At 61.6% G+C, this 57142-nt stretch carries 51 protein-coding genes, 1 tRNA gene and 1 pseudogene (1 of these 53 cut by a window edge); 19 read left to right on the top strand and 34 right to left on the bottom strand.

Features of this window, described 5'->3' with window-relative positions; all coding sequences use genetic code 11:
* The 3 genes from HSS18214_RS0113935 to nhaD form a co-directional block, all read left to right on the top strand.
* Positions 1 to 42: the 3' portion of an ABC transporter permease gene (locus HSS18214_RS0113935; protein WP_016915891.1), read on the top strand. Its footprint begins 798 nt before the window's first position; 42 of the gene's 840 nt are visible here — the last part of the coding sequence; its start codon lies off the left edge, out of view; it ends in the stop codon at positions 40 to 42.
* On the top strand, positions 35 to 1648 hold the full coding sequence (locus HSS18214_RS0113930; RefSeq protein ID WP_016915890.1) for an ABC transporter ATP-binding protein: 1614 nt from the start codon (positions 35 to 37) through the stop codon (positions 1646 to 1648). The genes HSS18214_RS0113935 and HSS18214_RS0113930 overlap by 8 nt, the downstream gene beginning before the upstream one ends.
* 242 nt (positions 1649 to 1890) lie before the next feature.
* A complete protein-coding gene (nhaD, locus tag HSS18214_RS0113925; protein ID WP_016915889.1) occupies positions 1891 to 3369 on the top strand; it encodes a sodium:proton antiporter NhaD in 1479 nt (492 codons plus the stop codon).
* Between the two features lie 119 nt (positions 3370 to 3488).
* On the opposite strand, the gene HSS18214_RS0113920 is transcribed toward nhaD, so the two are convergent.
* The 4 genes from HSS18214_RS0113920 to HSS18214_RS0113905 form a co-directional block, all read right to left on the bottom strand.
* Positions 3489 to 6002 (bottom strand): EAL domain-containing protein, encoded by a 2514-nt coding sequence (locus HSS18214_RS0113920; protein ID WP_016915888.1) that lies wholly within the window; start codon positions 6000 to 6002, stop codon positions 3489 to 3491.
* 56 nt (positions 6003 to 6058) lie between these two features.
* Entirely contained in the window at positions 6059 to 6730 is a 672-nt protein-coding gene (locus HSS18214_RS0113915; RefSeq protein WP_016915887.1) for a glutathione S-transferase, read from the bottom strand.
* A 249-nt stretch (positions 6731 to 6979) separates the two neighbouring features.
* Entirely contained in the window at positions 6980 to 7558 is a 579-nt protein-coding gene (locus HSS18214_RS0113910; RefSeq protein WP_016915886.1) for an antibiotic biosynthesis monooxygenase, read from the bottom strand.
* Positions 7559 to 7672: 114 nt separating this feature from the next.
* Entirely contained in the window at positions 7673 to 7903 is a 231-nt protein-coding gene (locus HSS18214_RS0113905) for a DUF2835 family protein (RefSeq protein WP_016915885.1), read from the bottom strand.
* A gap of 72 nt (positions 7904 to 7975) precedes the next feature.
* Between HSS18214_RS0113905 and HSS18214_RS0113900 the strand changes: the two genes are divergently transcribed.
* On the top strand, positions 7976 to 8575 hold the full coding sequence (locus HSS18214_RS0113900) for a putative metalloprotease CJM1_0395 family protein (RefSeq protein ID WP_016915884.1): 600 nt from the start codon (positions 7976 to 7978) through the stop codon (positions 8573 to 8575).
* A gap of 58 nt (positions 8576 to 8633) precedes the next feature.
* Here HSS18214_RS0113900 and HSS18214_RS0113895 read toward each other — a convergent pair whose 3' ends face one another.
* From HSS18214_RS0113895 to HSS18214_RS0113835, 13 genes are all read right to left on the bottom strand, one after another.
* Complete coding sequence (locus tag HSS18214_RS0113895; protein WP_040461232.1) at positions 8634 to 10349, bottom strand: putative bifunctional diguanylate cyclase/phosphodiesterase; 1716 nt, start codon at positions 10347 to 10349, stop codon at positions 8634 to 8636.
* Between the two features lie 259 nt (positions 10350 to 10608).
* On the bottom strand, positions 10609 to 12552 hold the full coding sequence (locus tag HSS18214_RS0113890) for a methyl-accepting chemotaxis protein (protein WP_026001944.1): 1944 nt from the start codon (positions 12550 to 12552) through the stop codon (positions 10609 to 10611).
* Between the two features lie 196 nt (positions 12553 to 12748).
* The gene (locus tag HSS18214_RS0113885) at positions 12749 to 13228 is read right to left on the bottom strand and encodes a C40 family peptidase (RefSeq protein ID WP_016915881.1); all 480 of its coding nucleotides are present in this window, start codon (positions 13226 to 13228) and stop codon (positions 12749 to 12751) included.
* 113 nt (positions 13229 to 13341) lie between these two features.
* Positions 13342 to 13971, bottom strand: a complete 630-nt coding sequence (locus tag HSS18214_RS0113880) for a histidine phosphatase family protein (protein ID WP_016915880.1) — start codon at positions 13969 to 13971, stop codon at positions 13342 to 13344.
* A gap of 12 nt (positions 13972 to 13983) precedes the next feature.
* Positions 13984 to 14799: a phosphonate ABC transporter, permease protein PhnE gene (phnE, locus tag HSS18214_RS0113875; RefSeq protein WP_016915879.1), complete on the bottom strand. Its 816-nt coding sequence runs from the start codon at positions 14797 to 14799 to the stop codon at positions 13984 to 13986.
* A 34-nt stretch (positions 14800 to 14833) separates the two neighbouring features.
* On the bottom strand, positions 14834 to 15661 hold the full coding sequence (gene phnE, locus HSS18214_RS0113870; protein ID WP_016915878.1) for a phosphonate ABC transporter, permease protein PhnE: 828 nt from the start codon (positions 15659 to 15661) through the stop codon (positions 14834 to 14836).
* A complete protein-coding gene (phnC, locus tag HSS18214_RS0113865) occupies positions 15658 to 16527 on the bottom strand; it encodes a phosphonate ABC transporter ATP-binding protein (protein ID WP_016915877.1) in 870 nt (289 codons plus the stop codon). Before phnC ends, phnE (HSS18214_RS0113870) begins: the two co-directional genes overlap by 4 nt.
* 161 nt (positions 16528 to 16688) lie before the next feature.
* Positions 16689 to 17669 carry a phosphate/phosphite/phosphonate ABC transporter substrate-binding protein gene (phnD, locus tag HSS18214_RS0113860; protein WP_016915876.1) on the bottom strand — a complete coding sequence of 327 codons (981 nt, stop codon included), beginning with the start codon at positions 17667 to 17669 and terminating at the stop codon, positions 16689 to 16691.
* Between the two features lie 130 nt (positions 17670 to 17799).
* Positions 17800 to 19548, bottom strand: coding sequence for a bifunctional diguanylate cyclase/phosphodiesterase (locus HSS18214_RS0113855; protein ID WP_016915875.1), 1749 nt, complete (start codon positions 19546 to 19548; stop codon positions 17800 to 17802).
* Between the two features lie 98 nt (positions 19549 to 19646).
* Positions 19647 to 21593: a metallophosphoesterase family protein gene (locus tag HSS18214_RS0113850; protein WP_016915874.1), complete on the bottom strand. Its 1947-nt coding sequence runs from the start codon at positions 21591 to 21593 to the stop codon at positions 19647 to 19649.
* Between the two features lie 10 nt (positions 21594 to 21603).
* Positions 21604 to 22974, bottom strand: coding sequence for a sensor histidine kinase (locus tag HSS18214_RS0113845; protein WP_016915873.1), 1371 nt, complete (start codon positions 22972 to 22974; stop codon positions 21604 to 21606).
* Positions 22971 to 23645 (bottom strand): winged helix-turn-helix domain-containing protein, encoded by a 675-nt coding sequence (locus HSS18214_RS0113840; protein ID WP_016915872.1) that lies wholly within the window; start codon positions 23643 to 23645, stop codon positions 22971 to 22973. Before HSS18214_RS0113840 ends, HSS18214_RS0113845 begins: the two co-directional genes overlap by 4 nt.
* A gap of 12 nt (positions 23646 to 23657) precedes the next feature.
* Positions 23658 to 24020, bottom strand: coding sequence for a PepSY domain-containing protein (locus HSS18214_RS0113835; RefSeq protein ID WP_016915871.1), 363 nt, complete (start codon positions 24018 to 24020; stop codon positions 23658 to 23660).
* 124 nt (positions 24021 to 24144) lie between these two features.
* Here HSS18214_RS0113835 and HSS18214_RS0113830 point away from each other — a divergent pair, with 124 nt between their 5' ends.
* Positions 24145 to 24621 (top strand): PepSY domain-containing protein, encoded by a 477-nt coding sequence (locus HSS18214_RS0113830; protein ID WP_016915870.1) that lies wholly within the window; start codon positions 24145 to 24147, stop codon positions 24619 to 24621.
* Between the two features lie 89 nt (positions 24622 to 24710).
* On the opposite strand, the gene HSS18214_RS0113825 is transcribed toward HSS18214_RS0113830, so the two are convergent.
* Complete coding sequence (locus HSS18214_RS0113825) at positions 24711 to 25952, bottom strand: Glu/Leu/Phe/Val family dehydrogenase (RefSeq protein WP_016915869.1); 1242 nt, start codon at positions 25950 to 25952, stop codon at positions 24711 to 24713.
* A 188-nt stretch (positions 25953 to 26140) separates the two neighbouring features.
* Between HSS18214_RS0113825 and tnpC the strand changes: the two genes are divergently transcribed.
* The 3 genes from tnpC to HSS18214_RS0113805 all read left to right on the top strand — a co-directional run bounded on the left by tnpC (position 26141) and on the right by HSS18214_RS0113805 (position 30235).
* On the top strand, positions 26141 to 27589 hold the full coding sequence (gene tnpC, locus HSS18214_RS0113820) for an IS66 family transposase (RefSeq protein ID WP_016915835.1): 1449 nt from the start codon (positions 26141 to 26143) through the stop codon (positions 27587 to 27589).
* Between the two features lie 222 nt (positions 27590 to 27811).
* On the top strand, positions 27812 to 29125 hold the full coding sequence (locus tag HSS18214_RS0113815) for a ferredoxin reductase family protein (RefSeq protein WP_016915868.1): 1314 nt from the start codon (positions 27812 to 27814) through the stop codon (positions 29123 to 29125).
* A gap of 102 nt (positions 29126 to 29227) precedes the next feature.
* On the top strand, positions 29228 to 30235 hold the full coding sequence (locus tag HSS18214_RS0113805; RefSeq protein WP_016915867.1) for a DUF1853 family protein: 1008 nt from the start codon (positions 29228 to 29230) through the stop codon (positions 30233 to 30235).
* Here HSS18214_RS0113805 and proB read toward each other — a convergent pair.
* The 4 genes from proB to rplU all read right to left on the bottom strand — a co-directional run bounded on the left by proB (position 30208) and on the right by rplU (position 33337).
* Positions 30208 to 31368 (bottom strand): glutamate 5-kinase, encoded by a 1161-nt coding sequence (proB, locus tag HSS18214_RS0113800; RefSeq protein WP_016915866.1) that lies wholly within the window; start codon positions 31366 to 31368, stop codon positions 30208 to 30210. The two genes, HSS18214_RS0113805 and proB, sit on opposite strands and share 28 nt — an antisense overlap.
* Positions 31369 to 31407: 39 nt before the next feature.
* On the bottom strand, positions 31408 to 32598 hold the full coding sequence (gene cgtA / locus HSS18214_RS0113795) for an Obg family GTPase CgtA (protein WP_016915865.1): 1191 nt from the start codon (positions 32596 to 32598) through the stop codon (positions 31408 to 31410).
* A 139-nt stretch (positions 32599 to 32737) separates the two neighbouring features.
* The gene (rpmA, locus tag HSS18214_RS0113790; protein WP_016915864.1) at positions 32738 to 32995 is read right to left on the bottom strand and encodes a 50S ribosomal protein L27; all 258 of its coding nucleotides are present in this window, start codon (positions 32993 to 32995) and stop codon (positions 32738 to 32740) included.
* Positions 32996 to 33025: 30 nt separating this feature from the next.
* The gene (rplU, locus tag HSS18214_RS0113785; protein ID WP_016915863.1) at positions 33026 to 33337 is read right to left on the bottom strand and encodes a 50S ribosomal protein L21; all 312 of its coding nucleotides are present in this window, start codon (positions 33335 to 33337) and stop codon (positions 33026 to 33028) included.
* Positions 33338 to 33622: 285 nt separating this feature from the next.
* Here rplU and ispB point away from each other — a divergent pair, with 285 nt between their 5' ends.
* Both ispB and HSS18214_RS0113775 read left to right on the top strand, forming a co-directional pair.
* Positions 33623 to 34627, top strand: a complete 1005-nt coding sequence (gene ispB, locus HSS18214_RS0113780; RefSeq protein WP_016915862.1) for an octaprenyl diphosphate synthase — start codon at positions 33623 to 33625, stop codon at positions 34625 to 34627.
* Positions 34628 to 34716: 89 nt separating this feature from the next.
* Positions 34717 to 34793: transfer RNA gene (locus HSS18214_RS0113775), tRNA-Pro, on the top strand.
* 83 nt (positions 34794 to 34876) lie between these two features.
* Here HSS18214_RS0113775 and HSS18214_RS0113770 read toward each other — a convergent pair.
* From HSS18214_RS0113770 to HSS18214_RS0113725, 10 genes and pseudogenes are all read right to left on the bottom strand, one after another.
* Positions 34877 to 36604, bottom strand: a complete 1728-nt coding sequence (locus HSS18214_RS0113770; RefSeq protein ID WP_016915861.1) for an ExeM/NucH family extracellular endonuclease — start codon at positions 36602 to 36604, stop codon at positions 34877 to 34879.
* Positions 36605 to 36638: 34 nt separating this feature from the next.
* A pseudogene (locus HSS18214_RS18305) lies at positions 36639 to 36971 on the bottom strand (sulfite exporter TauE/SafE family protein); the annotation flags it as partial.
* 48 nt (positions 36972 to 37019) lie between these two features.
* Positions 37020 to 39287, bottom strand: a complete 2268-nt coding sequence (locus tag HSS18214_RS0113760) for an ATP-dependent DNA helicase (protein ID WP_016915859.1) — start codon at positions 39285 to 39287, stop codon at positions 37020 to 37022.
* Positions 39284 to 40963, bottom strand: a complete 1680-nt coding sequence (locus HSS18214_RS0113755) for a VRR-NUC domain-containing protein (protein ID WP_016915858.1) — start codon at positions 40961 to 40963, stop codon at positions 39284 to 39286. Before HSS18214_RS0113755 ends, HSS18214_RS0113760 begins: the two co-directional genes overlap by 4 nt.
* 32 nt (positions 40964 to 40995) lie before the next feature.
* Positions 40996 to 41424, bottom strand: a complete 429-nt coding sequence (locus tag HSS18214_RS0113750) for a hypothetical protein (protein WP_016915857.1) — start codon at positions 41422 to 41424, stop codon at positions 40996 to 40998.
* 64 nt (positions 41425 to 41488) lie between these two features.
* Entirely contained in the window at positions 41489 to 42523 is a 1035-nt protein-coding gene (locus tag HSS18214_RS0113745) for a histone deacetylase family protein (RefSeq protein WP_016915856.1), read from the bottom strand.
* A 25-nt stretch (positions 42524 to 42548) separates the two neighbouring features.
* The gene (locus HSS18214_RS0113740; RefSeq protein WP_016915855.1) at positions 42549 to 42836 is read right to left on the bottom strand and encodes a GIY-YIG nuclease family protein; all 288 of its coding nucleotides are present in this window, start codon (positions 42834 to 42836) and stop codon (positions 42549 to 42551) included.
* A gap of 9 nt (positions 42837 to 42845) precedes the next feature.
* The gene (locus HSS18214_RS18300) at positions 42846 to 46331 is read right to left on the bottom strand and encodes a sensor domain-containing phosphodiesterase (RefSeq protein WP_016915854.1); all 3486 of its coding nucleotides are present in this window, start codon (positions 46329 to 46331) and stop codon (positions 42846 to 42848) included.
* Positions 46332 to 46361: 30 nt separating this feature from the next.
* Complete coding sequence (locus tag HSS18214_RS0113730; protein ID WP_016915853.1) at positions 46362 to 47390, bottom strand: Bug family tripartite tricarboxylate transporter substrate binding protein; 1029 nt, start codon at positions 47388 to 47390, stop codon at positions 46362 to 46364.
* Between the two features lie 25 nt (positions 47391 to 47415).
* Positions 47416 to 47880 (bottom strand): YchJ family protein, encoded by a 465-nt coding sequence (locus HSS18214_RS0113725; RefSeq protein WP_016915852.1) that lies wholly within the window; start codon positions 47878 to 47880, stop codon positions 47416 to 47418.
* 151 nt (positions 47881 to 48031) lie between these two features.
* On the opposite strand from HSS18214_RS0113725, the gene HSS18214_RS18895 reads away from it, so the two are divergent.
* On the top strand, positions 48032 to 48343 hold the full coding sequence (locus tag HSS18214_RS18895; RefSeq protein WP_081193492.1) for a hypothetical protein: 312 nt from the start codon (positions 48032 to 48034) through the stop codon (positions 48341 to 48343).
* 106 nt (positions 48344 to 48449) lie between these two features.
* Here HSS18214_RS18895 and argE read toward each other — a convergent pair whose 3' ends face one another.
* On the bottom strand, positions 48450 to 49619 hold the full coding sequence (gene argE, locus HSS18214_RS0113715; protein WP_026001940.1) for an acetylornithine deacetylase: 1170 nt from the start codon (positions 49617 to 49619) through the stop codon (positions 48450 to 48452).
* A 201-nt stretch (positions 49620 to 49820) separates the two neighbouring features.
* Here argE and ugpB point away from each other — a divergent pair, with 201 nt between their 5' ends.
* The 4 genes from ugpB to HSS18214_RS0113695 all read left to right on the top strand — a co-directional run bounded on the left by ugpB (position 49821) and on the right by HSS18214_RS0113695 (position 54042).
* Positions 49821 to 51146: a sn-glycerol-3-phosphate ABC transporter substrate-binding protein UgpB gene (gene ugpB / locus HSS18214_RS0113710; RefSeq protein WP_016915849.1), complete on the top strand. Its 1326-nt coding sequence runs from the start codon at positions 49821 to 49823 to the stop codon at positions 51144 to 51146.
* 67 nt (positions 51147 to 51213) lie between these two features.
* The gene (gene ugpA / locus HSS18214_RS0113705; protein WP_016915848.1) at positions 51214 to 52098 is read left to right on the top strand and encodes a sn-glycerol-3-phosphate ABC transporter permease UgpA; all 885 of its coding nucleotides are present in this window, start codon (positions 51214 to 51216) and stop codon (positions 52096 to 52098) included.
* A gap of 40 nt (positions 52099 to 52138) precedes the next feature.
* Positions 52139 to 52987, top strand: coding sequence for a sn-glycerol-3-phosphate ABC transporter permease UgpE (gene ugpE / locus HSS18214_RS0113700; RefSeq protein WP_016915847.1), 849 nt, complete (start codon positions 52139 to 52141; stop codon positions 52985 to 52987).
* Positions 52988 to 52989: 2 nt separating this feature from the next.
* A complete protein-coding gene (locus HSS18214_RS0113695) occupies positions 52990 to 54042 on the top strand; it encodes a sn-glycerol-3-phosphate import ATP-binding protein UgpC (protein ID WP_016915846.1) in 1053 nt (350 codons plus the stop codon).
* A gap of 30 nt (positions 54043 to 54072) precedes the next feature.
* On the opposite strand, the gene HSS18214_RS18295 is transcribed toward HSS18214_RS0113695, so the two are convergent.
* Positions 54073 to 54714 carry a metallophosphoesterase gene (locus tag HSS18214_RS18295; RefSeq protein ID WP_016915845.1) on the bottom strand — a complete coding sequence of 214 codons (642 nt, stop codon included), beginning with the start codon at positions 54712 to 54714 and terminating at the stop codon, positions 54073 to 54075.
* 149 nt (positions 54715 to 54863) lie between these two features.
* On the opposite strand from HSS18214_RS18295, the gene HSS18214_RS0113685 reads away from it, so the two are divergent.
* The 4 genes from HSS18214_RS0113685 to HSS18214_RS18290 form a co-directional block, all read left to right on the top strand.
* Complete coding sequence (locus HSS18214_RS0113685; RefSeq protein ID WP_016915844.1) at positions 54864 to 56027, top strand: glycosyltransferase family 4 protein; 1164 nt, start codon at positions 54864 to 54866, stop codon at positions 56025 to 56027.
* Positions 55990 to 56529: a phosphatase PAP2 family protein gene (locus tag HSS18214_RS0113680; RefSeq protein WP_016915843.1), complete on the top strand. Its 540-nt coding sequence runs from the start codon at positions 55990 to 55992 to the stop codon at positions 56527 to 56529. The genes HSS18214_RS0113685 and HSS18214_RS0113680 overlap by 38 nt, the downstream gene beginning before the upstream one ends.
* Before the next feature lie 92 nt (positions 56530 to 56621).
* On the top strand, positions 56622 to 56786 hold the full coding sequence (locus HSS18214_RS19610; RefSeq protein WP_016915842.1) for a hypothetical protein: 165 nt from the start codon (positions 56622 to 56624) through the stop codon (positions 56784 to 56786).
* A partial coding sequence (locus HSS18214_RS18290; RefSeq protein WP_272942920.1) for a sodium/glutamate symporter occupies positions 56756 to 57142 on the top strand: 387 nt, incomplete at its 3' end. The genes HSS18214_RS19610 and HSS18214_RS18290, both read left to right, overlap by 31 nt.

The following is a 57142-nucleotide window of genomic DNA, read 5'->3' as shown; positions in this document are numbered from 1 at the left end:
CTGCGCCACACCACCGACCTGAAAGGAGGCCGCAGTGGCTGATACGCTGTTAACGATTCGCAACCTGACCATCGATGCCACGGCCTACCCGCCCGGCGAGCCGCCCCAGGAGATCAACATCGTCAAAGGGGTCGACCTGACGCTGGAACGAGGCAAGGTGCTGGGGCTGATCGGCGAATCCGGGGCCGGCAAGTCCACCATCGGCCTGTCGCCGGCTGGCTATGGCCGGGGCGGCATACGCCTGGGCGGCGAAGTCTGGGTCAACGGCCGCAATATTCTCGAAGGCTCGCCCAGGGCCCTGCGCCAGCTGCGCGGCAAGGAGGTGTGCTACGTGGCCCAGTCGGCCGCCGCCGCGTTCAATCCTGCCCATACGTTGATGGAACAGGTCATCGAGACCACCCTGCTCCACGGCCTGGCCAGCCGCAAGGAGGCCGAAGCGCGCGCCGTGGAGCTGTTCCGCCAACTGGGCCTTCCTGACCCGGAAAACTTTGGCAGCCGCTACCCGCATCAGGTCTCCGGCGGCCAGCTGCAGCGGGCCATGACGGCCATGGCGCTGTGTCCCGAGCCCGACCTGATCATTTTCGATGAGCCGACCACCGCGCTGGATGTGACGACCCAGATCGACGTTCTGGCCGCCATCAAGGATGCCATCAGCAAGACGGGAGTGGGCGCGCTGTATATCACCCACGACCTGGCCGTGGTGGCGCAAGTGGCGGACGACATCATGGTGCTGCGTCACGGCGCCATGGTGGAGTACGGCCCGACGCGGCAAATCATCGAGGCCCCTCAAGAGCCCTACACCCAAGCGCTGGTCTCGGTGCGCTCCATCGATCATGCCGCCAAGACGCCGGAAGAAACGCCGGTTCTGGCCATCGAGCAGGTCAGCGCCGCCTACAGCAACAGCGCAGGCAACGTGCTTCACGAGGTCAGCATGGCGGTCAGCCCTGGCCAGACGCTGGCCATCGTCGGGGAGTCCGGGTCGGGCAAATCGACCCTGGCTCGGGTGATCACCGGCCTGCTGCCGCCCAACCAGGGGCAGGTCAGCTTCCAGTCCCGGGCCCTGCCCAACACCCTGGGCGAGCGCGGCAAGGAGACGCTGCGTGAACTGCAGATGATCTACCAGATGGCCGATGTGGCCATGAACCCACGCCACACGGTGGAAACCATCATTGGCCGACCGCTGACGTTCTATTTCGGCCTGAAAGGCAAGGCGCGACGCCAGCGGGTCGTCGAACTGCTCGACGAGATCGAGCTGGGAGAAAGCTTCATCGACCGCTACCCCGCCGAGCTTTCCGGGGGGCAGAAACAGCGGGTCTGCATTGCCCGCGCCCTGGCGGCCAAACCCAAGCTGATCATTTGCGATGAAGTGACCAGCGCCCTCGACCCCTTGGTGGCCGACGGCATTCTCAAGCTGCTGCTGCGCCTGCAGGAAAGAGAGAACGTGGCGTATCTGTTCATTACCCACGACTTGGCCACCGTAAAAGCCATCGCCGACAGTATCGCGGTGATGCACCAGGGCAAGGTCGTCCGCTACGGACAGCGTGATGAGGTGCTCGCCCCGCCCTTCGACGACTACACCCAGACGCTGCTGGCGTCGGTGCCGCAAATGAAGCTGGGCTGGCTGGAAGAGGCCATGGCTACCCGCTAACGCGGGTTGCGCCGCTCACGTTTGCCCGTGGGCGAGTGAGTGGCGCAGGCCAGTCTTTACTCATGACACTGTTATGAGTGCTTTACTATTAGCGAAACGGATAATTTCAAAAAAAAGACGTAATCGCTTACGCCCTGTCGCTTTTCATTCGGTTTTATTCCGTATTGCAATGCAATATAGCTTGTTAAACTGGCGTGGCTTATTAACCCCTTTCTTCTCATCATTATAAGGATAAACACGCCATGTTGACGTTGCATCATGACCCTGGCCAGCCCCGATGGACTCGTGGCTGGCTTTTTTTGTTAGCGGCTTTGCTGCTACTGGCAAGCCCGGCCGCCTTCGCGGTGACCGGTGAGATCGACTTGACCAGTTCTGCCATTGGCTTTTTTGCCGTAACCATCTTCGTGCTGGCCTACGCGTTGGTCATGGCCGAAGAGAAGATCCACATGCGCAAGTCCAAGCCCGTGCTGGTGGCAGCAGGGGTGATATGGGGACTCATTGGCTGGGTGTACGTCCAGAACGGCATGTCGGAAACGTCGGAGTATGCGTTTCGGGTGACACTGCTGGAGTTCACCGAGCTAATGCTGTTCCTGCTGGTCGCCATGACCTATATCAACGCCATGGAAGAGCGCCGCGTCTTTGATGCACTGCGCTCATGGATGCTGCGCAAAGGCTTTAATTACCGCACGCTATTCTGGCTGACGGGTGGTTTAGCCTTTGTACTTTCGCCTATTGCCGACAACTTGACCACGGCACTTCTGATGTGTGCCGTTATTACTAAAGTGGCAGAAGGCGATAAACGCTTTATCAACTTGGCGTGTATCAATATCGTGGTGGCTGCCAATGCAGGGGGCGCTTTTAGTCCCTTCGGCGATATCACCACGCTGATGGTCTGGCAGGCGGGTCTGATTCAGTTTCAGGAATTCTTCATCCTGTTCATTCCCTCGCTGATCAACTTCCTGGTACCGGCCGTCATCATGAGCCTGTTCATCAAGAACCAGAAGCCCAACAGCGTCTATGAAGACGTGCAGCTCAAGCGCGGTGCCCGACGCATCATTGCGCTGTTCTTGTTCACCATTGCCACTGCCGTCGCGTGCCATACGCTGCTCCATCTGCCGCCGGTATTGGGCATGATGACGGGGCTTGGGTACCTGCAGTTCTTTGGCTACTACCTGCGCAAGAGCCTGCCTCGCTCGCTGGAGCGCAAGCGCGAGCGCTATAGCCGCCTGGGCGACAACAAAAAGCTGGAGCAGCTGGGTGGCGTGGTGCCCTTCGACGTCTTCAACCGTGTGGCCCGCGCCGAGTGGGATACGCTGCTGTTCTTCTACGGGGTGGTCATGTGCGTGGGCGGGCTGGGCTTCATGGGTTACCTGGGGCTGCTCTCGGACGCGCTGTATACCAACTGGGACGCCACTTGGGCGAATATCACGTTGGGCATGGTCTCGGCGGTGGTGGATAACATCCCGGTGATGTTCGCCGTACTCACCATGCAGCCGGACATGTCACATGGCCATTGGCTGCTGATGACGCTGACGGCTGGGGTCGGAGGTAGCCTGCTGTCGATTGGCTCGGCCGCTGGCGTGGCCGTCATGGGTCAGGCGCGCGGCTATTACACCTTCATGGGCCACCTGCGCTGGGCACCGGTCATTTTGCTGGGCTACATCGCCAGTATTATCGCCCACCTGTGGCTCAATGCAGGCAGCTTTTCGGTATACGGCTGAGCGCTGACGGCGGCAGCCACCGTTCTGACAACGCCCACCCCTCCATGGGGTGGGCGTTTTGCTGTGGTGGGCGTTTCACTGGGGTAGGCGCTTTGAGACGAAGGCTTGCGCGCGCTCGGCTAGTAGGACTCGAACAGGTACTCGATCGGTGTAGGACGACCAAACAGGTAGCCTTGATAGCGGTAGCAGCCGTGCCCTTTCAGCCAGTCCAGCTGCTCTTTTTTCTCCACACCTTCGGCGACCACGGTCAGCCCGAGGCTGACCGCCAGAAGGATCGTGGTATCGACGATGGCGGCATCGGTCTTGTCGGTCAACAGCTCACGAATAAAAGACTGATCGATCTTCAGCTCATCCAGAGGCAGACGTTTCAAGTAGCTCAGGGAGGAGTAGCCGGTGCCGAAATCATCCAGCGCAAAGCGAATCCCCTGGGCCCTCAATTTGAGCATGGTATTGCGCACCCGCGTCGGCTCGCGCATCAGCAGGCTCTCGGTCACTTCCAGCACCAGCCGCCCAGGCGGCGCCTGGGTTTCGGCCAGCAAGGCTTCCACATTGCGCACGAATTCAGGCTGCTGGAACTGCACCGAGCTGACGTTCACCGAGATGGTCAATGCGGCGTAAGCAGTCTGGTGCGACCACTTGGCCAACTGCTCGCACGCACATCGCAAGACCCAATAGCCAATGGGCACGATCAGACCGTTCTCTTCGGCCAGCGGAATGAACGTGCCCGGCGACACCCAGCCACGCTGGGGGTGGTACCAGCGCAGCAGCGCTTCCACGCCGGTCGTCACCCCCTGGTGATCCACCTGTACCTGATAATGCAGCGCCAGCTCCTGGCGCTGCAGCGCCTGATGCAGATCGCCTTCCAGGCTTGCCCGCTCCAGCACGTTGGTCTGCATATCCACATTGAAAAAACGCAGCGTATTGCCGCCGGCTGACTTGGCTTGCTGCAGCGCCATGTCGGCCTGTTGCAACACGCCGTTCATGGGGTTGCCAGCGCCGTTGAAGAGCGTAATGCCCACACTGGCCGTAATGGGTAACGCACGGTCATTGCGCAATTGGGAGATAGTATCCAGCAATTGCCGGGCCACCCGTTCCACGAAGGAAGCCGCCTCATGCTGCTGCTCGCCCAGCTGATTGATCAGAATCACGAACTCATCGCTGCTGAAACGTGCCAGGGTGGCGTCCTCGGTCAAGCGCTGCTGCAGGTTTTCCGCCACGTTGATGAGCAGCTGGTCGCCGCTGTCGTGGCCCTGAATGTCGTTGACCAGCCGGAAATTGTCGAGGTCCACGATCAGCAGGGCGCTATAGCCCCCGGACGGGCAGTGGGTGGACTCGGCCAGCGATTCGAGCAACAGGCGACGGTTGGGCAAGCCGGTCAGGGCATCATAAAAGGCCAGGTGATGGGTGCGCGACTGCATCTCCAGATAGTCGGTCAGCTCGGTGGAAATACCGCACAGGCTGGGCGCTTCCCCCGGTGACATGATCAACGGCATTTTGACCGACAGGAAGGTGCGCACCCGCTCCTCTCCCTGCAGCACGTTGTGCTCTTCGACCGTTGTTTTCTGGCCTGTGGCCAGCACCTGGCGGTCCACTTCAGCCATTTCTGCAGCGCTGGCCGCATCGAAAAAAGCATCGTCCCCCCGACCGACGATCTGCTCGACAGGCCGGTCGAACAGATGACAAATCTGATGGTTGACGTAGCGATATTTGAGATCAGGTGTCTTGATATAAATATAAGCATCGACACTATCCAGAATACTGGACAGCATATGTTCGTGAGTGGTGAGCTGCTGCCGATTGAGGCTATCGCGGCGGCGCAACAGCACATTACCCGCCAGGGCGATCACCAGCACCACCAGTAACACACCGCCGAGCCACCATAGCCACCCGGGCGCCAGAGGAGCAGGCGGGCCATGCGCCCGCCAGGCACTCAGGGTCTCGTAGTACGTCGACGCCGCGTCGTTTTTCCACTCCACCAGAGTAGCGTCGATGCGCTCCAGGATATGGGCATCCAAACCAGGCGAGGCGGCATAAAAGAGCCGTGAAGGCTGGAAGATGATAGGGGTTTCACGCAGCCCGTAATCGTTGGCTCGCCAGTCGCCGAACAGATGATTGGACGCCACCAGATCGGCATCGCCCAGCGCGACTGCCTGGAAGCCCGCCGCAAAACTATCCACTGGCAGCCACATCACGTCGATATCGAAGCGCTGCGTCACGGTCATCAGGTAGCTTTGCTGGATAGAGCCCTCCACCACCGCCACACGCTGCTGCTCGAGATCCAGAATGGCCTCGACGCGGCTGTCGCTGGGTTGGTAAAGCTGTGACCAGCTGTGCATGACCGGCTCGGCATGAAAGGCGAAGCGCTGGGCACGCTCTTCGCTCCACGCCAGGTCCGGCAGCAGGTCGATATCATCCTGCTCCAGCAGCGTCAGGCACTGCTGAAAATCGCACGGGACGCTTTCCAGCTGCCACTGCTCTTTCAGGGCCATTGCCGTAAGCAGCTCACCCAACACACCACGCAATTGCCCCTGGTCATCGGTGAACAGCTTAGGCGGGTTGTGATACACCCCGACACGCAGCGTTTGCGCAGCGGCTAGCGGCGATACTGCCCCAAACACCATCGTCAGCAACACAGCATGGCAAGCAGCCTGTCTCGCACGCCTCCCCCTGTTGCACAGCATAATAATGGTCACTCACCGGGCATGGTCAATGGCCCTGCACGCTCCACGACCCGCTGCCAGGCCGAGTCCTGCTCAATGCGTGCCACAAAGGCAGTAATCGCCGGAAACGCATCCAGCGACTGGGTGGCGGCCACGGCCTGCATGGGAAAGCTCATTTGAATGTCCGCGCCACTCGGAAACTCGCCGGCAAAATTGCCGTGCGCCTTCAAGTGCGACTCGATCATGCCAAGATGTTGTTTCAGCTGTGGTTGCAGAAAGCGTTTGTGAACGGTGCCACTAATACCCTGGGCAATGGGTTTGACGAACCAGGGCGACTGTTTAGGAATTTGACTAAAGATCAATCCCATCACCAACAGCGGCATTAAAGAGCCTTCGGCATAATGCATCCAGTAACGATAGTTAACCCATTCGTTACTTTTATCTGGCCCCGGCTGAAAATGCCCTTCTCCGTAGCGGTTGACCAGATAATCGATGATGGCCCCCGACTCGGCCACGGTCAGTTCGCCATCGGTAATCACGGGTGACTTGCCCAATGGGTGCACTTTTTTCAGGGCATCAGGGGCTTGCTGTGTTTTGGGGTCACGCTGATAGACTTCGATGTCATACTCTAGCCCGAGAGCTTCCAATAGCCACAGAATGCGGTGAGAACGTGATTTTTCCAGGTGGTGTACGCGGATCATGACTACTCCATAAGGCGATTTGGTACGCAGCCTTCAAGCTGGTGCCAGCATCCATTGACTGCACGCGTTAGCTGAATAATTTCAGCTTAGCACTATTACAGCGTTGAACCCCATCGAGAGAGTGGCGCACTGAGAATATTATCTACGTCTTTTCGAAAAACGTCTTCTAGTGCGCTTTAAAGTATCTTTAAGTGACTGTTTTCAATTATCACAACCCGCTACAAAAGTGGCTAAAAGAGCCACTGCGTGTCACGCCCTGTGTTGCCACATACGGTGGAGCAAATCTTTTGGTGACCATTTACCGTGCAGCCAGGGTGCCAGTAACCGCGTTGAAAGTGGAATAAATACGAATACCATCACGGGCGTCAGCACCAGCGTACTGAGCAACACGCGCGGTATCAGCGTCCACTCGGCCAATAGGCCGCCAAACAGCCAATGAAACAGCAGTGAGACCGGAAAGAAGGCCAGCCAGACGGCAACGGCCTGCTTCCAACGCGGCGGCGCAGCACCATTGGGGGCCACGTTGAACCAGCTGTCCAGGCCGGTGGCACGGTGCTCATGGGGCGCGTCGTAGAGCCCCTTGCCACGCTGCAGCCAGGCATGGCGCGACGCGGAGTGCTCCCAGGAAGCGAGTCGCGCTGCGCTTTCGAAACGGAAAATGATCTGGTATTCGTCATCGTCCTGAGGCGGTGCCAGCACGCCTGAGCCCAGATAGCCCGGAAAGTCAGCGGCCAGCTCGCGGCCTTCGTTGAGCCAACGAATAAAATCCTGATAGCGGCCATTGGCCACACGTCGCGCCACCATCAAGGTGACAGGTGAGGTAGACATGGGTGATCTCCTGATAAGTAGGCAACCACTGCCGGGTAGGCGGGTTGCAGGCATTCAGGTGGGTACGCCTGAAGCACACGGCTACATTATAGAGGGAAAACCACGCGGGCACAGCTAGGCATGCGGGGCCAGGGGAACGATATCGTGGAATTTACCCTGCTCGGTAAAGAACAGCCGAAACACGCCATTCACGCCGTCACGGCCCACCACGCGGCGCAGGGCGGTGGCCGGGAAGACCACCCAGCGGCCATCCACGCTGCGCGCGCGCACGTTGTCATACTGCCCTTCGTAATGGGCAAGGCATTCGGCTGCCGTCAAATGGATCATTACGTCAATGGAAGGCATGGCGTTGCGTAATCGGGTAGTGTCGCTGATACTTCATCATACTGGATTCGATCTCAACATCGGTAACCGCCCATGGATCTTTCATCACTCAGCGCTTCCTATAGCGCCACGCTCTGGCCTTCACCTACCCTGCCTAACGCCAGGGTCGCTGCCGACTCTCAAGCACAGCGCGCAAACGATGCCGACGAGGAAGCTGCCAGCGATGAAACGCCCCCGGCAACGGCAGGCCCCACTCGCCCAGACGGCACCCCGCTGGAACCCGAAGAGATCCAACAGCTGGAGCAGCTCAAACAGACCGACCGCGCGGTGCGCCAGCACGAAATGGCACACCAAACCGTTGGTGGGCCTTATACGGGAGGCGCCACTTACGAGTACGAAATCGGCCCTGATGGGCAGCGTTATGCGGTCGCGGGCGAAGTGTCCATCGACTATGGTCCGGTGCCGGGCGACCCCCAGGCCACCATTGAAAAAATGCAGACCGTCATCGCTGCCGCCCTTGCACCCGCCGACCCATCTCCCAAGGACCTTCAGGTGGCCGCCCAGGCACGTCAGTACCTGTTGGAAGCCCGCCTGGAAGCGGCCCGAGAGCAAAGCGAGATGAACCAGGCCCGCAGCGGCGACGGCACGGACCCGTCGGCCCCTGAGTCAGCCACTGCCGAACAGGCCGCTTGATCTCGACCACGACGTCAGTCACAGCCTCAACCACCGCCACTCCTCTTGACGCTTGGGTTCATTGCAGGCGGCTCAAGCCGTGCCAATCATCGCGTAGCGGCCACTGCTCGAGCCAGCCCGGCAACGCTTCCGGCGGCATCGGCCGAGCGATACCATAGCCTTGGGCCAGCTCGCAGCCCAGCACCATCAGCGCCCTGGCATGCTCCAGGGTTTCGACCCCTTCGGCCAGCATCGGCCGCTGGAAGCGGTTGGCCATGTAGATGACGCTTTCGACGATCGCCATGTCGTCGCGGTCCACCAGCATGTCACGCACGAAGCTTTGGTCGATCTTGATCAAGCTGACCGGCAGTTGGCGAAGATGGGTCAAGGACGAATAGCCAGTGCCAAAATCATCGATCGCAAAGCTGACCCCCAGCGCCTGACAGCGGGCCATGGTTTGCAGCGCGGCGGTCACATCGTGCATGGCCGCGCTTTCCAGTACTTCGAGCTTCAGCAGCGCAGGCGAGACTGTCGGATAGCGCGCCAACAGCGCCGCAAGGCGCTGGCTGAACTGGCTGGTCAGCAGGTGCGCAGGGCTGATGTTGACGTTGATGGGCAGGACGATGTTGGCCGTCTGCCAACTCGCCAGCTGGCGCAGCGCCTGCTCGATCACCCACTCGCCCAGGTCGATTTCCAGCGGCGTGGCGTCGATGGCGGGCAGGAACTGCCCCGGCGACAGCAGCCCGCGCTCGGGATGTTGCCAACGAATCAATGCCTCCACGCCGACGACCCGGCCACTGCGCATGTCCACCTGCGGCTGATAGTGCAGTCGCAGCTCACCGTGGTCCAGCGCATCCATAAAGCGTTGGCGCTGCTCATGACGAGCTTGTAGCAAACGGTCGTGATGGGGATCGAAAAAGTGGTGGGTGTCGCGGCCCCGCTGTTTGGCACGATACATGGCCTGGTTGGCATGACGCAGCAGCACATCCCCCTGCACATGATCGTGCGGGTAGCGCGTAATGCCGAGGCTAGCCGTCAGGTAAACCACCTGGCCTTCGACCATCAGCGGTTGGCGAATGGAGCCCAGCAGCTTCTCGAAGAAGACGTCATCGACCCCATGGTGCAGCAACAGGACGAATTCATCCCCACCAATGCGTGCCAGTACGTCATCACCAAACAGCTGGTGGCTAAGTCGCTGTGCAAACGCCGACAGCAGCGAATCCCCCACCGTCAATCCAAGGCGCTCGTTGATGGCTTGGAAGTGGTCGATATCCAGTGAGCATACCGCCAGCGTCTGCTGCTGGTTTTCCGCGTGCTGGATCGACTCCTGGATCAGTTGCGTCAACAGCTGCAGGTTGGGCAAACCGGTCAAGGCATCGAAATAGACCTCGCGGTTGAGGTGCCGAGCATGGGCAGGAATGGCCGACAAGTCTGCCAGCACCATGACATGGTGATCTACCCGCCCCTGGGTATCGCGGACGCGATTGATCGACAGCATACCGGGATAGAATTGCCCATCATGGCTGCGGTAACTGACCTGGCTTTTACTGCGATCACGTAGCTGCAGCTCTTCACGCATCAAGCTTACGCTGCGCTGGTCGTCCAGCGGCAGGATACTGAACGCTTCCGGGGTCTTGCCGCGCACGTCTTCCAGCGCCAACCCCGTGAGCTCACTAAACGCCGGATTCACCTCTATGACCTGGTTATCGGCGTTGGTAATGATGATGGCTTCATTGGCATAGCGGAACGCCGACGCACTGGGCGAGGCAGCATCCTGAGTATCCAGGGTCGACATTGCCACACGCCACGCCGACGCCTGAGCGCCGGAAGCCATGGCGGGGTGAGGCAAAGACTGCTCCTTTGGGTCGTTCAAGGGCGGGCACATGCGTCTCTGCTCTCCTCGTCTAAACAGCGTGAATGTCATGACTTTTCGACATATTAACACCCTATTGACCGGCAGGGTGCTGGCAGCAACAGCGCTCTATCAACGCGCGCTAGAGCACAAAAAAGGGAGCCGGCGGCTCCCTGTGAAGGCATGCGTGCGGTCTTGTGATTCAGGCGTAGCGCAACGAGGGAACACGCGACGCATCGCCATCGCTCACCAAAAAGCGGCTTACCAACACCGACATCTCTTCGGCCTGATCGTCCAGTGAGCGGCTGGCCGTGGCTACCTGCTCGACCAGCGAGGCATTCTGCTGGGTAACGTCTTCCAGCTGGGCCATAGCGTGGCTGATCTGCTCGACGCCCGCCGATTGCTCATGGCTGGCCGTGGTAATCTCATCCACCAGCACGGCCACCTGCTGCACGCGCGCAGCGATCTGCTCCAGCGTCTCGCTGGTGTCTCCCACCAGACGCTCACCTTCCCCAATACGGGCCACATTATTGTCGACCAGGCGACGAATCCGGCTGGCCTCTTCGGAACTACGACTGGCCAGCTTGCGTACTTCGTCGGCCACCACGGCAAAGCCACGCCCATGCTCACCCGCTCGTGCCGCCTCGACCGAGGCATTGAGCGCCAACAGGTTGGTCTGGAAGGCGATATTGTCGATGGCTGCCACCATGGAGGTCACCTGCTCATTCGCCTGGTGAATCTGCTGCATGGCCTCCCGCGCCTGCAGCGCCACCTGAGTGGCCTCCTGAGCCTGATTCGCCACCTCACCGGTCATGCGCTGGGCCTGATGAGCATTATCGGCGTTCTGACGCACGGTGGCGGTCATCTGCTCCATGCTCGACGCGGTTTCCACCAGCGAGGCAGACTGCTCTTCGGTGCGCTGAGCCAAATCCTGGTTGCCTTGGGCGATTTCGTTACTGGCCACCGAGACCGACTGCGCCGAGCGCTTCATTTCCCCGATCAGCCGTTCGGTTTGTGCAGAGGCTTCATTGATGACAGTATACAGCCGAGAGAGCTCATCGCTACCGGGCACGGGCAGTCGTTGAGTCAAGTCATCGCCGCGCTCGGCAATACTGATCAGCGCCTGCTGTAACGGTAGCGTCATGGTCCGCACGACCCATAGCGCGAGCCCGATGGCGGTGAGCGATGCCAGCACCGCCACCGCCATATACTGCCACAGCGCCTGCTGTGCCGAGCCTTTACGCCCAGCCGTTTCCTCGACGATGGCCGCCGCGACCTGGTCCTCGAGCGCCTTGAGACGGCCAATCTTGACGGTTTGCCAGTCGAACCACTCTTCCGGGTTCACGTTGTAATCGCCGTTTTGCTGCAGCGCCAGTTCGCGACGGGCCAACACCCGCTCGATCTCTGGACCGCTCAGCGCAGCACTCAGGGCTTCGCGCTGGGCGTCATCCGATAGCACGTGGACACTCTCCAGAAACGCCCTTTCTTCGCCGACCAACGACAGTAAACGATGCTGCGTCGCCGGGGGCATGGCGTCTGCAGCAAAGACGCTGGACAGCAGCGCACGCTCGATCCCCGCCAGGTCCTTGGCTTCCAACAGGTTGTAATAAGCCGCTAACTGGCGGGTAATCCCGCCCTCTTCGGTCAGCTGGGCCAGTTCGCCGACCAGCGCCATCAGCGTGTTATTGAGCCCGGTGTAATGGGCCAGCGCATCGGCAGTGGCGATATCCAGTCGATCGATCTGTTGGCGCACCTGCGCTTGCTGCTGCCAGCGCTGCTCGATCGCTTCCAACTGGCGAGTGAGTCCGGCGCCCAGCAGCGTTTGGTCCAGCGTCTGGCGCTGCTCAAGGAAGGTCTCGGCGGCGTTATCGGTGGTCGGCCGCTGTTGGGCCAGCCGGTTCCCAAAGCTGGCCCCTTGGCTGCCTAAAAAGCCGGCGCTCATGCCGCGCTCCAACTGCATCTGGTGTACCCAGTGGCCCGCCTGCTGAGCCAATGCCGTGAGGGTCTGTAGGCGTTCGAGCTCATGGACGGTATTTTTGCGATCCAGCGCTCCGCTGGCACCCAGCCAGCCCAGCGCCAACAGGGGAAGCAACAGCACCAGGGCAAACTTGTAGCGCATGGGCAGTCGGTGGAGTAGCTCTTTCATGGCAGTGCTTAGCCTCGATATGTCGTTCAGGGAGGTAAGCGGCGTGTTCGATGTTATTAGCGTGCACATGCACATTGTAGGTGAAACTGGCCGCATTTTACCGCGGCACTTAAACCAGGTTAAGTGCCGATGAGTAAAACACGGCGAGTGTATAGCGGCCTCAGAAGAAAACCTTGACGTACATCAGGCTCGCCAATCAAGGCGCCATTGAAGCCGCCCCCAGAAAGCGCTGCTGCCAGTAGTCGATATCCAGCGGAACGCTGACCACGGCACGGCCACTGCCCGGGGCATGGATCATCTGACGATTACCGCCATAAATGCCCACGTGGGTGGCCTTGCTGCCCTCGCCAAAGAAAAGCAGATCGCCCGGGCGGGGGGTATCGACCCGTGGCAGAGCACGGTACTGGCCGTCCGCCGTGCGGGGCACACGTAATCCGGCTGCGCGGTAGGTCATTTCGACCAGGCCAGAGCAGTCCAGACCATCCGGTGAGTTGCCGCCAAAGCGGTAAGGAATTCCGATGGATTGCTGGGCGTAAGAGAGAATCAGCGCACGCTCCAGTGACATGCCCCCTTGCACGGGCGGCTTGGCGGGGGGAGCCACGTCCTTGCTGGCACAACCGGCCAGTACTAACAGCAGGGCCAGAGACAGGAGGGAATAAACGCGGGCAAACGGCATGGGTCACTCCTGAGAAACCTCGATAGGGTGCCTCTATCATGGCCCAGGTCATGCGTGCCCGCTACTGCCGCTTCATTGGGAGCACATCATTCGGGCATCGACATCAAAACGCGTCAGCGCCCGATCCACTCCACGAAGGTGGTTTCGCCCAGCGCATGGCGCTCGTGACGTAGTCGACTCATGGCGGCGTAAGGCAGGTCCATCACCAGCCCGTGGGTCAGCGGCTGGGCAATCACCTGACGCAGCAGCGCATTGCAAACGAACAGATGCGCCACCACCAGCACGTGCTTGCCCGGCGGGCGGCTCAACAGGCGCTGCCACGCTTCACTCACCCGGGCATCCAGCGACGCCAGGCTTTCCCCTTCCGGCGGCGCTGCCGTGGTGGGGTCGTGCCAGAAGGCGTTCATCAGCGCGCGCCCCTCCTCGGCAAACACCTGGTCATGGGTCTTGCCTTCCCAGCGTCCCAGATAGAGCTCGGCCAGGTCATCGTCCACCTGCACGGGCAGGTCGAACTCCTCCCCCAACCACAAGGCAAACTCATGGCAGCGCGCCAGGGGGGAGCTGACGATGGCATCGAATGGCGGCCTGCCATCGACCGTGTGACGCATCACGGCCGCCGTGGCCTGCTGCCAACCGGTTTCGCTGAGGGGGTGGTCGGTGCTGCCGCGCAGCATGCGGCCACCCAGTGGCTCACCGTGGCGCATCAGGTCGATGGTCATGATTTCAGCATCAGGAAAGCGCATGGTATCTCCCGGTCAGATGATGGCGTGGCGCACGCGGGCAGAGACCCACTCGGACACCAGCACGGTGGCAAAGATCAGCACGAAGATGACGCTGACCTGGTTCCAGGCCAGGCTGTTGATCGAGGCGTTGAGCTGCAGCCCGATGCCGCCTGCGCCTACCAGGCCCAGCACCGTGGACTCACGAATGTTGATATCCCAGCGGTACACGCTGATACCGGCAAACGCGGGCATCACCTGGGGCAACACGCCGTAGTTCATGACCTGCAGGCGGCTCGCCCCGGTGGCGCTGATGGCCTCGACGGGCGTGGGGTGGATCTCTTCGATGGCTTCATAGAGCAGCTTGCCCACGAAGCCAATGGAGCGTAGCGCAATGGCAATGATGCCCGCCAGCACGCCGGGGCCGAGAATGGTCACCAGCAGCATCGCCCAGATCAGTGAGTTGATGGAGCGTGACGAAACGATAATGGTCAACGCCAGGCTGCGCACCAACGGGTGGGGCGTCGTGTTGCGAGCCGCCAGAAAAGCCACCGGAAACGCCATGACGATGCCCAGCGCGGTGCCCAGCGTGGCGATGTTGAGGGTGTCCCACATGGGCTTCCAGAGGACACTGGCGTACTCCCAGCGGGGCGGCATCATGCGGTTGATCAGGTCACTGCCCTGGCGGCCCGCATCTTCCACGAACACCCACATGGTGTTGTCGGAGATCACTTTCCAGCAGAGCAGGAAAAGGCAGATACCTGCCAGCCAGGCCACATACTGGAGCCACTGGGCACGGGTGGTGCGCCGCTGCCACTGCGGCACGCCTTGGGGGGAACTCGAAACGGGCATGGAAATTTCCTTTACGGGTTAAGACATCGCAGCGCTACTGGGTCCAGCGGCGCACATGGCTGGAGGCGTATTCACTCATCAGCACGATGGCAATGATGATCAGCAGGATCGCCGCCGAGGTGCCGTATTCGTAACGGCTCAGCGAGGTGTTCAGGGTGGCGCCAATGCCCCCCGCGCCGACGATGCCGATCACCGACGATTCACGGAAATTGATGTCCAGTCGGTACATGGAGAGCCCGATCAAGCGCGGCATCACCTGCGGCTGCACCGCATGGTTCATGGTTTGCCACCAGCTTGCCCCCGTGGCACGCACCGCTTCGACCTGTTTCCAGTCCAGGTCCTCGATATCTTCTGCCAACAGCTTGGCCATGAAACCGATGGTGGCGAAGGCCAGCGTCAGCATGCCCGCAAACGGCCCGAAGCCGAACATCACCACGAACAGAATGGCGATGATGATCTCCTGAAACGTCCGCGAGATGGCAATGATGGCGCGGCACAGGGTATAGATGGGCAGCGGGGCAATGTTGCGTGCCGCGCCCAGGCCTACCGGGATCGCCAGCAAGACGCCGATCACGGTGGAGGTCAGCGTCATGGTCAGGCTTTCCATCAGCCCGGCGATGATGTCGTTCTGGCGACTGAGGAAATCGGGCTGCAAAAAAGCCCCTAGAAAGTTGAGCGCTCGGCCGGAGCCTTCCGCCACCCGCGCCCAGTTGACCTGCACCGACGACAGCGCCAGCACCAGATACACCACCACACCGATGGCCAGGCCCCAGCGCAGCCGTGGGTTTTCGATCAGCGGCAGACGCCGCCACTGACCCTGGCGCGCAGCTTGCTGGCGCGCCGTGGCGTCTGCCGTGCTCATAGCGCGCCTCCACTGGCGACCTGGGCGAGCGGCCGCGCGTCATGGTGTGTTTTGGCGACTGACGCTGCAGTACGAGTTACCTGTGTTGCCTCGTCCTCTTCGTCGGCGGGCTCGGGCGTGGTGTCCCAGTCCTCTTCCCCATAGATGGTGGTGAGGATCTCGCTGGTGAGTTCGCTGGGCTTGCCGTCGAAGACGATTTGTCCGGCACGCAGGCCCACGATGCGGTCGGCAAACTGCTGCGCCAGAGCCACGTCATGGATGTTGATGATGGCAGCCAGCTCGCGCTCGGCGCACAGCTCGCGAATCAGACGCATGATCTGGCGCGAGGTTTTGGGGTCCAGGCTGGCAGTGGGTTCATCCACCAGCAATAACTTGGGGCTTTGCAGCAGTGCGCGGGCGATGCCGACGCGCTGGCGCTGGCCACCCGACAGCGCGTCGGCGCGCTTGTCGATGGCATGGGGCAAGCCCACCCGCTCCAACAGGCGAAATGCTTCAGCAACGGCTTCCTGAGGGTAGCGGCGCAAGAAGCTGCGCCAGAAGCCGACATAGCCCAGTTGGCCCGACAGCACATTTTCCATGACGGTCAGCCGGTCCACCAGGGCGTATTCCTGAAAAATCATGCCCATGGAGCGACGTGCGTGACGCAGGCGGCTGCCCGACAGTTTGGTCAGCTCGGTCTCTTCCAGGCGGATACTGCCCTGGCTGGGTTCCACCAGACGATTGACGCAGCGGATCAGGGTACTTTTGCCTGCACCCGATGGCCCAATCAGCGCCATCACCTGGCCTTTGGGCAGCGATAGGTGAATATCGGTCAGCGCGCGGTCGCCCGTCGGGTAACGCTTGCCAACGCCAGTGAGTGTCAACATGGGGAGTGCCTCGTTTGCTTGTCGCTCAAAACGCTTGTGTAGAACATCGATTCAAAGACAATTGATTCAAAAACAGCTTTTTCGAAAACAGCTGACTCGACTCCATAACGCGTCGGCCAGAAGGTTGCCCTCCTGGCCGACAGGGTCACGCAGCGCTGGAATCAATCGCAGTCGTAAGTGACGCCATTGGCATCGGCAATGGTGCGGATGACCGACCAGTGCTCTTCATAGCTGATGGGGATGAACTGCGCTTCGCCAGAGTTCTCGAACTCCGCCTGCAGGGCGGTGCCTTCCCAGTCGTAGCTGAAGAACGCATCCTGGATCTGCTGCTGCAGTTCGGGCGTCAGGTTGTGGGCGGTGCCGTATGCCGTGGTGGGGAAGGTTTCGGAGGTGTAGATCACCTCGTAATCACCCTCGTTGATGACACCCCGTGACAGCATGCGATGGGCAACGGAGTTGGCAATGGCCGCCGCATCGTAATCCTTGTTGATGACGCCCAGAATGGAGTTGTCGTGGGAGCCGGAGAAAGCCGTCTCGAAGTCATCACCGGCTTCCAGACCGTACTCGGAGCGCAGCAGCGCGGACGGTGCGCGGAAGCCCGAGTTGGACGTTTCGGAAGTGAAGGCCAACTGGCGACCCTGCAGGTCTTCCATGCCGTCGATACCGCTACCGGGGTAGGTGATGATCTCCATTTCGTAACCGTAGCTGCCATCTTCGGCCGCCATGATGGCGAAGGGACGGAAGCCGCCACAGTTGACCGCTACCGGTACGCCACCGGTGTTGAAGCCCGCCACGTGCAGACGGCCAGCGCGCAGCGCTTCCTGCTGGGCAGCATTCGACTGCACCGGGAAGAACTGAACGCGTTTACCCGTCGTTTCGCTCAGGTGATCCAGGAAACCCGCCCATACGTCGGCGTAGACCGCCGGGTCTTCAACCGGCGTGTAAGCAAAGACCAGCGTGTCCGGATCGACCCACCGAGACTCATCGCTGGGGATATCGGCCACCATGTCGCCATCGTTGTCCACGTAGCGTGAGGAGAGATCGGCAGCCGCATTCATCGCACTGAAAGCGAAGGCACTGGCAACGGCAGCACTGATCAGGGTGCGCGAGAGTGACACGGTAGAGAGACGAGAGGATTGCATGGATCACCTAACGGGGTAGTGAAGAGGTGGATGTATCCTGACGCCCCAGGATGACAGCGGCGAGTCTGGCGGGTGACAACTTCGTGACGTCTACATGACACCCGCGTGAACGACCTGCCGCTCTGGCGGCTCACGGCCCCACGCAGCAGCCACGCCGTTCCACGAACAGGCTGTTCCCGGCAATCTTCTTCGCCTGGTGCTTGAGTTCGGAGAGCTGGCTGGCAATGTCCAGGGCCTTGCATTGGCCCGGGTCACTGATGGGCTTGACGGCTACCGACACGCTGACGAAAGGGAAAAAGCTGACGCTTCCCTGACGGCTTTCGATGGAAAGCCCGCCTCTCTGGCGGTCCTCTTCCTCGTAGAAGCTCGGGGCCATGACCTCGAAGGAGGCCAGAATCTGCTGGCACACGCTCTCCCAGTGCTCCAGCGGTAACAGCATCATGAAGTCGTCGCCACCGATATGCCCGATGAAGCCCCCCGCGCTTTCCACCTGAGCCTGCAATAGCCGCGACAGCGAGATGATCACATGATCCCCGCGGGCATAACCATAGGCATCGTTGAACGCCTTGAAGTGATCCAGATCCACGTAGGCAGCGGCAAAGCCATTGCCCTGGCTCAGGTAGGCCGTGAGGGTTTCATTGATCAGAATGTTACCGGGCAGCCCGGTGAGCGGATTGGCATGGCGCGCCTGACGCACCTGGATGGCGGTGATCTCGCGCAGCAAATCGACGATATTGCCCATACCCAGATACTGCCCTTCGCCATCGACGATGACGAAGTCCTCCTGTTCGATGTCGCGGCTGTCGGTCAGCTGCTGGCTCAGCGTTTCCAAGGGCATGTCGGCGGCGGCCACCAGCATCTTGCGATCGGCGATGTCCAGCACGCAGCGCTTGGCGTACAGCGAATGGCTATAAGGGTTGGTGAACAGCGTCAGGAACCCGTTGCGCCGCACCACGGCAATGGGCACGCCCTGTTCGATCACAGCCACGCAGCGCAGATGCGGCGTTTCACGAAACCGTTCCGCCAACGTGGGCACTGACACACTGGGCGCCACGGCCTCCACGCTGCGCAGGATGGTATGCGCCGTACGCCCGGCGGGAGTTTTCAATTGCGTGGTGGCGGGCAGCAGCGTATTGAGCTGAACAGGCGGCTGAACGCTGGGACGTGCGAAGTAGAACCCCTGCAACAGCGCCAATCCACGGTCCAGCTCCCACAGGCACAGGTGCTCTGCCGCGGTTTCGACCCCTTCTGCGATGAGCTGGCAGTCGAGGCTTTTGGCGACGTCCAGTATCGAGCGCAGAAACTCCCGCTTGGCGGGTTCCTGATCGATGCCGGAAATGAAATGGCGGTCCAGCTTGACGAAATCCGGGCGCAGCTCCGCCCAGTGGCGCAGGCTGGAGTGACCGGCCCCCAGGTCATCCAGGGCCACCTGAAACCCCATGTCGCGGTAGTGAGCCACCGCTTGGCGCATCAGGTCGTAATCGTGAATGGGCACGTGCTCGGTCAGCTCGATCACCACCCGCTCCGGCGGCAGGCCACTCTCCTGAATGAAGCCCAGCGTCAGCCCCTCGCGGAAATCACGCTCGACGATGGTCAGCGGCATGACGTTGAGGAACAGCAGCCCAGGGAGTGCGAGTTCGGCAAAACGGCGAATGGCGAGCCGTCGGCAAAGCAGGTCCAGCTCCACCAGCAGCCCGGCCTGGGTCGCCACGTCGAACAGCCTTAGCGGTGAATGCAACGGAGAGGTGCTGGGGCCACGAATCAGCGCTTCGTAGCCATAAATGGCCTGCTGATTGGCATCGACAATGGGCTGAAAAAGTACGTGCAGCTCTTCTGCCGCGATAATCTGGTTAAGCCACTGAGTTTCTTGTGCGGTCATGTGCCTGCTGCCCTGTCAAACGTCAACGATCCCTATGACTTGTCAACTCCATCAGGAAGGTGCCAGGGCAGCAAGCGTGCGTCATTTACATGACATTTTCATGACGAACCATCGGTTGGCGCCTTCATGCCTGGGATGTCCGGCGGCGGAAACACCGCGTCGCCACCGCGGGCATCCAACTGACGAATATCGGTGGGACGACCGTTCTCGTCGAGACTGACCAGGCCTATCCCACTGGCATTCCACAGCCGCTCGCCAGCGCTGGCCTGCTCGGGGTCCCGGGGGTAGATGCTGAGCTTGCGCCGCTGGGTAAACCAGTTGAGCGGCGACAGCGGCGCGTATAGCCAACGATTGAGCCGGTCGAAGGTATCCAGCAGCCGCCGAGGGAAGGTGTTTTTCACGCCGCTGGAAGTGATCTGCCACAGATGCGGGGCCTGCTCCTGCCCGCGTACGACGATGTCGTAGGCAAAGGAGTAGTGCACGTCCCCCGACAGGATCACGTAGTTGCCGGGTGTCCTGGAGTGCCGCCAGATGTGCAGCAGCACGCTGGCAGCACCGCGATGGGCCATCCAGTTTTCGGCATCGACCATCAACGGCTTGCCGGCCAGGGTAAACAGCTTTTGAATGCCCTCGATCAGCTTGACCCCGAACATCGGGGCAGGCGAGACGATCACCGCGCTGGGGGTGCCCAACAGCGCCTGCTGCATCTCCATGAGCGCCTCCCAGTCCATCAGCCCGGAGGGCCGTTTGGGGTTGCGCTCACTGCGCCAGCGGCGCGTACGGGTATCGAGCACGATCAGCGCGGGGGCGCCTGGCACCTGAAACTCCCACCCTTGAAAGCGCAGAAGCCGCTCGATCACGCTGTTCTGGGCCTGGGGGTTCAAGGTGCCCGACCCATCGAACAACGTGCCGACCTGATGCAGCAGCGGGTTGAGTTTGTCCGGGGCATTGCCCCACCCTTGGCAAAGCAGGTAGGCCACCAGCGCGTTGCCAATGATGCGCTTGGAGAACGGATGCCCATAAGCACAGCGCTCCCAATCGGCGGTCAGGTTCCAGTCATCGGTGACGTCGTGATCGTCGAAGATCATCAGACTGGGCACGTGGGCCATCAACCGCGCGCACTGGGGCAGCCCTGCCACGAAGGCATCGATGACCGCCTGTTCGGTACGGTACGCTTCGGCCTCCTGCTCGGCCAGCTCGGGAGGCGTGGGCGCAATGATCTGCCAGGGAGTCGGCGACCAGACCAGACAATACATGGCCAGCATTTCGGCCAGGGTCATCAGGTGGTTCTGGGCGTGCGCCGAGGTGAACACCGGCTTTTTCACCCCACCGAAGAAGCGCTCGCGCAGGGCCGCGTTGCTGGTGACATCCGGCAGCAGCGACTCGCGATGATAATAGGTTTCGGGAGCCGCATAGAGCGCCTGGCTATCGTTCACCGTGGCGCCTTCCAACTGTTCATCGGCCAGCCCCAGCCGGGCGATGAGGGCATGCACGGCGCGCAGGCTGGGGCCTGCCACGTCATCCACGTAGACCTGGTCACCGGTCATCAATAGCCAGGCTGGCCACTCGCCAGGGGCTTCCTGGCGCTCGGCCAGCCAGGCATCGGCACGCACCAGACCATCGGGGCTGTCGTGGTGGGGCTTGCGGCAGGAGCCGTGCATCAGGCGGTGGTGACGCGATGCCAGCACAAAGGCCGGGTAGGCCTGCCCGGCGTGACATAACCACGGTGCCCACTCGGGAAGGCGCTGCCATACGCCCTGGCGGCTCTGTACCTGCAGGTCGTAGGCGATGCGTGTATCGGTGGGCAGTGCCCTGGGCAAGCTCAGGTCGATGCAGTACAGGTAGGCCCGCTCGCCGATGGTCACGCATTGGTGATCCTGGCGAGACAGTGGGTAGGTTTGCTGGTCGGGGGTGTCCGGAAACAGAACCAGCTGGAGAGCCAGCGGTCGCGTGGCCACCAGCCACATCACCAGGCGTGACGGCGACAAGCGACGCAGCAGCGGCCCCACCAGTACGTCAGGCAGTGTTTCGGTGACGTCGATCATCGTTGCTCCTTCAGGCCCGCGCGGCCAGCACGGGTAGTTCAATCACCACCTCCAGCCCGCCCTGTTCGGCGCGCTGCAGGCGCATCTGCCCACCATACAGGGCCACCAGATCGGCCACGATGGCCAGCCCCAGCCCACTCCCGGAACGCTGCTCATCCAAGCGTTTGCCGCGCTGCACGGCCTCCTGGCACTCCTCGGCGGTCATGCCGGGGCCGTCATCGCTCACCGTCAGCCTCAATACGCCTTGCTGCGCCTGAAAGCTCACATGCACCGTCTGGCTGGCCCAGCGCAGGGCATTATCGAGCAAATTGCCCACCATCTCCTGCAGGTCCTGGTCGTCCAGGTGTACCCGCACCTGGCTATCCACGGTCTGCGTCAGGGTGATGTGCCGCCGCTGGGCAAGACGCGCCAATCCGCTCATCAGCGGCGCCAGGGTGGCCTGCAGGTCAATGGCGGCGAAGCGCCCGCTGTCCCCAGCCGCCGAGGCCCGGGCCAGGTGGTGACGCACCGCATTGTCGATACGCGAAAGCTCTACGTCCCAGGTGGCTCGGCTGTCGCTGGGTAGCTGCTTCACCAGCAGACGCATGACGCTGAGCGGCGTCTTGAGGGCGTGGGCCAGATTACCCGCCGTATAGCGTCCGCGCTCGATCAGCCGCTGGTCGCGCGCCAATACGGCGTTCATGGAGCTGGCCAGGGTGGCCAGCTCTTGCGGCAGTCGGGTATCCAGTTGCGCTGCCCCTCCCTGCTCCACGTCGCGCAGGTTGGCATTCATACGCCGTAAAGGTGCCAACCCCCAGCGCACCTGGAGCGCCAGCACCCCCAGCAACACTGCACCAAGCCCCAGCAAGCCTAACCACAGCAGACGCTGAAAAGCCTGAATTTCGGCCACCAGAACATCGTCTCGGGCAGCCACGCTAACGTGCAAAGGCGATTCCAAGGGGGCCAGATAGATATCCCGCTCCACCACTCGCAGCTGCTGCCCTCTTGGCCCTGGCACGGTACGCGCCGAGAGCTGTTCGCTGTGGGTCACGGGCAGCCGCTGATCCCATAGCGAGCGCGACGCCACCGTGTGCTGCTCGCTGTCGGTGATCTGCCAATACCAGCCTGAAAACACGTATTCGAAGCGGGGGTCGCCCAAGGCACGTTCATAGCGCAGCTGTTGGCTCAGTGGGTCGTAGGCAACACCGGCAATGATCACGTTGAGCGTCGCTTCGAGACGCTCGTCGAACGCGTTCACGGCGGCGCTACGATAGTGATGGGCCAGCAGCCCACCCGCCACCGGCAGGGCCAATAGTACGATCAGCAGCGCTGCCAGCAGCAAGCGCAGATGAATGGAGCGGCTGGCCCAGCGTTGCCGCCAAGGCTGCCCGGCAGCGCTCATGGTGTGTCAGGCTCATCGGCCAGCAGGCGATAGCCCTGGCCGCGCAGGGTGGCAATACGCCAGGCACCCAGCTTGCGTCGCAGGCGGCTGACCTGCACGTCGATGACGTTGGAGTCGGGCTCGTGGTCACGGTCATAGACGTGCTCCGAGAGCTCGCTGCGGCTTACTACCCGCGGCGCGGCATGCATGAGATAACTCAGCAGGCGGGTTTCCTGGGCGGTCAGGCTGACGGGCCTGCCCACCAGGGTAACGTGCTGGGTGTGGGTGTCCAGGCTCAGCTCGCCTACCCGTAGCACCGGGTGGGCGTGGCCATGGGTGCGTCGCACCAGAGCGCGCAGCCGGAACAGCACTTCAGCGGGCTCGAAAGGCTTGGTCACGTAATCATCGGCTCCGGCGGTAAAGCCTGCGGCCTTGTCGGCCCAACGCTCACGAGCGGTCAAGATCAGCACCGGCAGGTCGATGCCATCTTCCCGCCACGAGGAGAGCCAGCGGGTGCCATCGCCATCCGGCAAGCCGATGTCCAGAATCACCGTATCGTAGGCTTCCGTACGCACCAGAAAGTCGGCTTCCTGACCATTTTCGGCTCGTTCGACGATCCAGTCACCTTCACGCAGGGCCTGGCTCAGCTCACGGGCAAGCGCCTGGTCATCCTCTACCAGCAAACACTTCATCACGCCATCCTTTCAGGGGTTACGCTGCATCTCGCGAATGCGGACACCTTCGATCTTCATCAACTGGCCGCTGTGACCATCGAATTCGAACTCGACCACCTGCCCCTGGGGCCCCAGCATCTTGATCTCATACTCCACCAGCCCGTCGTCCCGGTCGATCTCGATTTCCAGAATATCGCCAATGTAACGCTCTTCGAGCCAGTCGAGTATCGTCTCCAGCGGCACCACATCGCCGCGCCCCACTTCACCGTGCAGCGCTTGCCAGGGCTGGTCGCCAATGGCGTTACCCATCCAGGCCAGCGCCAACGCGCAGGCCATCACCCGAAGGCGGGGCCAGGTGCGTAAGGAGCGTAGGAAAGCGGTCATGGTTTTCATGATGCCAGCATGCCAAAGTCAACATGAACGGTAGATGAACGACTTTGTCAGCTTCCGGTAAGACCCCGGCTGCTATAACTGTCTCGTCGCTTCAACTGACATATCGTGAAAAAAGGAGCTTGTGATGAACGCCATGAAAAAAATGCTGATGATTCCTGCCTCTGCCCTGCTGCTGAGCGCAGCCGCCAGCACCGTGTATGCCGATACCCAACCGGTGGACCGCATCGACGACATTCTGACCTACGCCAGCGATTATGGTTTTACGCACTATGAAGAGATCAGCATCAAGAGCCGTGGACGCGCCGAAGTCGAAGGCTGGCTGGACGATGAGTGGTACGCTGATGTCGAGTTCTCGCTGGATAACGGCGATACCCTGAAGGAAGAGCGCAAGCGTCTGATCACCGGCGCCTGGGGCATGAGCGAAGACGATGTGCGCCAGGCGCTCAATATCGCCAGCCAGGAAGGCATGATGGAGTTCGAGGAGATCGAGATCGACAAGAACGGCACCATCGACATCGAAGGGCGCGACCAGAACGGTCGTGAGCTGGACATCAAGATGCGTCAGGGTTCGTTCCAGGTCACCGAGATCGACCGCGACTGATACGCGCAAGCCACCTTGCATGGCGGGCCCTGGTGGCCCGCCTTTTTCATGTCATCTTCATGGCGTCATGACGTCATCGACACCGTGGGTTAGCGGCAGTCCTGGCAGTTGCCGCGGGCCATGATGGCCTCGGCAATCCGCTCGATGCCCTGACAGTACGCCGCGTGACGAAACGACACCTGCTCTTGCTCGGCCCGCTTGAGTACCTGGCTTGCCTCGCGCTCCAGCAGTGTATCCAGCCGCTCGTTGACCTGCTCTTCACTCCACTTTTCACCGGCACGATTCTGCAGCCACTCGAAGTAGCTGACCACGACCCCGCCGGTATTGACCAGTACGTCGGGCAGCACGTCCACGTCGCGCTTTTCGAGCGCCCGGTCGGCATCGCTGGTCAGCGGGCCGTTGGCGATCTCCAGAATGGCGCCTGCCTGCACCTCGGCCACGTTGTCACCATGCACCTGATTCTCCAGCGCGGCCAGCGCCAGCACATCCACCTCCAGCGCCAGCAGCTGCTCGCCACTCAGGGCTTTCCCCTGCTGACTTTTCGACAGCTTGCCGTGGGACTGCTTGTCCTTTTTCAGCGCTTCGATGTCCAGCCCGTCCGCCGCATAGCGGCCTCCGCTGGAGTCGGAAACCGCGACCACGCGATACCCTTCGGCGCTGGCCAAACGGGCAAAGTGGTACGCGGCGTTGCCGAAGCCCTGCACCGCCACGGTGGTCTCTTCCGGCGCCCGCTCGCGCTGCGCCGCCCACAGGTCGAGCACCTTGAGCGCGCCACGGCCGGTGGCTTCCACCCGGCCTGGCGAGCCTCCTAGCGGCAGCGGTTTGCCCGTGATGGCGGCTGGCGCCTGGGCACGCAGAATCTGCTCGTACTCATCGATCATCCAGCCCATCACCGTGGCATCGGTATTCACGTCCGGTGCGGGGATGTCGCGGTCGGGCCCCATGATGTCGGCGATGGCGCGGATATAGCCCCGTGCCAGCCGCTCCCGCTCCAGCGACGACAGCGACTTGGCATCCACCTGAACGCCGCCCTTGCCGCCACCGTAGGGCAGGTTGACCACCGCGCACTTCACCGCCATCCAGAAGCTCAGCGTGGTGACTTCATGCTGGTTCACGTCCGGGTGGAAGCGAACCCCGCCCTTGGCAGGTCCCAGGCTGGTGTCGTACTGCACGCGCCAGGCCGGAAACGCCTTCAGGCTGCCATCATCCATGCGCACCGGCACGCTGACCTGCAATGAAAGGCTCGGCTGCATCAAACGCGCCTGAGCATCCGGGTGGATTTCCAACGCCTCGAACACGGCCACCAGCCGCGAACGAGCGTCTTCAAACAAGGCAGCCCCGGTATCGGGGGTCAGCTGCTGTGGCGCCTTGGCAGCCGCCGAGGACGCTGTAGAGTCGGACTTGCTCGGCTGGCTTTTCTTCGATTGTAACTATTCAGGTGGCTGCGGATGGGATATCGCCAACCACCTGATTTTTCTGGTATAGTGTGCCTAATCCTTCGGCATATCTATGCGGTGACATGACCATCAGCGATATCAACGTCGACGAGGCTCTGGAGCGGGTCCGACAGCAGCTCAAGGAAGACCAGACGGTCTCTCCGTCGCTGCGTGCGGCCATCGATGTGCTGATGTTGCTGGTCAAGCTCATGGCCGATCGCCTGGCCACCAGTAGCCGCAACAGCAGCAAGCCACCGTCCCAGGATCCCAATCGCCAGCGCCGCTCGCGCGCCAAAGGCGAGCGGCGCCCCGGCGGACAGCCAGGGCATGAGGGTAAGACGTTGGCGCCGGTGACGGACCCCGACGAGGTGGTCAAGCTCCGTGTCGATCGTCGGCAACTCCCCAAGGGGCGTTCTTACCGCCCGGTCGGCGTCGAAACGCGCCAAGTGCAGGACATCGTAATCCAGGCCGTGGTCACCGAATATCAGGCTGAGGTCCTCGAAGATGATCAGGGGCAACGCTACGTGGCGCCATTCCCCGAGGGCGTGACTCGCCCCATCCAGTATGGCCCTCGCCTCAAGGCGCATGTCGTCTATCTCTCCCAGTATCAGCTGTTGCCCTATGCGCGTATCCGCGAGTTGCTCACCTCGCAGTGCGGCCTGTCGCTGAGCACCGGCACCCTGTTCGCCTTCAACCAGGAGGCCTACCAGCGGGCCGAGGCGTTCGCCGAGTGGGTGATCCCGGCGCTACGTGAAGCAGCCACCGTCCATGCCGATGAAACCGGAATGCAGGTCGGTGGCAAACGCTACTGGCTACACAGCGCCTCCAACGAGGCCCTGACCTGGTTGGCCCCGCACCCCAAGCGCGGCCAGGAAGCGATGGACGCCATCGGCGTATTGCCCTTCGTGCGTGGCGTGCTGGTGCATGATCACTGGAAGCCCTACTACCGCTATCCGGATTGCCGGCACGCGCTCTGTAATGCGCACCACCTTCGGGAGCTGACAGCGGCCTGGGAGAACGATGGCCAGGCATGGGCCAAGGCCTTGCATGACCTGTTGTTGGAGATGCATCGCGCCGTGGAGGTGGCCGACGGCTGCCTCTCGGCCGATGAGACCCGAGCCTGGCGGCAGCGCTATCGAGATTGCCTGGCGAAAGGGGACGCCGAGAGCCCCCCGCCGGTGAAACCGCCACCTGGAACGCGAGGCCGGGCCAAGCGCACCAAGTCGCGCAACCTCCTGGAACGCCTCCAGGCGTACGAGGACGACGTGTTGCGCTTCCTCGACGACCCTGCCGCTCCCTTCACCAACAACCAGGGGGAACGCGATCTGCGAATGACCAAGGTCCAGCAGAAAATCTCGGGCTGTTTCCGCTCCTGGGAGGGGGCGGAGATCTTCTGCCGGATGCGCAGCTTCCTCTCGACCGCCGTCAAGCAAGGGGTGGCGGCGCATACCGCACTGGAGCAACTGTTTGCGGGTGATGTGCCAGCCTTCATGCAGCAAGAAGCCCCGACTCAGCCAACCGGTGCTGAATAGTTACCTTCGATTTTCCTTTGCCCATCATGCTGCTCCTGTCGGGTGAATGCTGGCGCTATCGGCCATACTGACTCTCGATGGCCCTTCCGTCAGCGTAGCAGCTCCTGCTGCGTTGGCGGCCAGACTTGCGAAATGCTCGGTTTTTCCCACACTTGGACTAGCCACCCACAGGAAGACGGGGCAACACTCGCCATTCGCAAGGACGCACAAGGAGAAGCATTCGTGAACCACGTCATCCGCCAAGCGCTGCTTTGGGTCACTCTCTACATGGTGCTGGCATTACTGCCGGTGAGCTGGCTGCTGGTGTCGCCGCCAGCTCCACGCAGCGCCTTGGCCGAGGCAGGCGTATTGCTCGGTGCGCTGGCGCTGAGCATCATGGCGCTGCAAGCGCTGATTTCGGGCCGTCACGGCTTTGGTAACCGCGCAGGGTTCGACAACGTACTGCAGTTTCATCGCCAGCTGGGGATCGGTGCCCTGCTGCTGGTACTGGCGCACCCCACGCTGACATTCATCGCCGAGCCCAGCCTGCTGCACTATCTCGACCCCCGCGAGGACACCCTACGCGCCCTGGCCCTGATGGCCCTGCTGCTGGCCAGCCTGACCCTGGTGGTCACCTCGCTATGGCGCAAGCGGCTGGGGTTGAGTTACGAGACATGGCGACTGCTGCATGGCGGCCTGACCGCTTTCGTGGTCATGGGCGGGCTGGGGCATGCGCTGATGGCTCAGCGCTACACCCAAGGCGTCGTCACCTCGGGCGTCTTTGCCCTGCTGCTCCTGCTGCCGCTAGGGCTGCTGGTGGAAACTCGCCTGCTGCGCCCGTGGCGGCTACGCCGCCAGCCCTGGCGCGTGGTGGATAACCAGCTGGAGCGAGGCGACACCACGACGCTGACGCTGGAGGCAGATGGCCAGCACCAGCTGGACTTCCAGCCCGGGCAGTTTTTCTGGATCACCCTAGGGGATACCCCCTTTACCTTGCAGCAGCACCCTTTTTCCATCGTTTCCAGCGCATCACAGCCGGGCAGGGTGGCCTTCAGTGCCAAGCGGCTGGGGGACTTCACCCGCACCCTGCCCAAGGTCAAGGCCAATACCCGTGCCTTCATCGAAGGGCCTTTCGGCGCTTTTACCCCCAACCCCGATAACCCTCATGGCATCGTGATGCTGGCGGGCGGTATCGGTATCACCCCGTTCATCAGCATGCTGCGCAGCTTTCGTGACACGGGCAACGCCCCCCCGATCTGGCTGATCTATGCCAACCCGACCTGGCAGGAAGCCACCTTCCGTGAGCACCTGGAAACGCTTAGCAACGAGCTGCCGCTGGAGGTGATTCACGTGCTATCCGACCCGCACGAAGGGTGGCAGGGCGAAACCGGCTATGTGGACGAGGCACTGATCGAACGTGTCTTGCCGGACCTGGACCCGCGGACCGACTGTTACATTTGCGGCCCCGACCCGATGATGGATAGCGCCGAACGCGGGCTGATTGCCCACGGCATCCCGCCGACGCACATTTTTTCCGATCGCTTCGACATCGTCTGAGAGAGGTTCGCATGCTGCACCACTACGCCCGCCACCTGGGCACTGCCACGCTGGTCGTGTTGATTGCCCTGACGCTGCTGGCCTTCTGGCTACGTTGATGGCATGAGCGACGGCTGCCTGGAAGGCGTCTGGCCCCACTCGCCGCAGCGGCTGCTGCGCGACATGCTGTGGCTGCTGGCAACCCCGGACCTGGTGACGCTGGCCGAGCATCTGGCTGGCCGCCCCCCCCCCGCCGAGCTGGGCCTGGCCAGCGCCGCACAGCGTCACGCCTGGCTGGCCCGCCATGCGGACCATTTTCGGCAGGATGAGTCTCCACAAGCGGCTGGAAGGACAAGGCGTTTACCGCCTCAGCGCATGGGGCATTACCATGAACGGCTGTGGCATCTGCTGCTGGACAGCGCGCCCAACACTCGCCTGCTGGGCCACAACGTACGCATTACCCAGCGCCGCCTGACGCTGGGCGAGCTGGATATTCTCTACCGTACTCGGCAGAACCCGGCGCCCATGCACCTGGAGGTGGCCATCAAGTTTTATCTGGGGTTGCCCGAAGGGCCTGGAGAGCAAACTAGCCAGAGCCGTTGGATTGGCCCCGGAGGGTTGGATAGTCTGGCGCTGAAGTGCCAGCACTTGCGCCAGCATCAGCTGCCGCTGTCGTGTACGCCACCTGCGCGACACTTGCTGCGCCACTGGCTCGCCCCCCGCGACAGCGGCGAAACCCTGCCCGCCTTGCAGCCCCGAGTGGCCATGCCCGGCGTCTTGTTCTACCCGTGGCACGCAACGCTGCCACCGCCGGACGGGGCAACGCCTGACCACCGGCGCGGGCTGTGGTGCTACAGGAAGGATTGGCCAGCACTGGCAGAGAGCTACGCCGACGCACCCAGCATGGCCTGGCTGGAAAAGCCCCACTGGTTAGCGCCGCCGCTGCCGGAATCCTTCGATGAGCTGGCGCTACAAACGGCCAGCGTGATGCCGCTGGTCGACCGCTACGGGCCTCAGCAGGTGATGCTCAGCCACCCGGCTCACCCCCCGTTGCGGGTGATGATCGTGCCGGACGGCTGGCCACAGCAAATACCGCTGCCGCCTTACACCACCACCAGATTATCGCGATGAATCAGCTCGTGGGCCTCCACATAGCCAAGGATGGCCTCGATCTGGTGGCTGGGCTGGCCCGCCAGCTGGCGTGCCTCATCGGCACCGTAGTTGACCAGCCCCTTGGCGACCCGTGCGCCCTGTTCGTCCACACACAGCACCATGTCGCCGCGTCTGAAGCTGCCCTGTACGTCCCGCACGCCCACGGCCAGCAGGCTGGAGCCTTTGCCGCGCAGCACGTTGACCGCACCGGCATCCAGCACCAGCGTACCGCGTACCTGTAGCTGCCCTGCCAGCCAGCGCTTGCGGGCCGCCATGGGCGCCTGGTCCGGGCGCAGCAGCGTGCCCAGCGGTTCGCCCTGCACGATACGGGTGATCACCTCGGGCTGACGGCCGCTGGCGATCACCGTTACCGCGCCGGAACGCGCCGCCAGCTGCGCGGCACGCACCTTGGTGCTCATGCCCCCTCGGCCCAGCGCACCGCCGCTGCCTGCCACGGCGGCCAGCCGTGGGTCATCGGCACGGCCTTCGGCAATCAGTTGCGCGTCAGGATGATGGCGCGGGTCGGCATCGAACAGGCCCTCCTGATCGGTGAGCAGCAGCAGTGCATCGGCTTCGAGCAGGTTGGCCACCAGCGCACCCAGGGTGTCGTTATCGCCAAAGCGGATCTCGTCGGTGACGACGGTATCGTTTTCGTTGATCACTGGCACCACACGCATCTCGACCAGGGTGCGCAGCGCCGACAGCGCGTTCAGGTAGCGCTTGCGGTTGGAGAGGTCGTCGTGGGTGAGGAGAATTTGCGCGGTGAGCATGCCGTGGCGAGCAAAGTGCTGCTCGTAGCACTGGGTGAGCCCGTTCTGCCCCACGGCCGCCGCCGCCTGCAGCTCATGCACGGCGCTGGGACGTGCCTGCCACCCCAGGCGTACCATGCCTGCCGCCACGGCTCCCGAAGAGACCAGCACCACTTCGATACCCTGCTGGTGCAGGGCCGCAATTTGATCCACCCAGCCGCCAATGGCCGCTTCATCCAGCCCGCGACCATCGTTGGTGAGCAGCGCGCTGCCAATCTTGACCACTATCCGGCGGGCGCTACTCAGCGCCTCACGGCCCGGCAACTGCTCGTTGTGTTCCACGTCGCGACTCTCCCACGCCATTGCGCTCACGCGATTCATCCTGGTCGGCACGCCTGCCGTTTACGGGGCGTACTCTACTTCGACATCGTAATCATCGTCGTCGAAATCGTCATCGTCTTCTTCGTCATCGCGCTTGCGGCGACGGCCAAGGCGCGCTTCGGTACGGGCCACCGACTCCTCTTCCATGCGGCGACGCATCTCCTGCTCGCGGGCATGGGCCTCTTCGTCTTCGTTTTCCAGACGCTGCTGCTCGGTGAGCCAGCGGTACGCCGCCTGCACCAGCTTGTCGGTGCCTTCGCTGCTGATCGCCGAAATACGGAACACCGGGCCTTCCCAGTTCAACGCATCGATGATCGCCTGGGCCCGCGCTTCGCGCTCCTCTTCCGGCAGCAGGTCGAACTTGTTCAGCACCAGCCAGCGCGGCCGCTCGGAGAGCGCCGGTGAGAACTGGCCCAGCTCGTGCACGATGGCCTGGGCAGCGTCGACCGGATCGGACTCGTCGAACGGCGCCACATCGACCACGTGGAACAGCAGCCGCGTACGGGTCAGGTGCTTCAGAAAACGCAGCCCCAGGCCTGCGCCGTCGGAGGCGCCTTCGATCAGCCCCGGTACATCGGCCATCACGAAGTGCTCGTGCATGCCCAGCTTCACCACGCCCAGGTTCGGCACCAGGGTGGTGAAGGGGTAGTTGGCCACCTTCGGCTTGGCCGCCGACACCGAACGAATCAGCGTCGACTTGCCGGCATTGGGCATGCCCAGCAGGCCCACATCCGCCATCACCTTCATTTCCAGGCGCAAATTGCGGCGGTCGCCTTCGGTACCCGGCGTGGTGCGGCGCGGTGCGCGGTTGGTGGAGGATTTGAAGTGGATGTTACCCAGGCCACGACGACCACCGGCCGCCACCAGCACGACCTGCCCGATCTCGGTCACATCGGCGATCACTTCGAGGGTGTCCTCGTCGATCACGGTGGTGCCCACCGGCACCTTGACGTGCAGGTCTTCACCAGCCTTGCCGCTCATCTGGCGACCCATGCCGCCCTGGCCGTTCTCGGCCTTGTAGAAGCGCTGAAACTTGAAATCGATCAAGGTATTCAGCGCATCGTCACCAATCAGATAAACGCTGCCCCCGTGGCCACCATCACCACCGTCCGGGCCACCCTTGGGCACATATTTCTCGCGGCGAAAGCTCAGACAGCCATTGCCGCCTTTACCTGCCTCAACAATGATCGAGGCTTCATCGACGAACTGCATTGGATTCTCCCGGCCGCTTCCGCCGCCCTGACTGCATCACCCTGTTCCCGGTACGGGCAAAAGGGCTTGAAAAGACAAAAAAGCCCCGCCATGGCGGGGCTTTTCTTTCGTCATCTTCGCACTGCGCAACCCAGGTTGCTTAGGCAGAAACGATGCTGACGAATTTACGGTTTTTCGGACCTTTGGTCTCGAACTTGACGACACCGTCGTTCAGAGCGAACAGCGTGTGGTCACGGCCCAGGCCAACGCCAGTACCGGCGTGGAAGCGCGTGCCGCGCTGACGCACGATGATGTTACCGGCGGTTGCCGCTTGGCCACCGTACAGTTTCACACCCAGGCGTTTGGATTCGGAATCGCGACCGTTACGCGTGGAGCCGGCTGCCTTTTTATGTGCCATTGCAAAATCCTCCTAAAGGGAAGTGACTGCTTACGCAGAAATTCCGGTAATTTTGACTTCAGTGAACCACTGGCGGTGGCCCTGACGCTTCATGTGGTGCTTCCGGCGGCGGAACTTGATGATGGTGACTTTGTCGCCACGGCCGTGGGAAACGATTTCGGCGGAAACCTTGGCACCGCTGATGAAAGGTGCGCCAATGTTCACGTCGTCGCCGTCTGCAACCAGCAGCACTTCATCGAATTCAATCGTTTCGCCGGTCGCGACTTCGATTTTTTCGAGCTTGAGGGTCTGACCTTCTTGAACGCGGTACTGTTTGCCACCGCTTTTGATAACTGCGTACATGTCGCTCTCCGGACTTGTCGTTAATGCCAGTTACGCCCAGCGTAACCAACGCTCATCGCCTTCCGCTCTTATCGACCTGCTGCGAGTGGCGCCTCTTTTGGCAGCCATCTGACAGGGAGCATGATGAGTGGGTCGCGGATTATAACGACTATCGCGCTTTACCACAAGGCCACCGGGGCTTGTCAATCACCCCGCCGCCCGCCCGGCGCCGCTATGCCTTGACGCCTCACAGGCAGCCCCATAGCATGACCCCCACTCTCTTACCTGCCGCGATGAACGGAACCCATGACAGCCAACGTCTCCTCAACCCCGCCTGCCAGCCCTTCGCCTTCACCGCTGCACGCCGTGGTGGCCGACGATTTTGAGGCCGTCAACCGCACCATTGTGACGCAGTTGAATTCTCGCGTGCCGCTGGTGGAAACCATCGGCCAGTACATCATCGAAAGCGGCGGCAAACGCCTGCGCCCGCTGCTGGTACTGCTGGCAGCGCGCTCGCTGGGCTACGAGGGCGACAAGCACATCACCCTCGCCACGCTGATCGAGTTCATGCACACCTCGACCCTGCTGCATGACGACGTGGTGGACGAGTCGCACATGCGCCGTGGCAAGAAAACCGCCAACGACGCCTGGGGCAATGCGCCCTCGGTGCTGGTAGGCGATTTCCTCTACTCCCGCTCGTTCCAGATGATGGTCGATGTCGGCTCCATGCGCATCATGGCGATCCTCTCCGGCGCGACCTGTGTCATCGCAGAAGGCGAAGTCCTCCAGTTGACCAACATCGGCAACCCGAGCATCTCGGAAGCCGACTACTTCGAGACCATTCAGGGCAAAACCGCCATGCTGTTCGAAGCCGCTTCCCACAGCGGCGCGGTGCTGGCCGATGCCACCCCGGAGCAGGAGCGCGCGCTGCAGTACTACGGCCGCTATCTCGGCCTGGCCTTCCAGCTCATCGACGACCTGCTGGACTACCAGGGCGACGCCGACGCCATGGGCAAGAACGTCGGCGACGATCTGGCCGAGGGCAAACCGACCCTGCCGCTGATCCACGCCATGGAGCACGGCACCCCCGAACAAGCCAAGCTGATCCGCCAGGTGATTCGCAAAGGCGGCCTGGAGCAACTGGACGAAGTGCTGGAGATCATTCACGCCACCGGCGCTCTCACCTACACCCGCGACCGCGCCGTCGAGATGGCCGACAAGGCCCTGGCCGAGCTGAACGCGCTGCCCGAGAGCCCCTTCCGCGACAGCATGGCCCAGCTGGCCCGCCTCGCAGTGGAGCGTCAGGCCTGATCGGCACCCGGCAAGCGCAAAAGGGGCTTGAAAAAAGCCCCTGAACTACGTATGATGCGTCCCGTTGTTAAGCACGCCTTGGCAACCCTCGGAATATAGCTCAGCTTGGTAGAGCGCTGCCTTCGGGAGGCAGAGGTCGTAGGTTCGAATCCTGCTATTCCGACCAAGAATTCAACGAAAACGGCCACTTAGCTTTTATAGCAAGTGGCCGTTTTTGTTTTTGCGCCCCTCATCAGCGCCCGCCACGTTTCATGGCCATACCAGGTCCACCGCGATGGGGTCGTGGTCTGACGAGCGAAACGGGCTGGGCGGGGTGTCGTCCGGCTGTTGGTCGTAGCTCAAAAAACGCGGCTCGTCGGCGTTGATGGGCCAGGTATGCACCTGCTGCACGGCCTCGGCCAGTTCAGCGCTGGCCAGGGCGTGGTCGAGATACCCGGACTCACCGCGAAACACGTAGGTGTAACGGCGCTCGGCGGGGAGATGACGCGCGATCAGGTCGGTCATGCCTGCATGTACCAAAGTGCGGATCGGATCTTCGGCACCGTAGGCATTGAGGTCCCCCAGTAGCAGCAAACGCTCATGGCCCGCTTCCTCGCGCAAGGTGTCCAGAAAACGCTGGGTGGCCTGCGCCTGAGCAACACGCCGCTCGTTCCAGCAGCCTTGGCCACGGTCGATATCCCCCTGCGCGGGGCAACCGGATTTGGCCTTGAAGTGCGCGGTCACCACCCCTACCTCTGGCCCTCCTCGCACACTGCGGAAGAAGCCGGCCAGCGGCGGTCGGTCGTGGGCATCGTCACGGTCGATATGCAGGGCTCCCAGGGCCTCCACTCGGTCCGGCCGATAGAGCAACGCCACCCGAATGGCGTCCGTTCCATGGCGCTCGGGCTCGCCCACCGGCTGGTAGCGAATCCCCGTGCGCTGGTGCAACAGCTCGACCAGATCGGTCAGCGCGTCGGGGCGGTTCTCTATTTCGATCAGCGCCAGAATATCCGCCTCCAGCCCCGCGATGGCCGCTGCCAGCTTGCCGCGCTGGCGCTCCAGCGCGGGCGCATTGGCGGCGCCACGCTCCCCCAGGGTGATGAAGTAGTTCTCGACGTTGAAGGTAGCCACCCGCAGGGCATCACCCGGTGCTTCCAGCGGGCCGGGGCGGGGGTTGCTGTCGGTGAACGTGACCGCTTGCGTGGGGTGCAGACGGTAGTCGCCAAAGGCGTGGGTGAGCACTCCGGTCAGCCCGTCGAGGGTGCTGCCTACGCGGCGCGTCCCCTGCTCGTTCAGATAGGGCACGGGGTCGGGGTTCGTGCGGTAGCTGCCATCGTCCAGCAGCAGTGGCGCAGGCGAAGGAGCTGCCTGAGCGGCACTATGGGTCGGCCGAAAGCGTCGCTCGCTGGCCAGCCCCAGCGTGCCGTAACGGCCCAGATCATGGTTATCGGTGACCGTCAGCGGCTCAGGGAAAGTGACTAATAGCGCTTCCATGGCGTCCAGCGAGGCCGCGTCCTGGGGCCAGGATAACGCAATGGGCTCGGGCAGCTCGCCTGCGCTGTCACAGGTCACCAGCTGAGAGACGCGCTGCAGCTGGGGGTTGCCGCGAAAGCTTCCTGTACGCGCCTGTAGCTGCAGATGCTGGCCCGCCACTACCTGCGTGGCCTTGTGCTCGGCCAGCTCCGGTGCATACACGAATATGCCTACCGGGCCCTGCTCGGTGGTTTGCTGCAGGTAGAACCCGCTGAGGTGCTCGCGCCCCAGAAACTCCCCGGTCACGACGCCATCGATGGTCACACGCTGGCCTTCGGCGAGGGCAGACTGCTCGCCAATGCCTTTGATGTGCGCCAGGTCCGTGGTGGACGCTGCCGGGCAGCTGGCCATGGCAGGCAGCGCCAGCGGCAGCACGAGCCACACGATGCCGTGGGTCGCTCGCCGAAGGGACCTGTGCAGCTGGCCTGCGCGTTGCAGGTTGGCCAGCGCGTCGATGAATCTCATGCGACCACCGCTCCTCTTGAAAGGTTATTCAGCCTGGCATGCTCAGCAAGCCCACCACACTGACCAGCTTGGGGATGATCATGATCTTCAGCGCCTTGACCAGATACCCCCAATCGATATTGCTTTGCACCGCGGCCCCATGGCCCGCCTGCCGCACCTGCCGGTGCCCGTTCCAGGCAATCCAGCTGGAGAAGATCAGCAGATGAATGGCAATGATGGGCAGAAAGACCAGCGGCTCGTTGCTGACCAGCAGCAAGAACGGCAGCGCCAGCACGGCGCCGCCAAAGCCCAAACTGGTGCGCACGAAGCCACTCCAGGCAAAGATCAGCCCAATGAGTACGTACTGGTACCAGAGTAGATCGGCCATGGTGCAATGCGGTCCTTGTGGTTATGGGTTAGGGGACGTGACTCAGCGTCAAGGGGTATCCAACTGCCACCAGCGTGGCAGCAGCGCCCGTATACGCGCCTGGGAAAAGCGGTCATCCATTAATACCACAACCCCACGGTCCTCGGGGCCACGGATCACCCGGCCCGCCGCCTGTACGACCTTGACCATGCCCGGCACACGGTAGGTATAGTCGTCTCCACGCCCAAAGCGCGCCTGTAGCCGAGCCTTCAGCGCTTCGTTGAAGTCGTTGAAGGGCGGCAAGCCCAGCGTGGCCACAAAGGCACCGATCAACCGCTCGCCGGGCAGGTCGATCCCCTCCGCGAAAGCGCCCCCCAGCACTGCAAAACCGATGCCGCAGCCGCCAGGCGTAAAACGCGCCAGAAAAGCGTCGCGCTCGGCCTCCTGCATGCTGCGCGTCTGGGCAAACACGGGAATGTCCGGGTGGGCCTGGGCAAACGCAGCCAGCACCTGTTCCAGGTAGGCAAAGCTGCTGAAAAACGCCAGGTAATGGCCCGGGTGGCGCTGGTACTGCGCCGCCAGGGTAGCCACGATGGGCGCCACCGAGGCCCCGCGGTGATGGTAACGGGTGGAGATATCCGTGCGCAGCTGCACTTCCAGCTGCTGCGCCACGAAGGGAGACGCCACCTCGCGCCACACGCTGTGCTCCGGCAGCCCCAGCAGGTCACGATAGTAGTGAAAGGGCGACAGCGTGGCGGAGAACAGCACCGCGCAGTGGGCACGCTTGAAGCGCGGGCCAAGAAAATCCGCCGGGATCACGTTACGCAGGCCGAGGACGGCACTGCCCTTCCCCGCGACGTCCAGGTCGCACAGCGAATGATCGCCAAACTGCTCTGCCAGGCGACAGAACGCCAGCGCCTCGAACAGCAGTTCCTGAAGCGCCTGGCTCGCCCCGTCAGGATGCTCCACCAGATAATCCGTGATCGCCCCGGCCAAGGTATGCAGTGCACCCAACAATTTGCTGGGTAGCGCATCCAGCAGGTGATAACGACGCTCCGGCGCCTGGTCTGCTACCACTTTGTTGAGGGCCTGCCACTGCCTGCCAACGCGCGCCAAGGGCTTGGCCAGCGCCGGTGGGGAGTGACGCCGCAGGTAGCTCAGACGCTGCTGGGAGAGCGCAGCGCTGTACATGCCACGGGCACGCTCGACCAGGTTGTGGGCTTCATCCACCAGCAGGCCCACCCGCCAGTCGTTGGCCTGGGCCAGCCCGTGCAAAAGCGCGTGGCTATCGAACCAGTGATTGACATCCCCCACGGCCACATCGGCCCAGCGGGCCAGCTCCTGGCCCAGGTAGTAAGGGCACACCTGATGCGCCAGCGCCACCTTGCGCAGGGCCTCGCGGTCTAGCCAGCCATGTTCCACCGCCGCCTGGCGGGCCGCGGGCAGGCGGTCGTAAAAGCCTTTTGCCAGCGGGCAGGCATCGCCCTGGCACGCCGTACCGGGGTACTCGCAGGCCTTGTCACGCGCCACCAGCTCCAGCACCCGCAGCGGCTGTGCGGGGGCCTGCAGGCTGGTGAGGGCATCCAGCGCCAGGCGGCGGCCGGGGGTTTTCATGGTCAGAAAGGCGATGCGGTCGAGCCGCTGGCGGGGCATCGCGGAGAGCATGGGAAACAGCGTGCCCAGGGTCTTGCCGATACCGGTAGGCGCCTGGGCCAGCAGGCAGCGGCCGGTGCTGGCCGCCTTGAAGACATCCTCGGCCAGTGCCCGCTGGCCGGGGCGGAAATCCGCATGGGGAAAGCTCAGCGTGGCGAGCCATGCATCGCGGCGCTCGCGGTGGGCCGCCTCCTGGTCGGCCCAGGCCAGGAAGCGCTGGCACTGGTGGGCAAAAAACGTTTCCAGCTCATCGGCGCAGGCCTCGCAGGTCAGCCGGGTTTCCTGACCGCTGGCAATCTCCAGGTACACCAGCGCCAGCGTGATATGTGCAAGGCCCCGCTCGGCACAGAGCAGCGCGCCGTACACTTTCACCTGCGCCCAGTGCAGCGCCCTTTGGTTATCCGCCATGCGCGCCAGGCTACCGCGATGGGTCTTGACCTCTTCGACACAGTTGCCCGCCACATCGAAACCATCGGCGCGGCCAGATACGCGCAGCCCCTGATACTCAGCGGAGAGCGGCAGTTCGGCGAGATAACCGGGGATCTTTTCCCGCCGCTTGGCCACCAGAGCGTGCCCCTCGATGCCCTCCTGAGCGCTGGGTGCGGGCGTAAAGCGGTGGTCCAGGTCGCCCTGGCGGGCGGTGAAGTCACACAGGGTACGCACCGCCACGCGATAGCGGCTCATGGGTCGGGCTGCCAGCGCACGTGGCAAACCTCGACGGGCATTCCCTGGCGGCAGAAGAAGTCGATCCAGCGGCGCTGGTTATCCTGCAGGCGGTCCCCCGGCCCTTTGACCTCGATCATCCGATAGCGCGGCTCGCCATCCGCTGCTTCCGGCATCAGCTGAATGAGGTCCGGCAGGCCTGCGCGATTGTGCTTGAGGTCCCCCAGCAGGCGGGTAAAACAGCCGCGCAGGTGCGCGGCGGGCAGGCAGTCAAGCGCCATGGTGACCAACGGTTCGCTCAGCACTCCCCAATGCACGAAGGGGGAAGCAAGCCCCTGCTTGTCCTGCCAGGTAGCCAGAATCGTCGCGCGGTAGCGGCCATCCTCCAGCTGCGCCAGGCAGGCGTCGACCTCTGCCTGGCGCTGGCCCACGAAGTCTTCGCGATAGAGGTCCGCAGGCCCGCTGTGGAACGGGTGAAAGAACGCTCCTGGCAGCGGCTTGAAAATGACTGGCCAGAGCAGCAGGCCGAACAGCCCCGTGATCAGGCAGTTTTCCACATAGAAGACCGGCGCACGGGCGGTGGATAAGTGCTCGGCAACGGCGCGCTCCACCGGCTGCGGCCCGGGCAGCTCCAGCACGTAAGAGGGGGCATCGACGGCTTTCGCGGCCGATGGGGCGGGCAAATTCAACTTGCGCGTCAGGCGTGGCAGCAGGCGTCCCAGCGCCTGGGCTTCGCTCTCGCCTGCCTGATCGAGCGACGCCTCGGCAAGCGCGTAAGCCTCCTGATAGCGGCCCTGGCGCTCCAGCACTCGCAGTCGACGGATGCGCGCTTCGCTGTTGCTGGACTCGGCATACAGCGCCAGGGCCAGGGCCGCCTCACCGCTGCGCTCTGCCGTGTGCCCCAGGGTCAGCAGCAGTCGCGAGCGGCGGGCGTCCAGCCAGCGGTTGCCGAAGGCCGCGGGCACGTCAGTGGCAAGCACTCCCGGCGCCTCGCCGCTCTCCAGGCGCTCGCGCAGGCGGTGCAGCGTGAGATAGGTATCGACCTCTTCGCGGCGCTGAAATGCACGCGAATCCGAAGAGAGCGGAAGCTGTTCGAAACGCTGCAAGCCAAGCTCGGTGAGCACGAATTCGGCCCAGTCCTGGCGCAGGTTGCCAAAGAACATCAGCCGCAGGCGGTCGCATAGCGCCATGATGTCGAGGCACACGATGTTCGTGGTGGCCTCTGGCCACCACTGCTGCAGCGGGCGCGCCTCGGCAAGCTCTGGTGTCAGTGCCGCCTGAAGTTCGCGTTTGGTCGCCCTGGGGGCGATGCCCAGCTCAAGGATCGTCGGTTGCAGGGCGTCGCGCAGCTCGCTGAGGCGCAGCAGCCGAAATAGCGCCTCGATGCTCAACGGCGGTGTCTCGTCGACCCACCCTTGGGCCAGTAGCGGGGCCAGTGCCTGCTGGGTGTCGCCAATCTCGGGATAGCTGAGCTTATCGATGCGGAACAGCTCGCCTTTGCGCATCACCATGCGTACCAGCAGCGCTTGAGCAGCCCGCGGCAGCCGTGACCATTGCTGGAGGGCGTGATGCTCCTCGGCACTCAGCAAATCGCCGTGACGCGACTGCACCCAATCGACCACGAAGCGGAAATTCGCCAGGTAGTAAAAAGGGTCATCGAGGGAGGCGGTGGCCGAAACGGCATGAGCACTGTTCATGCATCCATTGTAACAGCGCTGGATGGCGTGGGTTAACCCACTCGGTGTTGATAAAGCGCGTCTAGCGCGTCGTCCACGAAGGGATCTTCCAAGGAAGCATCATCCTCGGAAGGGGCGGCAGACTCGCTACCGGCTTGGGCATCACGGGGCTGACCCGCGAGAGGTGCGGTGCTGGTAACGTTCGAGGAGGGCGGCTTGCGACCGCCCACTAGCACGTACCACTCCGCTTCGCTGAGGTAGTGCTGGCACCAGCGGCTCAAGCCGTCGGCAACGGCTTCGCGACTGCGCTCGCCACCGCGAAACGAGGTCGCCAGATAAAGCAGGTCCTGGCGAGCGGTGCGCGCACGGGCGTTGCCGCCATGCACTTTGGAGAGCGGGCAGCGTCGGTCATAGGCCGCGTTGGTGAGGGCATTCAGCCAACGCTCCACTTCATGTGCCTGTATTCCGCCGTAGACTGCCACGACACGCTCCCGCCATCATTGATAGGCTAAAAAGGCATAAGACTGCCCGAATTTGGTGCCTTTGTCATCTCGCACCCGCACCAAAGCCCTGCAAGACATTGACCACATTGACACCGATATCCCCCACTGCATAGCCCCCTTCCAGTAAAAAGACGCAGGGCAAACCACACTGGGCCAGCCGCTGGCCAAGGGCCGTAAAGTCGGCGTGCTGGAAGGTAAAAGCGCTGATCGGGTCGCCTTCGAAGATGTCCACGCCCAGCGACACCACCACCAGCTCACACTCGGCCTGGGCAATCCGGGTCAAGGCATCGTCCAACGCCGCCATCCACCGCGCCACCGACGTACCGGGCGGCAGCGGGTAGTTCAGCGTGTAGCCCTCTCCCTTGCCCTCCCCCGTTTCGTCGGCATAGCCGGAAAAGTAGGGAAAGGTCACGTCGGGGTCGCCATGCAGGGAAGCGAACAGCACATCGTCACGCTGGTAGAAAATCTGCTGGGTACCGTTGCCGTGATGAAAGTCCACGTCCAGCACGGCCACGCGATGCATGCCGCTGGCCAGGGCCCGCTGGGCAGCAATGGCGGCATTGTTGAAGAAGCAGTAGCCGCCGAACTGATCGAAGGCTGCGTGATGGCCGGGCGGGCGGCAAAGCCCAAAGCTGGGCTCGCCGGTGGCCAGCGTATGCTCCACGGCGGCCAGCGCAGTGTCCTTGCTGGCCATGGCCGCCGCAAACGTCCCCTCACTGATCGAGGTTTCGGCGGCCAGCGCATAGTAGCCCAGCTGGCCGCTCACCGAGCGCGGTATGCGGTCGCCGCGCAGGGTCCGCGCTGGCCAGATATTGGGAATGGCCTCGCCTTCATGGCCGGCGGCCTGCCATGCCTGCCAGCAGCCTTCCAGGAACGCCACGTAGTCTGCATCGTGCACCGCCAGCACGGGGTCGAGCCCATAGGCCTGCGGCGCCTGCACCTCGATATTGGCCTGCGCCAGCGCCGCCAGCACGAGATCCATGCGCGCCGGGCACTCGAAGGGGCTGACCAGCGTGCCATCGTGCAGTTCACTGCGCGCCTGACGCAGACGACTATCCTCGGAAAAAAACGTACGCATGAAGGCTCCTGTTGCCATGGTGTGTTTACTCGCGTTCCGGGTGCCACCCTTCGACCGGCCATTGGCGGGCCCAGTGGCGCTTTTGATCCGGGGTGCGCTGTTTCAAGCGGTACTCGGCCTGGCTGGCCGTGGCGCGATCAGGAAACGGCTGCGCCCCCAAGAGCGCCGTGGGCGGGTGCGCACGGGTATAGCGCGCGCCCTTGCCGGTTCGGTGGGCCTGGTAGCGCTTCGTCAAATCATTGGTGATACCCACATAGGTGCCTCGCCGACACTCCAGCAGATACAGGTACCAGGTCGTGGTGGATAACGCCATGTTTTCTCGTCAATCAGGGGTAGTCGAAGCCGTGAACGCCGCCATGATGTTTTCGAGCTCCGCCAGCGGCATGGGTTTGGCCAGCCCGAAGCCCTGGAACATGTCACAGCGGTAAGTCATCAAACGTTGGTGCTGGGCGTCATTCTCGACCCCTTCGGCCACCACGCCAAGCCCCAAATGGTGGGCCATGGAAATGATGCCCTGCACGATGGCGGCATCGTCATCGCTGTGAATCAGCTCGTTGATGAAGCTGCGATCGATCTTGATGGTGCTGATGGGCAGGTGTTTCAGATAGCTCAAGCTCGAGTAGCCGGTGCCGAAGTCATCAATGGCGACGCTCACCTGCATGCTGCGCAGCGCATGCAGAATACCAATTGCCGCCTCGGTGTTGTTCATCAGGATGCCTTCGGTCAGTTCCAGCGTCAGCTGCTCGGCAGGAAGACCGGTCGACGAGAGCGTCTGGCGCAGCGTCGCCAGAAAGCTTGCGCGATGAAACTGCAAAGGCGAGAGATTGACCGCCACCTTCAGGCTTCCCAACCCCTTTTGCTGCAGGCTCAGCATGTCGCTACAGGCACGCTGCAGGACCCACTCGCTGATGGGCATGATCTGCCCCGTTGCTTCGGCCAGCGGAATGAAACGTGCAGGAGAGATATAGCCTTTCACAGGGTGCTGCCAGCGCACCAGCGCCTCGACACTGACGATATTACCCGAACGGTCGAACAGCGGCTGATAATGCAGCTCCAGACACTCATGCTCGATGGCTTCCTGCAAGTCGTTGCGCAGACTCACACGCTCGCTGGCCAGCTCGTTGATATCGCTACTGAACCAGGCATACGCATTGCGCCCTTGCTGCTTGGCCTTGTACATCGCCATGTCTGCCTGCTGAATCAAGCTTTGTGGCTGGGGTGTGGTCGGCCCACTGATGGCGATGCCGACACTGGCCGTCAGGTACAGCTCGTGGCCATCGATGCAGTAAGGGCGAGCCAGGGCGGGCAACAGGCGCTCGACGATGTCGATCACCTGCTTTTCGTCACTGACCGACGAAATCAGCAGCACGAACTCGTCACCGCCCAAGCGGGCCACCGTATCTTCCTGGCGCAGCGCCGCCTCCAGCCGCTGGCCTACTTCGATCAATACCTGATCTCCCACGGCATGGCCCAGGCTGTCGTTGATCGGCTTGAAATCGTCCAGATCCACGAACAGCACGCTGATGGCGTGCCCCCCCAACTGTGCCTGGGCAAACTGTGCCTGCAGGGCTTCTTCGAAATGCATGCGGTTAGGCAGGCGAGTCAGATCGTCATGGGTGGCATGATAGGCTAGGCGAGCTTCGTAGGCCTTGTGCTTGGAAATATCGTGCTGAACGCCGACGAAATGGGTCACCCCGCCATCCTGGCCACGCACCGGCGCGATGTAGAGATCGTTCCAGAACGGCGTGCCATCCTTGCGATAATTACACAGCGTGACGTGGGTCTCATGCTGATGCTGAATACCGTGGCGCAGCCTCTCCACCATATCCGGGTCGCTCTCCGGCCCTTGCAGAAAACGACAGTTCCGACCAATGACGTCTTCCAGCGAGTAGCCGGTCATCACGCTAAATGCACGGTTGGCGTAGATGATCGGCAAATCCGGTGCGCGGGCATCGGCAATCAGCACGCCGTTCACGCTGGCTTCCACGCTGCGCTCCAGAATGCGCAGACGAGTCTGCTGGGCGCGGCTTGCGGTGACGTCCTGTGCAATGCCGTACACTCCGTCGACTCGACCATTGACCGTGATCGGAATACCGATCACATCCAGCAAGCGCTGCTGGCCATCACGGTGGCGCAGCGAGACTTCGAAGCGCGCGATTTCACCGCCCAGCACCTGCTGAAACTGTTGCGCCACATGCGTGACGTCGTCAGGGTCGATAACGTTGGCAAAGTGACGCTGCATGACCTCTTCCCGAGGAATGCCGGTCACACGCCCGCAGGTTGCATTCGCTTCGATGAAACGCCCTTCGGGATCCACGGCAAAAATGGCGTCGGGGTGGTGCGCAAACAGCGAACGATAGCGCTGCTCGCTGTCGGCCAGGGAGTGGCGCGCTTCGGCCAGCTCTTTGGCCCGGGTGACGCTCGCGCCCACCAACCCCACGCTGAACGCCAGCAGCCAGCTCATCACCAGCCCACCCAGCGTGACGCTCAGCGGCATCACGCCCAACAGTGCCCAGTTGTAGTGTTGGCCGGGATAGGCGCTCAGCATGAGGTTGATCCCCCCCGGCAACCCCATATGCCGAGATGCCAGCATCAGTGTGGAGGCTTCGCCATCATCGACCGTGAACCCGGAAGGGTGCAGCCGCACCAGACGGTGCTGAAGGCGGCTGACATCCACATGAAACGGCCCAAGTGCCAGGCGCAATTCATTACTCAGCAGCTCGCCCAGGTTGAACGAAGCCAGCAACCGTTGTGCACTATCCGGGATGGGGATCAACATGATCACGTTATTAGGCTGGAGGCTGTCCGGTATCAAGAGGCGCGGACGATCGAACGGAATATCGGCCCATGCCTGGACAGACGGAGTGCTCAGTTGCTCCAGCAGCCAGATATCGCTGGTGTGCCTGCGTCCCTGCGACCATGACAGCACTCCCGACGCATCCATCAGTGCAATCGCATGCAGGCTGAGTGTGTCACGAAAATAGTTCTGGGCGTCGCGGGTCAACAACACGTCACGCGGTTGGCCCTCTACCGTTGCCAGGCGTTCGGCCATACGCTGCATCAACAGCAGCCTTTCCGTCATCACCTGCTCGGCATTGAGCTGCACGCTATCCAGCAGATAACCCGCCTGCTGCTCGATGGAAGAGCGTTGATGCATGCTCAGCAGCAACCACGCCAGACTACTGGCCAACACCCCTGCCAACCCGACCACCACGGTCAAGCGGCCCGGGCTGAGCCGCTTATGACGCTGCCGCCAGCCGGCCACCAACAGCGCAACCGCCAATAGCACGATGAACACTAGTACCGCCAGAGGCGAGAAGGTGAATAGCGTCGCCTGGCTTGCCTGAGGACGCCATAGCTGGAGAACCACCACGCCGCCAAATAGCAGCAAACCTATGCCTGTCGCGCGCCACCAGCGCTGTCTTGCTACCCCTTCGACCCCGCGCCATAGGCAGACATTGACCACCAGCAACACTGCCGCCGCCAAACTGGTCATGCGCGGTTGCCCAGTGACCCACGATTCGCTGACGCCCTGCGCCATCAGGTTGTGCAGCAAGGTGTACAGCAGCAGCGCCGTCAAGCCCCCGGCACTTGCCAGCCTCACCACGCGCCACTGGCACAGCGTGGCCAGCAGGCTGACGCCGATCAGCAGCGTCGCCAGCGCGGCATCCGGCACCAGCATCGGGCCGAATACCACTTGTGGCAGCACCAGCCCCACCAACAGGCTGGTCGCTCCCATGCACAGGAGTGTCGCCGAGACCAGCAGCAGTAGCGTCTCGGCGGCTAAATCACGAGTATTCAAGGGCATGGGACGTGGAGGCTCCGGTCGATGGTCTGGCTAGCGCTCGAACGCTAACCGCTGGGTCAGGCTTTCCAACTGTTGATACTGCTCATCCAGATACTGGCCATAGGCCTCCAGCGGGCGAAAGTCCACCAGAGAGCCGTGGGTGTCCATCAAGCGACGTGCCAAGTCAGGCGCTTCCAGCGCCTGACGGAAGGCGGTGGCAATGCTGGCCAGCCGTTCAGGAGGCGTGTTCAAGGGAGCAAGCAAACCGCGGTCCGTGGTATTGACCAGCGTGATGCCCTGCTCCAGAAGCGTCGGCACGGACGGTAGCGCCGCAAGACGCTGCTCGCTGGCAGCGCCCAGAGGCACCAGGGCACCCGACGCAAACAGGGTGCCTGCAGACGGCAGGTTGAGCATGGCAAAATCAAGCTCTCTGCCTAACAAGGCCACGACCTGGGCACCGGTATCAGGATACTGGACGAACTGTACATCGCTGGCATCGATACCGGCCTGAGCGAAGAAGTGTAGCCAAAAAAAGTGGTCCGTTGAGTTGGGAATCACCCCGAACAGCAGCTTGCCCGGCTGTTCGCGCACCTTTTCGGCAATCTGAGAAGCACTGCTGACCGAGTGACCTGCATAGGTGGCCGGAATGTTCACGGTGCGGGTCAGCAGGGCAATGGGGGCGAATGCCTCATGCGAAAAGTTGGCAAGCCCCGACAGGTAGGCGAGGTCGATGGTTTGATGGCTGCCCAGTACGGTGTAACCATCGGGCGGGGATTCCTTGACGAACTGCGCCCCCAGCGTGGCCCCGCTGCCGGGCATGTTCACGACGATGATGGGGGCCTGTAGCGCGACCTGGGCACGCTCGGCAATGGCTCTGAACAAGACATCCGTTGCGCCGCCTTCCCCGTAGGGCAGCACCAGCGTCATGTCCGTGGCAGGGTAAGGCTCCGTTTGCGTCTGGCCATGGGCAGAGGCGCCCACGAAAAGGCTTAGCCACCCCAACAGCACGATGGCCGCCCAGCCGCTCGATGAAGACCATAAGCCACGCTGCCGTCGTCGTTCGGTTTGCTTCGCGTTCATCGGGGGTGCCTCATGCTACTTAGTCTTATAGCTGGCAACATACCTTGAATTTGCGTCCGCTTCCACAAGGGCAGGCATCGTTACGGCCCGGCTTCAGGAGGATCACGGCGGGCTTTCCGTCGACGTACCACCACCGCTGCTCTTCCCATACGAACCGCGAGGCTTCTTCCAGCACATGCCAACGGCCTGATTCCCTGAACGTTGCCTTGAAGTGCACGTGCCCTTCATCGCGGGAAGGCTGCGGTGCCGACACGATGACAAGCGACTGCCACTGCGTCGTGGGGTCGGGTGGCAGTGTGGCTGGGCGCGTGGTGGCGTGCCAGGTGGCCAGCAAATAGTCACGCTCATTCAACGCAAAGGCGGTGTATCGTGAACGCATCAGGGCTTCCGGGGTTTCTGGAATGGCCTGGCCCTGATGAAACGGCTGGCAGCAGGCTGCCAGTGGCAACGTGCTGCCACAGGGGCAACTTTCCGGCATGGGGTGGGTCATAACGGTGACTCTAGCTTGTGCAATGAATAACGGCTGTCGACGTTTCGGAAATAGGGCCCGAGTCAGGTATAGTAGCAGAGCAAGATCTTCAGACAGACGGAGTACGACAACACGATCGATCATTCTTTCCAAACGCAGTGGAGGTTCTCCTATGAAGGTTTACAGACCGGAATGGCAGTGCACGTTTAGCGTAAACGAAGGCGCAGAAGAATCAGCAAACTGGAAAGAGCGAATCGCGTGGCGGCTTAGACAAATCGCCGACCGACTAGAAGGCGGTGGCCGTACGGTAAAAATCGACTACAACGTCTCTCCGCACGTAAGCCGAGACGAAGTTGATACCTGTTTGGGGAAAGGGTTTGAGGTGACTCAGCGGCTGCTGACCCAACTTGCCCGCCAACAGGCCTGCGAAGATGTGATGCGCCACGTGAAAGCAGAGCTTTACGAAGAGCAACATCAGCATTAATTGCAATAAGCACCATAGAAACGTTTCAGAAAAACACCCGCCCGTTTAACCATTGGCGGGTGTTTTTTATTGTGCGCGATTTATACTACGGGTTCATTAGCAGCCATCATCCCGAATAGGGTGTTTCTAACGCCTGTCCTAATCGCTGCATAAACGCCGTGCATTCATGCAGCTGGGCCGTCTCAATATACTCATCGGGTTGATGCGCCTGAGCGATGCTGCCAGGGCCAAGAATGATTGTCTGCAAGCCCTGACCTTGGAACTGCCCCGCTTCCGTGGCGTAAGCCACCGCATGATTGCAACACCCTGCTGGTAAATGGTCTTTGGCTAAGCGAAGCACCTGGTCATTTTCGCGGTCGGCCAAGCCCGGCACCGTCACGTTTAACGGCACCGTGGTCATTTCTACTGTTTTGCCTTTGGCCTGTAATTCAGCGGTTAGCTGCTCGCAGTACGCCTCGAAGCGGGCGTAGATCTCATCAAAGGTGTCGGTGGGTAGGTGGCGAATCTCCCACTCGAACTGGCACTCCCGCGCCATAATATTGATCGCCGTACCGCCCTTTATTTTACCTACATGCAGGCTGGTATGAGGCACATTAAAGGCCTCGTCGACGCGGCCCTCTTCCACCAACGCCGCCATGGTATCTTCAATAAACGTGACCAGCCTTGCCGCAACGTGGATAGCTGAGGTGCCCTGGTTCACTTGGCTACTGTGAGCCTCTTGCCCAATCACGGTGGTACGCAAGTTAGTTGCGCCTTTTTGAGCGACCACCGGCTGCATGTTGGTAGGTTCACCAACAATCACATGGGCAGTGGTGGAGTAGTGCGCGTAGAAGCGTTTAATAAGACTAGGCGCGCCCACACACCCGATCTCTTCATCGTATGAAAACCCGAAATAGATGGGCTGCTTAAGCGATGCATTGACCCAGGCAGGCACCATGGCCAACGCGCAGGCAATAAAGCCTTTCATATCACAGGTGCCACGCCCGTAAAGTCGGCCATCACCGCCATCGCGTAGGGTAAACGGATCGCTCGTCCACGGCTGGCCTGCCACCGGCACCACATCGGTATGCCCTGAAAGCATCACCCCACCAGGCGCATCAGGGCCTACGCGGGCAATCAGGTTGGCTTTGGTGCCACACGGGCTCATCACCCGCTCTGAAGCCACACCATAATCAGCTAGATAGTGCTCAACGAATTCAATTAGGGCCAAATTAGATTCACTGGAAGTGGTATCGAACGATACTAGCTTCGCCAGTAACGTAGTCGCGTCAGTCATACTGCTCTCGTTAGTTAGGCTCTTCATATCACCCTATCACCGCCTCTCTCCTTTTCCTACTAAGCAGACCGACGGACAACGAAACGTTGACTGTCACGTCGAGTTCATCGTGCATTCATGAAAACGTCACCTACACTTTCTACTGTTCAGTGCACTCAAAAACTTAATAAACGTACTGCGCACGACCCACAAGGAGCCGTTATGTCACGTTTCACGTTGCACGCGCTTGCCCTCGGTGTGGCTACCGCCACGTTCAGCCTTTCTGCTCACTCAGCAACCAACGTTAACTGGTGGCACGCCATGGGCGGCCAACTGGGTGAAATTCTTGAGCAGATGACCGAAGAGTTTAACGCCTCACAGGAAGACTACCGCGTGACACCCAGCTACCGCGGCAACTATACCGAAACGATGACCGGTGCCATTGCAGCCTTCCGCGCCGGTGAGCAGCCGCATATTTTGCAAGTGTTTGAAGTCGGCACCGGCACCATGATGAATGCAGCTGGCGCTATTTACCCTGTTTATCAACTTATGGAAGAACACGGTCGTGCGTTTGATCGCGAGGACTTCCTACCCGCCGTGGTTGGTTACTACACCGATGCCAACGGCAATCTACTATCGTTTCCGTTCAACTCCTCAACGCCTATTATGTATTACAACCGCGATGTGTTTGAGGAAGCAGGGTTAGACCCAGAGCAGCCACCGCAAACCTGGGAAGAAATGGCTGAGTACGCAACTCAAATGACTGAGGCAGGCGCGGCTCGATGTGGTTTTACTTCCTCATGGCCAAGCTGGGTGATGCTGGAAAACTTCTCGGCCATGCATAACCTACCCTTGGGCACACTGGAGAATGGCTTCGGGGGCCTAGAAACCGAACTGAACTTCAACAACGAACACGTAGCCCGCCACTGGGATAATCTAAAAGCGTGGCAAGAAGAGGGCCTATATCGTTGGGGTGGCCCTGGCCCTGGTGATGATGCGTTACCAATGTTCTATTCTGGAGATTGCGCCATTTTCTTCGGCTCTTCTGCTTCGCGGGCAAATATTGCCGCTAACGCAGACTTTGAGGTTGGCTTTGGTATGCTGCCCTACTACGCTGACGTAGACGGCGCGCCGCAGAACTCGATTATTGGTGGCGCGACCCTGTGGGCACTGCAAGGCCACAGCGATGAAGAGTACGAGGCCGTTGCCGCCTTCTTCGAGTATCTCTCACAACCCGAGGTGCAAGCTGAGTGGCACCAAAAGACCGGCTACCTGCCCATTACCCAGGCGGCCTGGGACCTAAGCGCAGAGCAGGGTTATTACGACGAAAACCCAGGTGCTGATACCTCCATCAAGCAAATGACGCTAAACGAGCCAACCGAAAACTCGAAGGGTCTGCGCTTTGGTAACTTCGTACAGATTCGCGACATCATTTCTGAAGAGATGGAAGCCGTGATGAGTGGCCGCAAGGATGGGCAGAAAGCATCTGACGATGCTGTCCGTCGAGGCAACAACTTATTGCGCGATTTCGAAGCCGCTAACCAATAAACCAAAAAACCTTTCGCCGTCTACTGATCGGTAGGCGGCGCATTCGTTTGTTGTAAGGTGAGCTTCAATGCAGACCAAACGCATGACCTTCCCAGGGCGTTTTTTGCCCTATGCCCTGTTGGCTCCCCAGGTCATTATTACGCTGATCTTCTTTATTTGGCCGGCCGGCAAAGCAATGTACCAGTCATTGCTTCGCGAGGATGCCTTCGGCCTGCGTACGACTTTTGTTGGGTTGGAAAACTTTGCCCGACTGTTCCGTGATGGGGACTATCTCAACTCGCTATCGGTGACTGCTGTCTTCGCCGTAGGTACTACGCTGATTTCTATGTCAGTGGCGCTGCTGTTGGCCAGCACCGTTAACCGTATGATTCGCTCACGCAGCACTTACACCACGCTACTGGTATGGCCCTACGCCATCGCCCCCGCCATTGCCGGGGTATTGTGGTGGTTTATCTTTAATCCCTCCATTGGCATCGTGCCCTATCTGCTGGATATGGTCGGCTACAACTGGAACCATCGAACCTCGGGAAATGATGCAATGCTACTGGTGGTATTAGCGGCTGCCTGGAAACAGATCTCCTACAACTTCTTGTTTTTTTTAGCCGGTATGCAATCTATTCCTCAGTCACTTATCGAAGCGGCGGCCATTGACGGCGCTAGCCCAATGAAACGCTTCTGGACCATTGTGTTCCCGCTACTAACGCCCACCACCTTCTTCCTAATGGTCGTCAACGTGGTCTACGCCATGTTCGACACCTTCGGTATTATCCACGCCACAACCCAAGGCGGCCCATCACAAGCCACCAACACTCTGGTCTATAAGGTTTATGCCGACGGTTTTATTGGCCTGAACCTAGGCTCTTCAGCCGCTCAGTCGGTCATTTTGATGGTCATTGTGATTCTGCTCACCGTGGTGCAGTTCCGCTTTATTGAACGACGAGTAAATTACTAATGCCGATTTTCCAGACACTTACTAACCAGAGAGCCTTGTGATGGTTGAAAACCGCCCCTGGGCCAATGTGTTTGCCCATACCATCCTAATCATTGGCGTCGCGCTAGTGGTTTTCCCGGTATACATCGCAATTGTCGCCTCGACTCATGGGCCGGGAGAGTTTTTGCGCGGCACACTGCCCCTATTACCAGGCCCACATGCCATCGATAACTACAAAGCCATGTGGAATACAGGCCTTTCTCGGGCTGGCGCACCACCGGCTGGGCAGATGCTGTGGAACAGTTTTGTCATGGCGATGGCAATTACCATAGGCAAACTGTCAATTTCGCTGCTATCAGCGTTTGCGATTGTTTACTTCCGCTTCCGCTTCCGGATGTTCTTTTTTTGGATCATTTTTATCACCCTGATGCTACCGGTGGAGGTGCGTATTATTCCCACCTTTCAAGTCGTGGCAGACCTGAAGATGCTCAACAGCTTCGCGGGACTTTCAATACCACTGATTGCGTCGGCAACGGCGACGTTCCTATTTCGTCAGTTCTTTATGACGGTACCGGAAGAGATGTTAGAGGCGGCACGGGTGGATGGCGCAGGCCCGCTGAAGTTTTTTAAAGACATCTTAATGCCACTTTCCATTACCAATATCGCGGCGCTATTTGTGATCATGTTTATCTACGGCTGGAACCAATATCTCTGGCCACTACTGATCACCACTGACCCCGACTACTACACCATTGTGATGGGCATCCAACGCATGACCACCGCCGCCGATGGCGACCCCCAGTGGCATTTGGTAATGGCTGCTGTCGTGATGGCGGCCCTGCCACCGGTGCTGGTGATCCTGTTTATGCAACGCCTGTTCGTGAAAGGCCTGACCGAGACGGAGAAGTAACCATGGCCAGCATTACCCTGGAAGGGCTGAAGAAAACCTACGCCGGTAACGTGGCAGCCGTCAAAGGCATCGACCTGCACATCGAAGATGGTGAGTTCGTGGTACTGGTGGGGCCTTCCGGCTGCGGTAAATCGACCCTGCTGCGCATGGTGGCCGGGCTGGAAAGCATTACCGAAGGCACGTTGAAGATCGGCGAGCGGGTGGTCAACCGGCTGGAGCCAGCCGAACGGGACATCGCCATGGTGTTCCAGAACTATGCGCTCTACCCTCACATGACGGTGTACAACAACCTGGCCTACGGCCTGAAAAACCGTGGCTTCAAGAAGCAGGACATCGACCAGCGCGTGCGCGCCGCCGCCAAAATGCTGGAAATCGAGGAGTACCTGGAGCGCAAACCGCGCAAGCTTTCAGGTGGCCAGCGCCAGCGCGTGGCCATGGGACGCGCGCTGGTACGCGAGCCCTCGGCCTTCCTGTTCGACGAGCCGCTCTCCAACCTGGATGCCAAGCTGAGGGTGCAGATGCGCGTCGAGATCAAGCAGTTGCAGCGTCGCCTGAAGACCACCAGCCTGTACGTCACCCACGACCAGCTCGAAGCGATGACCCTGGGCGACCGCCTGGTGGTGCTGAACGCAGGCAATATCGAGCAGGTAGGCACGCCCATGGAGATCTACACACGGCCTGCCACGCTGTTCGTGGCCCAGTTCATCGGCTCCCCTGCCATGAACATCCTGCCGCAGGCCTATCTGGCCCCCCAGGATCATCAAGGGATATTGAGCCAGCTGCCGGAAGGCACGGACACTCTGGGTATTCGCCCGGATGACATGCTGCTGACACCGCCTGCCGAGCCGCATATCGCCCTACGAGCCACGCTGATGCTATACGAAGCAGCCGGGGCCGAAAGCCACCTGTACGTGCATCTGGCCGACCGCCAACAGCCTACGGTACTGAAAACCGCAGGCCAGCCTCCCGTTCAGGAGGGCGAGACGCTCAACCTGTACGTCACCGCCGGTGCCCTGCACCCGTTCAATGCCACCACGGGGCAGCGCACCGGCTGAGCCTACCGCTTGCCCAGGGCGATGAAGTGACTATTCGTCCTGGGCAATATCGACAATACGACCTTGAGGCTGGTAAAACACCTCGCCATGGGGCACCACATGATCACGCAACATTTCCCAGTCGGTATGCCCCACGATGGTATGGCGGCCATCGTCGTGGGCCGCCTGACGATACTCACCAATGGTGGCCTGGCCCGGGCTGGAGGTGGCGTCGCTATCCTGGGTGCTCAACCCGAAGATCCCGATACGCTCCCCCTGGTGTTCGAGGATCATGCCGTCATAGAGATACCCCGGCTGGGGATCGGCCGTGATGCTCTCCCCGAGGCGCTCGGCAAACTCGGTAGACGCCGAAAAGTCCAGGTTGGCGCCTAAAATGGGGAAGTCTGCCCCTGCAAAGAACGCCGCCAACGCCTGATGACCGGTCTCAGGGTCACCCAGGTCGAACTCATGATTCCCCGGCACGAACGCGTCGTAGCCCATCAGGTTCATGAAGGTCAGCGCATCCTGGCCCTGAAACTCGTTGAAGTAGAGCGTCCCGGAGAAGATATCCCCCGCATCCAGCAGCAGCCCCTCGCCATAGGTCTCCCGGGCCTCGTTCAAGGTGGCCACCAGAGCCGGGTAAGCATCCGTGCGGCCATGCAGGTCGTTGGTGTGATAGATCGTCAGGGTCAAGTCACTTTCCTGGTATATGTAACGATACTTGCTTCCTGCGGCACAAGATGGGGCACATTGCGTGTCATCGCTTGTTCACCTGGCTGTCGCCGCGGTGTCACTGTTGGGCCTCACCATGGCGCTAAACGTGATAAAGGGATGAATCGCTCATGCGACTCTGTATCGTCAGCGAAACATGGTCACCGGAAATCAACGGCGTCGCGCACACGCTGAACCGGCTGTGTCGTGAACTGCTGTTGCTGGGTATCACAGTGGACGTGATACGCCCGGCGCCGCGTCAACCCGGCAGCGCTGCGTGCGCTACTCAGGAACTTCAGGTCAAGCGGTTTGCGCTGCCTAACTATACCGACGTTCAGGTAGGCTTTGCCCGCCCCGGGAAGCTTCAGCGCTTTTGGCAGCAATACCGCCCGGATGTCGTCTATCTGGCGACCCAGGGCCCGCTGGGCTGGGCAGCCCGCCAGGCAGCCCAGCGCCTGGACCTGCCGCTGGTGGCCGGTTGGCATACCAACTTCGACCATTACTGCCAGGATTATGGGGTTGCCTGGCTGAGCAAAGCGACACGACGCTATTTGCGCTATTTCCATAACGGCTGCGCGCTCACCCTGGTGCCTACCCAGCAGCAAGCCGTGGCGCTGCGCCAGGATGGCATCAAAGACGTACAGGTGCTGTCCCGGGGCATCGACGGCGAACGCTTTTCGCCCGCCCACCGCGACCTCGCGCTGCGTCAGCAGTGGGGCGTCAGCGAGCATCAACCGGTAGCCCTGTACGTAGGGCGCCTGGCACCCGAGAAGAACCTGTCGCTCCTGCAGGAAACGCTGCAAGCCATGCGCAGCGCTCGCCCCGATATGGCGCAGGTCATCGTCGGCGATGGCCCGGCCCGCAGCCAGCTGCAAAAAGCCTTGCCCGAGGCCCACTTCACCGGTTTCGTAGATAAGCATTCGCTGGCTCGCCACTACGCCAGCGCCGACATGTTCGTGTTTCCCTCGCTGTCTGAAACCTGGGGCAACGTGGTGACCGAAGCCATGGCCAGCGGCCTGGCAGTCGTGGCGTTTCGCCACGCGGCCAGCGCAGCACTGATTCACAGCGGCCATAACGGCATTACCGTGGCGACCGACGATGCGCTGGGCTTTCAACACGCAGCGGTCACGCTGTGTCAGCACCCTGCCGATTACGCACGACTAGGAAGAGTCGCCCGCCTGCGCGCGCTGGAACAGAGCTGGACGGGCATTGCCGAGCAATTTCTACGTTACCTGCACCATGCCCAGGAGGCCCGCCATGCGAGCTCGCCCGCTTGTCGTATTCGATCGTCTTGACCTGTTGGAGTGGCGCTTTTGCCAGCGTGTGACGCATCTCTCGCTCTACCGCCCCTGGCGTCTGACGCTCCAGACGGCCAGCAAACTGGGTGATTGGCCCGTTTGGGTACTACTGATTGCAGCTCAGCCCTGGCTGCAAGCGGACGGCCTCTGGCGCATGTGGCAATACTCACTGATCGCGCTACTGGCGATCCTGGTCTATAAACTGGTGAAAACCCGGCTGTGTCGTGAGCGTCCCTTCATCACCTACCTGGGGGGCGTCCACTGTGGTGAACCCGCCCGAGACCGCTACAGCTTTCCCAGTGGCCATACCATGCATGCCGTGATGTTCAGCGTGCTGGTGGCTAGCCATACCCCCTGGCTGTTACCCATCGTGTTACCGCTTGCCTTGATCATCGCGATCTCGCGGGTGGGGCTGGGCCTGCACTATGTCAGTGACGTGCTGGCCGGGGCCGCCATGGGCTATGGATTTGCGCTATTGGGACTCTACTGGATGGGCTAGGCGCTGTTCGAATACCTGAACGCCATAGCGCTTTCATTTGATTGGCACTACGTCAACTCATTACCCTTTTCGAATCATCAAGGAGCGATGAGATGACCATGACCGTTGGTGAACTGTTCATCGCACTGGTGCTCATTGCGCTGGTGCTGCTGGTCAGTAACGCGCTGCGCCTTTGGCTGCCCTGGCTGCGCCGCCTGTTTCTCCCCAGGTCGTGGTGGGGCAGACCATGGCCTGGGGCCAGTATGTGGTCGGGCTAAGCCTTGCCCTGCTGGTGCTGGTACCGCTTTTCAACATGAACCCCATGGTGGGGGCACTGATTGAAATCGGTTTCGAAGGCGGGCACGGCACCGCCGCAGGCATGGCCGACACCTTCGCCGACCTCGGCTTTGAGGAAGGCGCCGACCTGGCGCTGGGCCTGGCCACCGTCGGCATCGTTTCGGGGGTGTTGATCGGCACGGTGATGATCAACATCGCGGCACGCAGAGGCGTGGTCAAGCCTACCCGTGAAGAAGACCAGCCGGATGAAAGCCTGCGTGAAGACGAACGCCCCTCTACAGAGGAGTTCAGCGAATTCAAGAAGGATCTGGCACAAGAAGCAGGTACCACCGACCCA

Source organism: Vreelandella stevensii S18214, assembly GCF_000275725.1.
Classification (GTDB): domain Bacteria; phylum Pseudomonadota; class Gammaproteobacteria; order Pseudomonadales; family Halomonadaceae; genus Vreelandella; species Vreelandella stevensii.
Note: the sequence above shows the minus strand (reverse complement) of the source record. Positions and strands in the feature narration are given on the sequence as shown.

Excerpts from the sequence above, each read along its gene's own strand:
- HSS18214_RS0113770 (WP_016915861.1), bottom strand. The coding sequence starts at position 36,604 with ATGAGATTCATCGACGCGCTGGCCAACCTGCAACGCGCAGGCCAGCTG.
- ugpE (WP_016915847.1), top strand. The coding sequence starts at position 52,139 with ATGGTTGAAAACCGCCCCTGGGCCAATGTGTTTGCCCATACCATCCTA.
- nhaD (WP_016915889.1), top strand. The coding sequence starts at position 1,891 with ATGTTGACGTTGCATCATGACCCTGGCCAGCCCCGATGGACTCGTGGC.
- HSS18214_RS0113835 (WP_016915871.1), bottom strand. The coding sequence starts at position 24,020 with ATGAAAACCATGACCGCTTTCCTACGCTCCTTACGCACCTGGCCCCGC.
- phnC (WP_016915877.1), bottom strand. The coding sequence starts at position 16,527 with ATGTTGACACTCACTGGCGTTGGCAAGCGTTACCCGACGGGCGACCGC.
- HSS18214_RS0113850 (WP_016915874.1), bottom strand. The coding sequence starts at position 21,593 with ATGATCGACGTCACCGAAACACTGCCTGACGTACTGGTGGGGCCGCTG.
- HSS18214_RS0113805 (WP_016915867.1), top strand. The coding sequence starts at position 29,228 with ATGAGCGACGGCTGCCTGGAAGGCGTCTGGCCCCACTCGCCGCAGCGG.
- HSS18214_RS0113890 (WP_026001944.1), bottom strand. The coding sequence starts at position 12,552 with ATGAAAGAGCTACTCCACCGACTGCCCATGCGCTACAAGTTTGCCCTG.
- HSS18214_RS0113760 (WP_016915859.1), bottom strand. The coding sequence starts at position 39,287 with ATGAGCCGCTATCGCGTGGCGGTGCGTACCCTGTGTGACTTCACCGCC.
- HSS18214_RS0113740 (WP_016915855.1), bottom strand. The coding sequence starts at position 42,836 with ATGGCGTTATCCACCACGACCTGGTACCTGTATCTGCTGGAGTGTCGG.
- HSS18214_RS0113855 (WP_016915875.1), bottom strand. The coding sequence starts at position 19,548 with ATGACCGCACAAGAAACTCAGTGGCTTAACCAGATTATCGCGGCAGAA.
- HSS18214_RS18895 (WP_081193492.1), top strand. The coding sequence starts at position 48,032 with ATGAAGGTTTACAGACCGGAATGGCAGTGCACGTTTAGCGTAAACGAA.
- HSS18214_RS0113840 (WP_016915872.1), bottom strand. The coding sequence starts at position 23,645 with ATGAAGTGTTTGCTGGTAGAGGATGACCAGGCGCTTGCCCGTGAGCTG.
- ugpA (WP_016915848.1), top strand. The coding sequence starts at position 51,214 with ATGCAGACCAAACGCATGACCTTCCCAGGGCGTTTTTTGCCCTATGCC.
- ugpB (WP_016915849.1), top strand. The coding sequence starts at position 49,821 with ATGTCACGTTTCACGTTGCACGCGCTTGCCCTCGGTGTGGCTACCGCC.
- proB (WP_016915866.1), bottom strand. The coding sequence starts at position 31,368 with ATGGCGTGGGAGAGTCGCGACGTGGAACACAACGAGCAGTTGCCGGGC.
- HSS18214_RS0113680 (WP_016915843.1), top strand. The coding sequence starts at position 55,990 with ATGCGAGCTCGCCCGCTTGTCGTATTCGATCGTCTTGACCTGTTGGAG.
- HSS18214_RS0113915 (WP_016915887.1), bottom strand. The coding sequence starts at position 6,730 with ATGATCCGCGTACACCACCTGGAAAAATCACGTTCTCACCGCATTCTG.
- ispB (WP_016915862.1), top strand. The coding sequence starts at position 33,623 with ATGACAGCCAACGTCTCCTCAACCCCGCCTGCCAGCCCTTCGCCTTCA.
- HSS18214_RS0113830 (WP_016915870.1), top strand. The coding sequence starts at position 24,145 with ATGAACGCCATGAAAAAAATGCTGATGATTCCTGCCTCTGCCCTGCTG.
- HSS18214_RS0113695 (WP_016915846.1), top strand. The coding sequence starts at position 52,990 with ATGGCCAGCATTACCCTGGAAGGGCTGAAGAAAACCTACGCCGGTAAC.
- HSS18214_RS0113755 (WP_016915858.1), bottom strand. The coding sequence starts at position 40,963 with ATGAACAGTGCTCATGCCGTTTCGGCCACCGCCTCCCTCGATGACCCT.
- phnE (WP_016915878.1), bottom strand. The coding sequence starts at position 15,661 with ATGAGCACGGCAGACGCCACGGCGCGCCAGCAAGCTGCGCGCCAGGGT.
- HSS18214_RS0113845 (WP_016915873.1), bottom strand. The coding sequence starts at position 22,974 with ATGAGCGCTGCCGGGCAGCCTTGGCGGCAACGCTGGGCCAGCCGCTCC.
- phnD (WP_016915876.1), bottom strand. The coding sequence starts at position 17,669 with ATGCAATCCTCTCGTCTCTCTACCGTGTCACTCTCGCGCACCCTGATC.
- HSS18214_RS19610 (WP_016915842.1), top strand. The coding sequence starts at position 56,622 with ATGACCATGACCGTTGGTGAACTGTTCATCGCACTGGTGCTCATTGCG.
- HSS18214_RS18300 (WP_016915854.1), bottom strand. The coding sequence starts at position 46,331 with ATGCCCTTGAATACTCGTGATTTAGCCGCCGAGACGCTACTGCTGCTG.
- phnE (WP_016915879.1), bottom strand. The coding sequence starts at position 14,799 with ATGCCCGTTTCGAGTTCCCCCCAAGGCGTGCCGCAGTGGCAGCGGCGC.
- HSS18214_RS0113900 (WP_016915884.1), top strand. The coding sequence starts at position 7,976 with ATGGATCTTTCATCACTCAGCGCTTCCTATAGCGCCACGCTCTGGCCT.
- HSS18214_RS0113725 (WP_016915852.1), bottom strand. The coding sequence starts at position 47,880 with ATGACCCACCCCATGCCGGAAAGTTGCCCCTGTGGCAGCACGTTGCCA.
- argE (WP_026001940.1), bottom strand. The coding sequence starts at position 49,619 with ATGACTGACGCGACTACGTTACTGGCGAAGCTAGTATCGTTCGATACC.
- HSS18214_RS0113885 (WP_016915881.1), bottom strand. The coding sequence starts at position 13,228 with ATGCCGTTTGCCCGCGTTTATTCCCTCCTGTCTCTGGCCCTGCTGTTA.
- HSS18214_RS0113745 (WP_016915856.1), bottom strand. The coding sequence starts at position 42,523 with ATGCGTACGTTTTTTTCCGAGGATAGTCGTCTGCGTCAGGCGCGCAGT.
- HSS18214_RS0113895 (WP_040461232.1), bottom strand. The coding sequence starts at position 10,349 with ATGTCGACCCTGGATACTCAGGATGCTGCCTCGCCCAGTGCGTCGGCG.
- rplU (WP_016915863.1), bottom strand. The coding sequence starts at position 33,337 with ATGTACGCAGTTATCAAAAGCGGTGGCAAACAGTACCGCGTTCAAGAA.
- tnpC (WP_016915835.1), top strand. The coding sequence starts at position 26,141 with ATGACCATCAGCGATATCAACGTCGACGAGGCTCTGGAGCGGGTCCGA.
- cgtA (WP_016915865.1), bottom strand. The coding sequence starts at position 32,598 with ATGCAGTTCGTCGATGAAGCCTCGATCATTGTTGAGGCAGGTAAAGGC.
- HSS18214_RS0113685 (WP_016915844.1), top strand. The coding sequence starts at position 54,864 with ATGCGACTCTGTATCGTCAGCGAAACATGGTCACCGGAAATCAACGGC.
- HSS18214_RS0113880 (WP_016915880.1), bottom strand. The coding sequence starts at position 13,971 with ATGCGCTTTCCTGATGCTGAAATCATGACCATCGACCTGATGCGCCAC.
- rpmA (WP_016915864.1), bottom strand. The coding sequence starts at position 32,995 with ATGGCACATAAAAAGGCAGCCGGCTCCACGCGTAACGGTCGCGATTCC.
- HSS18214_RS0113905 (WP_016915885.1), bottom strand. The coding sequence starts at position 7,903 with ATGCCTTCCATTGACGTAATGATCCATTTGACGGCAGCCGAATGCCTT.
- HSS18214_RS0113730 (WP_016915853.1), bottom strand. The coding sequence starts at position 47,390 with ATGAACGCGAAGCAAACCGAACGACGACGGCAGCGTGGCTTATGGTCT.
- HSS18214_RS0113910 (WP_016915886.1), bottom strand. The coding sequence starts at position 7,558 with ATGTCTACCTCACCTGTCACCTTGATGGTGGCGCGACGTGTGGCCAAT.